Origin of the sequence: Vibrio frigidus (assembly GCF_042465995.1) — a bacterium.
Taxonomy (GTDB): Bacteria; Pseudomonadota; Gammaproteobacteria; order Enterobacterales; family Vibrionaceae; genus Vibrio.
In genome coordinates, this window is the sequence record NZ_JBCDMC010000003.1 from 1 (window position 1) to 57,671 (window position 57,671).

Genomic DNA, 57,671 nt, shown 5'->3' on the forward strand with positions numbered 1-57,671 from the left:
CGCCATCTTTAATACTGACAAGGCGAGATCCTGAATAACCCAAGGTGAGCGTGCGACCCAATTCCGTGGTCATGGTGACGGGTTTATAGTGTGCGTTATAGTGAAGTGAAATGAATTGACCTAGATTATTGGTCGATTGTGTCAACAACCCTTTCGTGTTGTAACGATGCTTTTCGCCATTTGGCGTTCTAATTTCTACCTCACCCGACGGCAACAAGTTAAACTGATTGTTGTGCCCCGCGACGGCTGTGATAATGCCTTTAACATCTTGAGTAAAGAGATAACGCCCGCCGTTAGGGGCAATCCATTTCACTACATTGGCGCCTATTTCATATTCTTTGGTGAAATTTTTGTCGATGGTGTAGCGGTTTAACGCACGACGTGCATCGGAGTCTTGTTTTGCGCTCGCTAACGTCGCCAACGCGATCTGCGCCTTGTTAACCTTAGGAAGAAGCTGTGTTTTATAAGCGGTTAGCTGGGTAATACCCTCTTTTAGCGCCGCTTGTGCATTCGATTCGTTGTAGCCAATCCGTTCACTAAAGCCATTTTCAAGATGGTCAATCGCGATATCGAGCTGTTCAACAATGGCATGATAGTCGGCAACCACGTTTTGGTGCTGGGCGATCTGCTTGCCAATATCGATATCAGCTCCCCAAATAATGCGGCTATCAATAGAGGCATGCCACCCTGCGCCTAGTGACCAAGCAGAGCCTTGGCTGATACGGTGAACCCGTTTGATGGGCAGTACGGGGTTTGTCCAATCGGTGGCTTTGGTGACCTTACAGCCAGAATAGAGTTCGACAGGTTTGCACGTTTCATCACCGGGCTTCGCATTGAGCGCATCCGCTTCTTGGATTTTAGCATTATTGGCAAGGGCTTCTTTGGTGGCTTTTTCGGTGGCCGTTTCTTTGCCAAATGCGCGGTTTACCGCATTTTTTATGCTCTCGTAGGCTCTTTCAAAAAAGCTTTTCGCTTCGACGGTTATTTTCTCGCCATCTAACTCGGCAGGGGACGGCTCCGGCTCCGGATCACCACCACCGCCATCTGGATCAGGATCTGGGTCGGGGTTACCACCTCCTCCTCCGCACCGTGTTGTTCGGCAAGGGGTATAGCGCGATTCTCCAGAGACTAATACCTCACTTTCTGGTGAATTAAGTGCGACTTCTTTCGCAACAACGGTCGTTGAAAAACTCAACGCTACCGCCAATGCATACAAAACACACAACCATGCTCGATAAGACATAATGACACCTAATTCGAAACGAATAGAGTGCCAACATATCAGTGACAAAAATGGTTAAGTATCATTCAATAGAAACACCGAGATTTGTGCTAAGTTATTAATAACGTACGATATTCTGTTTACATAAATTTTTGGAGCAATGATCTTACAATTGGTTTTATAAGAAGAGTTTCGACGCTCTAGACATAAAAAATCCGTTATTCCTGTTTTCACGAGAATAACGGATAAATATCGAGGATAAGCGAAAGTGACTAAGGTCTATTGATCTTTCGTGGTTAAGTTATAAAACTACAAACTTTTCAGTCCCCACTTTTTTGCTGTCTCATCGAAGAAGCCTTGGGTTTTCTTAAGCTCTACCCAGTGATTAATATAGTTAATCCATACTTGGTCATCTTGAGGTAAAAGCATCGAAATGGGGGTCGGTTTTCGCGCTTCTTTAACAGGAACAATAGCCAATTGCTTAAAGCGTTTTACCAATGTTGCCGCTTCGACGTTTGACGTTACTGATACGTCCGCACGGCGAGCAAGTAATTCTTGAAAATCCCGAGCCGGCGCTTCAATGACAATATGTTCTGCATTCGGGAAAAAATCTTTAACCATTTTTTCCTGAACAGTACCTAAGGTCGCCGCCACTTTAACACCCGATTTATCTATGTCACTCCAATCATTAAATTTGTCTAACGACTTCTTCTGAACAACAGGAACAAAAGCCAAATAAAAATAAGGTTGGCTATAACCCGCGACTTTAGCCCGTGACATGTTTAGCGATGCACTGCCCGTAATATCATATTTGTTTGCGGTGATACCATTAACCAATGTTTTCCAATCTGTCGCGATATATTCAACCTTTACGCCCAGGTCCTTTGCCAGTTCTGTCGTGATATCGATATCAAACCCTTTGTAGCTATTCGTTGCTGGATCTTTCACTGTCATAGGATTCCAGTCACCTGTCGTTCCAACTTTAAGCACGCCAGAATTCAAAATCTCTTTCAGTCGGCTTGTCTCTGCCGATGCGTTGCCAATACTTAACATTGTGGTGAGAATTAGTAAGATCCATTTATTCATTGTTATTCCTATTTAATTTATCCATAACGGAGCAGTACTTGTTAACATAGCACCTACGCGAAGAATTTCTAGAAAAGTGACCATGCCGTTTTTTCATAAGCCATATCTAATTCTTATTTTGCCCCTATTTTTACTCACTGGATGCAGTGACTATGAATGGGGTTGGTATGTACTAAACCCAAATACAGAACAAGGGGCAGCTAACCTTGGATTTTTGGTGTCAGGATTTTACGAAACAATTAATATATCCCTGATTAGCATGGGCTTAGCAATGATTATAGGCCTATTCATCGCTTTTCTTTCTCTATCTGATTCTCGTTTACTCCGTATTATTAACAGAGTCTACGTCGAGGTTATTCGTTCCATACCCGTATTAGTGCTACTGCTTTGGGTCTATTACGGAATGCCGACACTGTTAGATGTTAGCCTCAATCACTTCTGGGCCGGAGTTATCGCACTCTCTATCGCAGAAAGTGCATTCCTTGCAGAGGTATTTCGCGGTGGCATTCAATCCGTATCGTTAGGTCAGCATGAATCCGCTGAATCTTTAGGGCTTACTTATTGGCAAAAAATGCGATTAGTTATCCTTCCTCAAGCCATCCGACAAATGCTGCCGCCATTGGGTAATCAGTTTGTGTATATTTTGAAGATGTCATCATTAGTGAGCGTCATCGGTTTAAATGACCTGACAAGAAAAGCGAACGAACTTGTTGTCAACGAATATTTACCCCTAGAAATATACAGCGTATTGGTTATCGAATATCTTGTCTTAATATTAATTGTCTCTCAAGGCGTTAGAATGCTTGAGAAAAAACTCGAAATCCCACATCATTAGGTTTAGTGTCATCCAGTTATTTTGTTATTTTCACTTCTCATAAACAGAGATCACAGTGGACTTACCTAACAATAAACTGTATAAACACACAGTAGATATTTTAACGATGTTTGAGGAATAACCATGGCTGTAATCGTCAAGTACGTGGTGGAGCGCAACGGAGAAGAAAAGATGACTTTTACCTCTAAGGCTGAAGCTGACGCTTACGACAAAATGTTAGATACGGCTGATGAGCTCTTTGAGCTCATTGGTAAGAGTAAGCTTCTTGAAGATGAATCGAAGCAAGAAGAGCTGTCACTATTTTTGGCTCAAAACAAAGAAGAACTGCTTTATGCTTTAGGGGCAAAACGCAAACCCGTCCCTAAAAAGCCAAAAAAAGTAGAAGCAGTTGAAGACCCGCAAGAAGACGCGGCGTAAAAATATCTAAGCGTAGTAATAAACTGCGCTTTTTTTTGCTTTCTATTTTTCTTTTTAAAGAAATATATCGCCAAAAAGACAAGACGTATCAGTTTACAGACTTTCTCTTATTTTCCCCTTTCATCTATTGTTCGCTCTCATTATGATAACCCTATAGTGAACGATAATTCTATTCTGCTTAACGCATCACGAGAAAAATTGATTTCTATTTAAGTGAACTCTTTCTCATTCAATACAATCAGACAATACATTTTGGAGATACGCACAAATGGCTAACTTTTCTCTCGCATTTGGTACCGCGACAAAAAACCGTGACGGTAAAATAATTGAAGCATTTTTCCCTAGCCCTATCTTAAATCCAAGCGACGCTCTGGTTTCTGCTTTGGGTCAAGTGAGTGGTTATCAAGGTGGCAACCAATCCATCGAGATTTCTAATCAACTAAGCGGCGAGATTGCAACAGCATTTGCAGCAAATGCTGACGTCGAAAACGCCTCATTTGCAGAGAAAGCCGTGGACTCAGAACAGCCACTTGTTCTCGTTATCCTTGCGTCAGATGAAAAACCGCAATCGGTCGCGGAAGGTTTCTTAAAGCTTCAGCTTATCTCTAACCGTCTTGTAAAACCTCATGGCACTGTATTGGACGGTATCTTTGGTCTTCTGCATAACATCGCGTGGACGAACAAGGGCCCTATCGATCTTCCTGAGTTAACTGAACGTCAAATAGATGCTCGACTAGCAGGTGAGGTTATCAGTGTCGATTGCGTAGACAAATTCCCTAAAATGGTGGATTACGTTGTTCCGGCAGGCATCCGAATAGCGGATACTTCACGCGTACGCCTTGGTGCTCACGTTGGCGAAGGTACAACAGTTATGCATGAAGGTTTTATTAATTTTAATGCCGGTACCAGTGGCGTAAGCATGGTTGAGGGTCGTATCTCGGCAGGTGTTTTGGTCGGTAATGGTTCTGACATCGGTGGTGGTGCATCTATTATGGGGACACTTTCTGGCGGCGGCTCGGTGGTGGTTTCTATTGGCGAAAGTAGCTTACTAGGTGCAAACTCTGGTCTTGGCTTCCCTCTAGGCGACCGTTGCACTGTTGAATCAGGCCTTTACGTTACGGCTGGTTCTAAGGTTCGTATGCTTGACTCCCAAGGTCAAGAAGTGGAAGTAGTGAAAGCCAGAGAACTAGCAGGTAAATCTGACCTATTGTTCCGCCGCAACTCTGTAACTGGCCAGATTGAGTGCCTCACAAACAAATCAGCCGTTGAACTAAACAGCGAGCTACATAGCAATAACTAATCATCCATGATTATTTGAAATACTAAATGACTTTAAGGGCTGGACTACCAGCCCTTTTTCTTTTCTGTTTTACGCGCTACTATCATTGCCATCATTATTACATTTTTAAGTGTCTCATTGTCATGTTTCTCGATCACCAGCTAGCACAACAGATTGTAAATCGAACCATGGAAATTATTGGTAATAATATCAACGTGATGAACCATGCAGGGACGATTATCGCAAGCGGTGATACAAAACGTTTAGGCAAACTGCATGATGGCGCGTTGCTCGCAATTAAACATGGCGATACCGTTGAAGTTAGTCTCTCAGATGCCTCCCGTTTAAAAGGTGTGAAACCCGGTATTAACCTACTGCTGAAAGCAGAAGGAGAAGTCATCGGCGTGGTTGGCATAACAGGTGATCCTGACACCATTCGTAACTACGCTGCATTGGTAAAAATGACGGCAGAAATGATTGTCGAGCAAGCAAGGTTAATTGAACAACTGCAATGGGACAGAAGACATAAAGAAGAGTTTATAACCGCGTGGATAAACAATAAACTGTCGGTCGTTGAACTTCAAAACTGGGCATCGCGGCTTGATATTGATTTATCTAAACCTAGAGTCGCTGCTGTCATTCGCTTTAATCGATCTAACACCTCCGTCAGTCAAAGCACTATTCGCCAAGTTGTTGAATTACTTGAATACCCAGAGCGAGACAACCTCGTCGCGGTATTATCACTCAATGAAGTTGTGGTTCTTAAACCTTATGTTGATGGTAGTGGGCAGGTATTCAGTAAAAAGGAAAGCCAAAGAATTGATCAACTTATTGAACGATTAGAACAAAACGGTATCTTCAACATAAATATCGCCTTAGGCAAATATTTTCCTGGCCCTGAAAACTTGTTCACTTCATTCAAAAGCGCCTTACAAGTAATGGCGTATGGACAATTGCACCTACCTAACAATAATAAATATCTATTTGAAGATGTACGGTTGCCCGTACTGCTCTCGCCATTAAGTGATTCATGGCAAGGTAAGCAATTATGTGAACCCTATTACCGATTACTAAAAGAAGACAAGTCTGGTCAATTGACCAAAACGTTACATTCTCTCTTTGAACACCAAGGCAACCTGAAAGAGTGCGCTGAGTCTCTGTTCATCCATAGAAATACTCTGCGCTACCGCCTAGACAAAATAGAAAAAATCACAAATATTTCCCCGCATCAATTTTCTGGCCTCGTCGAGTTATACATTGCGAACCAGATCTCTAAAAATCAGACATAATTGTTCGGATGCACAATAAACTACCTAGAACTCTCTCTTATTTTGGTTTATTGCCTAAAGTATTTCCTACCCTAACTGTTGATAATACTCCCTGACCAGAAATCATTTCTGACGTCAGTAAATAATAATTACTAAATAAACGGAGTTAAACATGGGTCTAATTCTTATCCTACTCGGTGTCATCACATTTATTGTTTTAGCCACCACCAAATTTAAACTACACCCTTTTTTGGCCTTAATCGTCGCCGCTTTCCTTGCTGCATTTGCTTATGGCCTTCCCGCTAATAGCATTGCTAAAACGATCGCAGGTGGTTTTGGAGGAATACTGGGATATATCGGTTTAGTCATCGTATTAGGTACTATCATCGGTATTATTTTAGAAAAAAGTGGCGCTGCGATTACCATGGCAGACTCAGTAATAAAAGTACTTGGCGAACGTTATCCAACGCTTACGATGAGCATCATCGGGTACATTGTCTCCGTACCTGTTTTTTGTGATTCAGGTTTTGTTATATTGAACTCACTAAAAGAATCGTTATCAAAACGCCTTAAAACCTCAAGCGTAGCGATGAGTGTTGCTCTTGCCACTGGTTTATATGCTACGCATACTTTCGTCCCGCCAACGCCCGGACCTATCGCAGCAGCAGGTAATCTCGGCTTAGAATCGAACCTTGGCCTAGTCATCGGTATTGGTATTTTTGTCGCTGCTACAGCTGCAATTGCAGGAATGCTTTGGGCAAACCGTTTTAAGAATGTAGAACCAGATCTTATTGATGAACAGTATGAAGAACAGCAGGACTGGAAAGCACTAAAAGCTTCATATGGTGAACTACCAACCGCTAATCAAGCCTTCGCCCCAATTTTTGTTCCGATTTTACTTATCTGTTTTGGTTCAATTGCAAAATTTCCGAGCAGCCCTTTAGGCAACGGATTTGTATTTGAAACATTCGCATTTTTCGGGCAACCACTTACTGCATTAGTTATTGGTCTGTTCTTATCTGTACGCTTACTAAAAACGGAAAACAAAATTGCTGAATTTAGTGAACGTATTAGTCAAGGTATTACCGCAGCAGCACCGATACTATTAATTACAGGTGCCGGTGGCGCTTTTGGCGCAGTTCTTAAAGCAACGCCGTTAGGAGAGTACTTAGGTGCAACGCTTTCAGCATTAGGTGTCGGTATTTTCATGCCATTTATAGTCGCAGCAGCACTCAAATCGGCTCAAGGTTCCTCTACCGTAGCGCTTGTAACAACTTCAGCACTAGTCGCACCAATGTTGTCTCAACTTGGCTTAGACTCTGAAATGGGACGAGTATTGACGGTAATGGCAATTGGCGCAGGAGCAATGACCGTTTCTCATGCTAATGATAGCTTCTTCTGGGTCGTATCTCAGTTTAGCCGCATGAGTGTCGGATTAGCTTATAGAGCACAAACAATGGCAACATTAGTACAAGGTATAACCGCTATGACGCTCGTTTATATCCTTAGCTTAGTGCTGCTCTAAACCATCATTTAGGAAATAAGATGAAAATCGTTATCGCACCAGATTCATTCAAAGAGAGTCTAACTGCCAAAGAAGTTTGTCAAGCTATTGAGAATGGACTACGTCGTGTCTGGAAGGAGGCTGAAATTGTACATGTGCCTGTTGCCGACGGTGGCGAAGGAACCGTTCAGTCTCTGGTTGATGCGACTCAAGGAAAAATAGTTGAGCTTACCGCTACGGGGCCACTAAAGAAAAAAGTCGGTGCTTTCTATGGCGTTTTGGGCGACGGTAAGACCGCGGCTATTGAAATGGCAGCCGCTAGCGGCCTACACCATGTCGAAAACGCCTTGCGTGATCCCAAGCTCACCTCTAGCTATGGTACAGGTGAGGTCATTCTTCACGCATTAGATAATGGTGCAACGAAACTTATTATTGGTTTAGGCGGTAGTGCAACGAATGACGGTGGTATCGGTATGTTGGATGCGCTGGGTGTTAAGTTTTTTGACAACAAAGGTCAGCGTATTGAGCCTAACGGTGCTGGGTTAGGTTCAATTGCCACTATCGATAACTCGAATATAGACCCTCGCTTTATACATTGCGAGGTGTTAGTTGCGTGTGATGTAGACAACCCTCTTTGTGGAGAACACGGTGCTACGGCAACATTTGGTCCACAAAAAGGGGCCACGGAACAAGATATGGCGCTTCTCGATGCGGGAATGCGCAACTTTGGTGAAAAAGTTCAGCAACAACTAGGCAAAAGCATCATTGATGTCGCTGGCGCAGGTGCTGCTGGTGGGATGGGGGGCGCCTTGCTAGGTTTTACCTCTGCAGAACTAAAGCCAGGGATTGATATTGTGATGGAAACCGTTGAACTAGGAAAGCAGGTACTGGGTGCAGATTTAGTCATTACTGGCGAAGGTCGCATTGACTGGCAAACCATACATGGAAAAACACCGATGGGTGTTGCACAAGAAGCGAAAAAAACCAATATTCCCGTGATCGCAATAGCGGGTTGTGTGGGCAAAAACTATCAAGCGGTGTACGACTACGGTATTGATGCCGTATTTGTTGCCATCCCAAGGCCTTTTGACTTAAACACCGCCTTCATAGAAGCAGAAGTCAACCTCGCAAATTTAGCCGAAAACGTGGCGAGAACATGGAATATAACAAAGTAATATCAAGCTAAGTAAGTTTGCGCTCAATTACTTTTTTACATCGATATAGTCAATGCTGAATGGATTCACTAAAAAATACCGCCTATTACGGCGGTATTTCACTATTTTATCTTCTATATCAAACATATAGAACTATCAGGGTTTAACGTTTACATAAAAATATTAATTTAAAAAACAACATCTTACCTACTACTTTTTGATTATGCGACACTCCGCATTGCGTTAGTTCCACTATCATTGTTTAATTATAAACGGATGTAATCGAGGTGACGTATGTCAACAATCAAAGATGTAGCAAGAGAATCAGGTGTTTCTGTTGCGACAGTATCAAGGGTCATAAACAAATCTCCTAAAGCGAGCGCAGCCTCTGTAGAGTGCGTAAAAGCAGCAATGAGCAAGTTAGGTTATCGACCAAATGCTAATGCAAGAGCGCTTGTCAATCAGACCACAAACACAGTTGGTGTACTGGTTTCTGACGTATCAGATCCATTCTTCGGCACAGCAGTAAAAGCCATTGATAACGTTGCTCAGGATCATGGCAAACATATCCTTATTTGTAACGGTTACCACGACCCAAAACTTGAAAGAGAATCCATTGAGCTTTTGATAAATAGTCGCTGCGAATCTTTAATCATCCATGCTAAAAGTTTAACCGATAAAGAACTGATCGACTTTGCCAATGAAGTTCCCGGCATGGTCATTATCAATCGACATATTCCCGAATTAGCCGATAGATGTATCTCTTTAGATAACCGTAAAGGGTCTTACTTAGCGACTGAGTTTTTGATTCGTCATGGTCATACTAAAATTGCTTGTATCGCATCCTCGCATGCTATCGAAGATGTCGAAGAACGAATCGAAGGCTATCTAGCAGCGATGAAGGATAATGATTTAGTGGCAACCAAAGGCCACATTGAATATGGTGAGCCAAATAGTGAAGGTGGCGAGTATGCAGCAACAAACTTGTTGACTAAATCCGTCCCTTTTACGGCCGTAGTCGCTTACAACGACTACATGGCAGCAGGTGCTATCTCAATATTTGAAGAAAACGGGATGAAAGTGCCGCAAGAGATGTCTATTGTAGGCTTCGATGATGGATTAATCGCTCGCTATATTCACCCAAAACTTACAACGATACGCTATCCTATTAAATTAATGGCGGAAAAAGCGGCTCGACTCTCTCTCTCTCTTGCGAAAAAAGAAAGTATCGAACCGGAAGCGAATCGTTTTTCCCCTACGATAGTCCGCAGAGAATCAGTAGTAAAAATTTAGTTTCGGTTATTTGGCCTAGCGGAGGGATAACGATGAAAAGCAAACGGGCATCAGATTATTTTCACGGAGAAGAAGGTTACAATTGCGCACAGGCCGTCTTAAAAGCCTTTCAACTAGAATCAGGCATGTCTGAACAGGTTATTCGTTCAGCTGTCGTGGCTGGCGGTGGGCGAGCTAAAGAAGGGACATGTGGTGCACTTTACTCCGCCACAATTTTACTTGGCGAAGGTGAACATTCTAACCAGCTATCACAAGAATTCTTAAGTGCTGTTGGTTCTACACTATGTAGCGACATTAAGAAATCCGAATGTGGTTGTCGTGGTTTTGTGAGTAAAGCCGCTGAGTTAACCGAAAAACACATAAACAAAATAGACAAACAGAATTCAGAATATGTCACAGCAAGAGAATTTCGCGAAATAGAAATGCTCCCTCAACCAAAAGCGTAATATCGAATTACACTGTCGAAATCGTAAACACTTAATCGCACAAAACCAGATTTACGACTAATGACAAAAAAGAATCCCACTTTCGTGGGATTCTAAATTATTTACTGCGTTTTAATTGTGTCCCAAACTCAAATCCATATCGAGTTTGGTAACTGTATTCATCGCCGGGACGTAAAATCGAACTCTCTTGTTCCCACTCAGGGTGATTTGGAGAGTCAGGTAAAAACTGAGTTTCTAATGCGACACCAGCGTAGGCAGTATACGCTTTACCTGTACGCCCTTTCTCTCCAGCAAGCCAGTTCCCTGTGTATAGCTGAATAGCGGGTTTATTCGTATATACACTCATCTTTACTTTCTTATCGACTGTAGCGACCGTTGCTGCACACGCACCAGTACGACACTCAGGATTTAAAAAGAATGAGTGATCATATCCGTTAGCAGATTGTTGTTGCTCGTCTACTAACAAATCTTGCTCTATCGTTTTCGCGGCTCTGAAATCAAACCCCGTACCGATGACTGGTGCTAATGCACCAAGCGGAATACCAACATCATTGGTTGGCAAATAGCGATCTGCGTTTATTTGCAAAACGTATGGCTTACAATCTTTACCTGAAGACTCACCTTGCAGATTAAAATAAGCATGGTTAGTGAGATTGACAGGTGTCGCTTTGTCTGTTGACGCTTTAAAGCTGATAACAACCTGATTATCATCGGTCAACTGATAGGTAACAAAGACATCCAAATTACCGGGAAAACCTTGGTCCCCGTCCGGTGATACTAGGTTAAACTGAACATAATTGGATCCCTGAGACGCCACGTTCCAACGCCTTGCATTAAACCCATTTGGACCACCATGAAGGGCATTTCCAGCCTGATTAGTCAGAACTTGATATTTTTTATTATCGATCTCAAACTGACCTAGCGCGATACGATTAGCGAATCGGCCCGCGGTAACGCCCATGTAAGAAGACATATTTTTAAAGTCTTCCATATTTGAGGTGCCTAAAAGCACCTCTCTACCTTTATTGCCAATAGGCAAAACGCAACTAAGCCATGTTGCGCCGATGTCCATCAAGGTAATGGTCATTCCAGATTTGTTTTCAAGTTTGATTAACGAAGCTGGCAGCCCATCAAAGGCTGCCTCTTTCGTCATCGTTTCAATTAGTGTGTCAGCCATGACAATTGGTTACCTATATTTATAGTATTACTGCTAAGCTAGCCCTGCACCGTCTTTTGCTTGGCACACATAGATAGATGCTTTGAGACCCGTTGCTGATTCATATTTTTCTTGTATTGTTTCTTTTACGCTATCAACAAGTGCCGGTGGTACAAGCGCGACGATACATCCACCGAAACCTCCGCCAGTCATACGAACACCACCTTTATCGCCGATAACCTCTTTAACCATATCTACCAGAGTATCAATCTCTTTAACAGTAATTTCGAAATCATCTCGCATAGAAGCGTGAGATTGGGCCATTAGTTCACCCATGCGCTTCATATCGCCCGATTTAAGAGCCTTAGCGGCTTCTACAGTGCGATCGTTTTCAGTGATTACATGTCTAGCACGATCAGCCACTATTGGGTCTAACTCTGTCTCACGAGCTCTAAACTGATCGATAGTGACATCTCGCAATGCTTTCACATTGAATACGCGGGCCGCCTCTTCACACTGTTCACGACGAGTATTATATTCACTATCGACTAAACCACGTTTCTTATTTGAGTTAATAATAACCACAGACATGTCCGTTGGCATTGAAACGGCTTGCGTTTCAAGTGAACGACAATCGATGAGCAGTGCATGGTGCTCTTTACCTTCTGCTGAAATAAGCTGGTCCATAATGCCGCAATTACAGCCTACAAACTCATTCTCTGCTTGCTGGCCGTTTAGTGCGACCTCAGCTTGGCTAATATCTAATTTGTATAACTCTTTAAATGTTTGACCAATAACGACTTCTAGTGCAGCAGAAGAACTCAATCCAGCGCCTTGAGGGACATTACCGCTTACCGAAATATCGGCACCTTTAAACTCATATCCACGCCCTATCAAACACTTTACTACACCACGTATGTAGTTTGCCCACATACGGTTTTCTTGAAATAGGATCTCTTCAGTGAGGTCAAACTCATCGATTTCATTATCATAATCAACAGAAACGACACGAACAATGTTGTCATCTCGCGTTGCTGCGGCGACAACCGTTTGATAGTTAATTGCGCAAGGAAGCACAAAACCATCATTGTAATCCGTGTGCTCACCAATAAGGTTTACGCGACCTGGTGCCTGAATGAGGTGTGTGGCTTCATAACCTAGCACACGGCTAAAGGAAGCTTTCACGCTGTTAGATAATGTCGTCATAGTATTTTCTCTTTTCATTTTAGGTTGATTCTCATTGCACCAACTTTCGAAGAAAGTTGAGAACCATAATTCTTTACCGTTCGTTGCCGATGTTTTTTTTTAAATCAGCAGGTCGATTATTCTTGATCTTTAAAATGAACGTCACTTAGATCCCGAAGCCTTTGAGCTGCTTGCTCTGCGGTTAGATCTCGTTGAGATTCAGCTAGCATTTCGTAGCCGACCATAAACTTACGCACCGATGCACTGCGCAGTAGAGGAGGATAGAACAGGGCATGGAGTTGCCAATGTTCTATATCCGTTCCTTCTTCAAAGAAAGGGGCATAATGCCACCCCATTGAGTAGGGGAATGAACACTCAAATAGGTTGTCATATCGGCTAGTGAGTTTTTTAATCGCCAATGCTAAGTCATCACGTAGTTCGTCATTCAATTCACTCATACGACGAATGTGAGTTTTGGGAAGCAGCATTGTCTCAAATGGCCATGCTGCCCAATAGGGAACAATGGCAATCCAATGCTCTGTTTCAACAACGGTTCGTTCACCATCTTTCATTTCAGCTTGAACATAATCAACGAGAAGATTTGTTCCGTGCTTCTCGTAATACTCTCTAAGGTTTTTTTCTTTGCGTTCAATTTCATTAGGTAAAAAGCTATTTGCCCATATTTGGCCATGCGGGTGTGGTTGAGAACAGCCCATTGCCTCACCTTTGTTTTCAAAAGCTTGAACCCAAAGGTATTTTTTACCTAATTCTTCAATTTGTTCATTCCACGTATCAATCACACCACGAATTTTATTCACGGGAAGTTCTGGTAGTGTTTTGCTGTGATCAGGTGAAAAGCAGATCACCCGGCTAAGGCCACGCACGCCTTGCGTTTTAAACAACGGGCTCTCAGATTCAGGAGCATCCGGTGAATCGGTCATTAATGCGGCAAAATCATTACCGAATACATACGTGCCAGTATAATTTGGATTCTTATCGCCAGAGATACGTGTATTGCCTGCACAAAGGAAACAACTCTCATCGTATTGAGCTAATTCCGCCGTGTCGGGTTTTTCATCTTGACCGCTCCAAGGGCGTTTTGCACGATGTGGTGAAACCAAAATCCACTGACCAGTGAGTGGATTATAACGGCGATGAGGGTGATCAATTGGATTGAATTTTATTTCAGACATACTAGTTCTCGACAATATTATGACAACTAGGTACCCATTTGAGCACCTAATTATGGGCTTATTTAGTAACCTTGTGGGTTCTTTGACTGCCAATTCCAAGTATCAGTAGTCATCTCCATTACGGTACGAGTTGCCTTCCAACCAAGATCTTTCTCTGCCTTGGCAGTACTCGCCCAACACTCAGCAATATCACCAGGACGGCGGGGACACAGTTCGTAAGGTACTGGTTTTTCACTCGCTTGAGCGAACGCCGCTACCATTTCCAGCACACTAGAGCCTTTGCCTGTACCTAGGTTGTATACGTGCAAGCCTGATTTTTTACCCACGGTATTAAGAGCGGCAATGTGACCATCGGCTAAATCCATCACATGGATATAATCACGTACTCCTGTACCATCCGGTGTTGCATAGTCGGCACCAAATACGGATAATTTTTCACGACGGCCAACAGCAACTTGAGCGATGAATGGCATCAAATTGTTAGGAATGCCTTGAGGATCTTCCCCCATGGTTCCAGACGGATGGGCACCGACTGGATTAAAATAGCGAAGTAAAGTGATGCTCCAGTCCGGTTGAGAATTGAAGAAATCAGTGAGCACTCCCTCTACCATATACTTACTACTGCCATATGGATTTGTTGTTGCCCCAACAGGAGAGTCCTCTGTAATTGGCACCACTTCAGGGTCGCCATATACAGTTGCAGAAGAGCTGAATACAATGCTTTTCACCCCGGCAGTTCGCATGGCTCTAGCCAATACAAGTGAACCATTCACATTGTTGTCATAGTATTCAAGTGGTTTTGCTACCGACTCGCCAACCGCTTTCAATCCTGCAAAATGGATAACAGAATCGATCTTGTTTTCAGAAAACACTTTATCTAAAAATGCTTCGTCGCGAATGTCACCTTCATAAAATGTGGGGCGCACATTGGTAAGAGTTTCAATTCGGTCAAGAACCGCTGTTTTGCTGTTGCAAAGATTATCTAGAATAATTGGTTCAATACCTGCTTCCAACATTTGAACACAGGTATGACTTCCTATGTAACCCATGCCACCAGTAACTAAAACTTTCACATTAGCCTCTCTATCTTCACTATTTCGCGTATAAAATTGAACTCTAATAATGCTCTTTTTAAGAATGAGCCTATATATAGAATATGTATGCAGTGTAGAGGCAATCTGCCTCTTTTGCTGTGATCAAAATCAAAGTGTGTAAACGTTTCCACAAAAAGTGTAAAAGTCCAAGTAATATACTTAGACTTAAAATAATCTCGTTACAAACCTGATTTTCAAGCTATTGGTCAAATAGCATAGGTAGATAGTGCACTTAATAACGCAACACAAATCACATAGCGGCTTTCACTGCTCGTGCTAATCTTTCTGGTGCCTTTTTCGGGTCGGCTGATTCATCGTTAAAAAACTCACTGATCACATCTATCATCGCATCTCGAATGTAGCTGGTTGTGGACATATCTGCTGAAAGGCTTGGCAATAAGTTTTTGCTTCCTTCAGCCATAGTAAAGGCCGTCTTAGATTTAAATGAGCAATCATCAAATCTTTGCATAGAAACATCCGTTCTTGCCGGTAATGACCCCTTACTGAAGTTAAACGCTTCTTGAAAGGATTTGGACATAATCGTTTTTGCTAGCTCTTTTTGCCCTTGTCCTCGAGACGGATCATGCGATTTAAAGAACACAAAGCTATCTATATTGTAGCTGAAAATCCCTTCGGTTCCCGGCGCAGGAATGCAAAGGTAATCTTTACCTGGAACCTTTCCTGCTACCGTCAACTCTCCTTTTACCCAATCCCCCATAAGTTGCATTGCGGCTTCACCATTCATCAACATTTGTGTGGCGGCATTCCAATCTCTACCTAACGCTTTATCATCGATATAGGTGCGCATCTTCTTAAATGCCGTAAACACTTGCTCCATTTTTTTACTCGATAATACATCTAAGTCCAACTCTACAAAGGCCTTGTAGTAATCGTCAGGTCCTAAGATAGCAATAGCAATTGACTCGAATACTGTTGCATCCTGCCAAGGCTGTCGACCGTGAGCTAAAGGAATATATCCTGCGGCTTTTATAGCATCAGCCACAACAAAAAACTCATCAAGAGTACGGGGGATAGGAACGCCGACGTTTTCCATCACTTTTGGATTTATCCATAGCCAGTTTACTCTATGAATATTCACCGGCGCGGCCACATACCGCCCTTTGTATTTCATGGTGTCAGAAACCAATTTAGGTAATAGAGAGTCCCAATGATCTTCTTTAGCCACTTCATCTAAACTGGTAAGAAAGCCTAATTTTGTCCACTCTTGAATATCAAATCCCTTTATCTGCGCCGATGTAGGTGGGTTTCCGGATACCGCGCGTGCTTTTAATACCATCATCGCACTCTGCCCACCACCTCCAGCAACGGAGAAATCTTTCCAATTATGACCTCTCTCTTCAACACCCTTTTTTAGCAGTTCAGCCGAGCGTGCTTCACCCCCTGATGTCCACCAATGCAAAACCTCAATCTCGCTCGCATTGGTTAATGAGGCGGATAACACCGAGAAAATAAGCGACAAAAATGAAAACACCATTTTTTTGACGATCTGTCGTACGTTGAATAAATCTAGAATTTTTGTCATCTTAATGTTGCTCTTTGTAAGTCTACCTGTACTTGTAAACCGCCTTCCTCTCGGTTACACATGACCAACTGGCCACCAAGTGAATTAATAATACTTCTGGATATACCAAGGCCTAATCCATGTCCTTCACTATCTTTTGCTAAACGAAAGTAGGGTTTAAATACATCTTCCATTCTTGATTCAGGAATCCCCGGACCTTCATCAATAATAATGATTCGTAGTAAGTTCGTTTCATCGCTCACGGAAACAGTCACCTTATCTCCGTACTTCACACCATTACCAATAAGGTTAGAAAGACATCTTTTTAAAGCTAGTGGTTTGCATACTAATGGTTCTATCTTTAGTGAGGTAAAGACAACACGCTGTTCGTGAGTATTATACTGCTCAGCAATACTTTCTAACATGTCGACGACGTCAACTTGCACTAAGTTCTCATGTATATCCGTATCTTTTACCGTTTGCAGGGCCCCTTTCACCATGAGTTCTAATTCATCCAAGTCTCTGTTAAATTTTAATCCTCTTTGATCGTCTTCAATAAGTTCGGAACGAATTCTCAGTCGAGTAATCGGTGTCTTTAGATCGTGTGAAATAGCGGTAAATAATCGCTCTCTGTCATCAATGTGCTTTTTAAGACTTTCCTGCATACGGTTAAATGCACGTGTCGCCGTCACTAACTCACTTGCCCCTTCTTCAATTAAAGGGGGTTGATTTATATCGGTACTCAAAGCGTTCGCCGCTTTGGCGAGGTTCTTCAAAGGTTTAACCTGCCTACGAACCATAGTGTAGGTAAACGTCATCAGCAACGCGGTAATAAAGAAGATAAAAAACATCTGTTGATTGGAGATGACCTCGTCTTCAAGCAAAGCATATGGCGCAGGAAGCAAGGCAGCGATATAAAGCCATTCATTTTCAGCCAATCTTATCTGTACCACTAATATAGGTGGGTTAAGCGGTTCCAATATGAGTGTGTAATGAGCCCAAGATTTGGGCAGATCACCAAGTAGCGTATCATTAGTTAATACATGCAGATTCTCTGGTCTAGAGAACTCCACTTTCACATCATTAACATCGCTGAGTTTTTCTAGCTTCTTTGCCAGTACGTCTTTGACAACGTTAACGGTGACGTTTTTCATTTCACCCCGACGTGCAGGATCAATGATTATTTCTTCTTCATTGAACGAAACGAAAAATCGAGTCCCACCTATATTTCTTAGCTGGTTCAATACCATATGTCGGTATTCTAAAGGCAACGACTGGAAAAAGTTTGCGGTTGAAGCAAAATTATTTGCCATACTTGTCGCGGTCGATGTTAACCCTTCTATTTCTCTGTCTTTTGATTGGGTATACCAGATAGTCGTTGCAATAAGCTGGGCAAGTATTACCGACAATAAGGTTAACCATAAGGTTCGAGAAACCAGTGAACGAGGCACAATGGGGGCACACCTTTCGAGTATACTTTCGTATACACCAACGAGTTTATTTATATTCCAACTACGCTTAGACAGGTCAATCTTCATATATCACATCGGCAGAAAGTATATACCCGTCGCCACGCATCGTTTTAATTAACTTTGGTTTTTTGCCACTATCCCCAAGTTGTTGGCGCAAACGAGATAATTGAACATCAAGTCCTCTCTCCGTTGGTAAGGCGTTTCGGCCTTTAATGACTTGAGAGATACTATCTCTATCTAATATCTGATTGGGATTCTCCAGAAATAACATCAACAGAGTAAAATCCTTACCTGATAATTCAAACTCATCATTAGTTTCAAGGTTTGTTAGCGTGTGAGACTGAACATGGAGTTTCCAACGAGCGAATTGGATAGATTTTGGTTTATGCTTTTCTGTTGCCACTTCCATCGTTTGAGTTCGACGTAACATCGCCTTGATTCTCGCCGTAAGTTGGCGTGGGCTGAACGGTTTTGCGACGTAATCATCGGCACCAATTTCTAACCCAACGATTTGATCCGTTTCATCAGAGACCGCTGTCAGCATAATAATAGGGACATTAGAAGATTTACGAACGTATTGACACAATGTGAAGCCATCGTCACCTGGCATCATCACATCTAACAAGATTAGGTCCGGCTCAATTTCAAGCAATCGGCGCTTCATCTCTTCCCCTTCGGATGCCAAAATAACGCTGTATCCAGCTCTTGTTAAATATTCTTCAAGAAGGTCGCGAATTTCCTCATCATCATCAACAACAAGTATTCGTTTGTTTGCATACATAAATTTCATCCTTCTAATATTGTGTGCTGTAGGGTTTTCACAACGTATCTCTATTTAATCGTAATAAATTTTTAAAGCAATAACTAAACACTACCTATAGGAAAGTGCCAATTTCATGTTTGTAACTTGAATTTAGCACATTTTTACCTCGGCATTACCAACCCTTGCACTCTGTTACGTTTTGTTACGTTGAGCGTGACAGTAACCTCTTTAATAATAGTCGCGACCAATTAATATACTCCCTGTAAACAGAAAACATATTTCTTATTCAAATGTAGTTAATTAATTTAAACTTATGCGATGTATATTCGCTCCCTTTCATTAATACATTTGAATAAATAACTATATTAATTTTACTCATATCTAGTCATGAAATTAATATTCTAATATAAAATTGAACGGGGGTTCTAATGGACTTTTTTAGTACAATGCAAAAGATGGGTCGCAGCCTAATGCTTCCTGTTGCCTGTATGCCAGCAGCTGGTATTTTACTCGGTATTGGTGGTAACTCAGAAGTAGCAAAATTTTTACCTGATATCGTAGCACAAGTCATGACCGAGGCTGGTCTGGGTGTGTTTGCAAACATGGCGCTTCTATTCGCTATTGGTGTTGCTTTAGGCTTTACAAAAAATGATGGTGTTGCAGCACTTGCAGCAACACTAGGTTACCTAACAATGACTCGCGTACTTGGCGTTGTTGCAGAGGGTACCGATACTGGTGTATTTGGTGGTGTTATTATGGGTCTGGTGGCAGCTGAGCTGTTTAACCGTTACCACACAATCAAACTCCCTACTTACCTTGGTTTCTTCGGTGGTAAGCGTTTTGTACCAATCGTAACCTCTCTAGCAGCTTGTATTGTAGCGGCAATCCTTGCGGTTGTTTGGCAACCAATCGGTGCTGGCATTGCGACATTCTCAGAGTGGGCTGCATACCAGTCTCCTGAAGTTGCATTCGGTATTTACGGCATCGTTGAGCGTTCTCTTATTCCTTTCGGTCTGCACCACATCTGGAATGCACCTTTCTTCTATGAAGTTGGTGAATTCACAACAGCTGCTGGCGAAGTCGTTCGTGGTGAGATTCCTCGCTACCTAGCCGGTGACCCAACAGCTGGTAACCTAGCTGGTGGCTACATGTTTAAAATGTTTGGTCTACCTGCAGCATGTTTAGCTATGTATGTAACGGCTAAAAGTGATAAGCAAAAGGTTGTTGCTTCAATCCTTGGCTCTGCTGCATTGACTTCATTCCTAACAGGTATTACCGAACCAATCGAATTCGCTTTCTTATTCGTAGCTCCATTATTGTATGTTGTTCACGCACTGCTAGCTGGTTCTGCATTTGTTGTGATGATTTTACTTGGCATCAAACACGGTACAACGTTTAGCCATGGCTTGTTTGACTTCACGTTATTGTTTGGTCACTCAACAAACGGTTGGATGCTACCACTTGTAGGGCTTGTATATGCGGTCATCTACTTTACGGTCTTCGTATTCCTAATCAAAGCGTTTAACCTGCAAACACCAGGTCGTGAAGATGAAAGTGAAGCGAAAGTTAAAGCGAATACAAGCAACGATGACTTAGCAAAAGACATCACAGTAGCATTCGGCGGAAAAGAAAATATTAAAGACTTAGAAGCTTGTATCACTCGTCTACGTGTTACTGTTAACAATGCTGAACTTGTTGATACTGATAAGCTGAAAGCACTAGGTGCTGCAGGTGTATTCACTCGAGGTGATAACTTCCAAGCGGTATTTGGTACGCACTCTGAAATCATTAAAGGTCAAATGGAAGCATTAATTTAATCCTTTCTCCTTTAAACTAGAATCCCGAGCAATTGCTCGGGATTTTTTTTGTTTTATAAAAGGTCCCATTCAACGACTAAGAGAAGATAACTTGATATCGAAAATGTTTCTTTCTAATCAAGAATTCCTTATGAACACTAGGGCTCCATGAATCATCACCGCCTACCCCCATATGCTTATGGTCGATACGAAGATATACCGCGTCTTCCTTTTCTAATTCATTCGGATGTTTTGCCGCGGCGATTTTAAACTGGTCATACTGATTCACAGTGAAATCAAACTTGCCTACTACGGTAAGTTCACCCAATTCAATATAGCTTGTATTGCATCTTAATCCACTTTCAGAAGGGAAAATATACGGAGTGAACATCTTCTCAATTGGCGCTTTAAAGTAACCTACACGCGCGGCAGAAAGGCGATCTGGGTAGTTCTCAAACGGACCATAACCATACCAAGTCACATCAGGGTCAACAATCGCTGGATTCAAGGCGATTTCAATACCAATTCGTGGTAAAGGTGGTAAATGTTCGCTAACATCAACTTCAATGTCTAGCGTCAACTCATCCGATGGGCTTAGCGTGAATATCCACTTCGTTATCGCCATTAACTGGTCTTGGAATCGATAAGCATATCGACTCGTCACCTGAACGGTAGAACCTATTTGTTCTAGATGAGCAGATAAGCAGGTTTTCTCCCAACATCCTACGCCCACTTCTCCCCAACGCGTAACGGGTGCATTAGGGTCGACAAAATCAGCTTCACTTGTGCCAATATCATTGTCTAACGGCGCACGGTAGAAGTTGTCTCTAACCGCACCAGCTAAAAATGAAATGCCACCTTTTGACCAGCCATCAAGTTCGCCTGTTTGCTTGTTCCAAACGTACTCACTTGTTGCCACTTGAACTTTCCAAGAGGTAGGTTCATCAGTTAACAATAATTCAGTTGTACAATTAGGTGCTTCAGCAATAGTTAAACTATTCTTGTTAGCAACTTTAAACTGCTCTGTTGCAATAACATGACCCGAGTCGGCCCAAGGTTTATCAGAGCTTAGTTTTACATCGATATTAAGGTAGTAATCGCACCCTGATTTTAATGTGTAGTCGCACTTAATTTGCCACTCTTGGCTTGAATCTGCTGGGATATCTAACGTAGACGCATCTAACGAAACGGGCATTCCGTCTTCTAAAAGCGTCCACATAAAGGCATCATCCCCACTTGACTGAAAAAGCTGCTCATTGGTCACGTTAAGTTTCCATATAATAGACAGCCCCTTCTCTTCACTCGTTAGCCATTCTATTTGATAAGGTTGCTGGCAGTACTTCACTTCAAAAAGTGTCGGGTGTGGTGTCCTATCTGGGAAAATTAACCCATTGATACAGAATTGGCGATCATTGCTTTTATCTTCAAAATCCCCACCATAGCCCCAATATTCGCTACCATTCTCATCTATTTTCGTGATCCCTTGATCAACCCAATCCCAAATAAAACCGCCTTGAAGGCGCGGGTATTGACGGAATGCTTCCCAATATTTATTGAAGCTACCAATACTATTGCCCATTGCGTGTGCATACTCGCACAGAATCAAAGGCCTATCCTCACCAGGTAATCCAATCCATTTCTTGATAGCCCATTTTGGTACTACGGGGAATGGCTGATCTTGATCAACGCGTGCATACATTGGACAGATAATATCGGTCGCAGTAGTATCGGCACCACCACCTTCATATTGTACTGGACGAGATGGATCTCTATCTTTGGCCCAAGCATACATAGCATTATGACTGCCACCATGGCCAGACTCGTTCCCTAATGACCAAATAATAATGCTCGGATGGTTTTTGTCACGCTCAATAAGCTTAGTAAAGCGCATCATATAGGCTGCGTTCCAAAGTGGATTGGCCGACAAGCGCTCCATCGGAAACATACCATGGGTTTCAATGTTGGCTTCGTCCACTAAATACAACCCGTACTCATCACACAGTTCATACCACCGAGGGTGATTTGGGTAGTGCGCGGTACGAACGGCATTAAAATTAGATTGCTTGAGCAGTTTGATATCAGCAATCATACTTTCTTCGCCGATAGCATGACCGTTGTCTTGTTCGTGCTCGTGTCGATTCACTCCTTTAATAAGCAGTGCTTTACCATTAACCAACAACTGGCCATCTTTAATTTCGATATTTCTAAAACCAATGTCATAGGCTTCTACATCAATAATATTGCCGCTTGCGTCTAGTAATGTGACCACAAATCGATACAGGTTTGGTGTCTCTGCAGTCCAATGTTTTGGTTCTTTTACATCAACAGATAAGAATACTTTGTCATCCCATCCACCTTTTTCGTCGACGATACGGTTTTGTATCGTACCCACGACTTGTTCTGATACCGCTTTCGATCCATCAAACAGTTGTATTCGTACCTGATTTTTACTTGGATTTGCTAAGCTAATCTCTGTCTCTATCAAACCATCTCTAAAACAAGCATCAAGTTTCGGTGTGACAAATACATCGGCTATATGGGTTTTAGGTTTAGACAAGAGCGTCACATCACGGAAAATACCGCTTAACCACCACATGTCCTGATCTTCCAAATAACTACCATCACTCCATCGAATGACCATGACCGATAACGTATTCACACCGCCTTTAAGAAAGCCAGAAAGATCAAACTCTGCTGGCAAGCGACTGTCCTGAGAGTAACCAATCCAAACGCCGTTACACCACAAATGAAAGGCTGAGTTCACACCATCAAAGATGATTCTGGTTTGCATCTCTAGATCCGCCGTACTCACTTCGAACTGAGTACGATAACAACCTGTTGGATTCTCCTGAGGAACAAATGGCGGGTTTACTTCAAATGGATATTTAACATTTAAGTAGATGGGATTGTCTCGCCTCCCATCTTTTGAACCTTCCATTGTATTTAGCTCATCTCCTTGCAATTGCCAATTACTTGGTACTTTTATTCGATTCCACGACGCATCGTCATAATTCTCGTCAATAAAATTGCCAGGTACTAATTCTGGTTTGGCAAATAACTTGAACCTCCAATCACCATTCAAAGTCACTTTGGATTGGTTTTGTTTCATGAGTGCATCTTCCACACTAACAAAGTGGTTAAGTGGACTATGTGCCTCTATCTGATTAGCCTGAAAAGATTGGGGATTCTCCCAATCACGGCGAGCAATTAACGCTTCAAATGTAACCATAATTCTGCTCCTCTATACAGCCTTGATACTAATAAGCATTGCTGTTTCTGGATCTTGAATTGGCATCGTTAAACCAATCTTATTGAGTAATTCACCGCTCAACACTAAAGGTTTATCCATCCATGATGGCATTACCTTATTAAGCTTTTTACTCGCTTGTGGAAAATCAACTACCTCGACTAAATACTGTTTTTCTGTCTCTAGATAAGCAAAGCGAATTGGTTCTGCGTTCGCGTAATCTGGCATAGTAAGCTGACAAACCGTTAGCAACATTTCATCGGTATTTTTCACACCATATACATTGCGAGTCGTATCAACTGAATCTAGATAGAAGACTTCGCCTGAGTGCAACAATGAGCGAAAACGTTTATGCAACTCAATATAATGCGCAAAGAGAGACTTCTCTTCTTCGCTTTCTTTAACAGGGTCTAATTCAACACCCATATGGCCGCCGAGTGCTGTTATGCCACGCAGATTAATATCATGTCGACGTCGTGTAGTATGGCTTTCATAAGGACCAATATGTGCACCCATCACTTCTGGTGGGAAAAAGTAACTCATCCCTTTTTGAATGGTTTGTCTTTCCAGCGCATCATTACAGTCCGAGGTCCAGAATCGATGCGTTCTTTTCAATACCTCAAAATCAATTCGACCACCTCCAGATGAACAAGATTCAATCTCAACTGCCGGGTGCCTTTTACTTAGTTCATCGATTAGACGATAAAAAGCTTTCGTTTGTCCGCTGGCCGCGGGAACACCTTCATGCGCAGGCTGGACCAATTCGCGATTCATATCCCACTTGAAGTAACCAATGTTATAGTCCGTCAATAGTGCGTCTAAACAGTTAAATAGATAGGTAAAACAGTCGTTATTTTGCAGGTCTAACAGATATTGATATCGACCACTTGGTTGATCGTACCCTTCAATACCTAACATCCATTCAGGGTGTTTACGAAATAAATTAGAATCTGGGTTTACCATTTCAGGTTCAACCCAAAGGCCAAATTCCATACCAAGTTGATTCACATGCTCGATTACGGGTTCCAATCCATTTGGGTATTTTTTCTTGTCTAAAAACCAGTCCCCAAGCGCGGCTCTCTCACCATCACGACCAATGAACCAACCATCATCAATAATAAAGCGTTCAACACCGATTTTTGCTGCTTCTGTTGCCATCTGCTTAATATAGTCAGGATCGTGATCGAAATAGATCCCTTCCCATGTATTAAGGTGAACAGGTCTTAGCGCCTTATTAGGGAACGTCAGTATTTTACTACGCACTACATCATGAAATTGACTGCGAATGCCATTTAACCCAATATCGCTATAGCAAGCGTACAATTCTGGAGTGCTATAGCTTTCATCTTTTCCAAGGGATACCTCACCAGCGATAAGCAATTCACCCATTTGCGCAAAACGCCGACCATCGCTCTTCGTCTCACATCGCAGGTGGTTATTACCACTCCAAGCCAAGTGAAAACCCCACACCTCTCCCGTTTGCTCTGAGAAACCTTTGCTTCCGACCATCATCCCTGGAAAGTATTCATGGGAAGTTCGACCACGCCGATTGTCTTGGCTGAAAGCACCATGATCTATTGATACTCGTTGCGTTTGAAATTCTCGACTCCATCGACCATGAAAACTCATGACTTCATTCGCTCTATGCGGTAGAGGCAAGGTATTGACCAAGCGGTTCAAGTGATAAGGATCTGAAGCTAGATTTTTAATTGATAAGGATTTACGTAACACACCGGATTTATCCAACTGTAAAGCAACGGACAGTTCTAGCTTAGCAATGTCATCAACACAAACAAAACGTGCGCTGCTATTGTTCGACTCAACCTCTGTTGTTTCGAATACGGGAGCCCAATCTAGGTTTCTACCATCCGCACCGGCTCTGAACCCTTCTAATCCTGCCGAACTGAACAATCCGCGACCGCTTTCTGGGCACAGTGTAATGGGAATATCGATATCAAGACGCGCCTGAGAGACGGCCCGCTCGGTTAACAGGGAAAGGGTTTCGTCAAGATGGTTGAGTTTCTGTCCCCAATATAGGATTTGAGGAGCCGGTGTCGAGAGGATAACAACGCTAGTGTTCGCGCTAAATAGATGAATAGTGTCCATATTCAATCGCCTAATAGTTATATCAATTGGAATAAGCAACTTAAGCTAGATACCCGCTTTAATTGATTAGTCCAATGAATATAGAGCGAAGAGAAAAACCGCAGCTATGCTAGCTGCGGCTTGTTCTTCATCTGCATTATTCTAGTAAGAGACTATTTAAATTCTCTTTGACGTACTTTTTCAAGACGCTTAAGAATTGCATCTAGACGCTCAGGTTTAACCATGAACTCTTGGAAGCCTTTCATGCCTTCTTTAGCCATCGCTGGGCTAGTATCGCGATCATAAAATTGTGCGGTACCTTCAGCTTCAGCAAGCATCTTCACACCAATATTCAAGAACTCATTATCAACCGTCGTTGCTTTGCTGTTGGTAGGGATCTGAAGCATGGTATCGTTAACAAGCTTTTGGATCTCAGGTTGAGAAACAAACTTAAGGAATTTACGTGCGTCTACTTTGTTCTTTGCTTTCGATGGAATATGGATAGTATCCATCGGTGCGTCTTCTGCCATTGGAACAGCAGGGTCGATTACTGGGAATTGGAAGAAGCCCATTTTGTCTTTCACGTCGGCTGGGAAGTTAGGAGCAATAAAGTTACCGATGAGGTACATTGCCGCTTGACCATTATAAAGGAATGGTTGTGCTTCCTGCCAAGAGTAAGATGCATGGTTTTTTAGATAATAACCCGGCTCTACAAGCTCTTTCCAATTTTCAAATGTCTTCTTAACTCGCTCATCGGTATAAGCTACTTTTCCGTCCATTAACTGAATGTGGAAATCTAGGCCATTAGTACGCAAGTTGAGATAATCAAACCAACCCGCTGCAGTCCATAGATACTTTGTACCGATAGCAAATGGGGCGATGTCGTTTTTCTTCAGTGTCGCCGCTGCTGCTTTTAACTCGTCGTACGTTTTTGGCTCAGAGATACCGAACTTTTCAAAAAGGTCTTTACGGTAGTAAACACCCCATTGGTAGTATGTATAAGGTACACCGTATTGCTTGCCATTTACTGTCATTGCTGGTGCAGCCGATTTGAAATCCTGCATCATGCCTTGCTCTTGCCAGATATCACTGACATCTTCGATCAAGCCACGGTCAACAAAAGTTTTCATACGATTGCCGGCGTACCAATAAACAACATCTGGTGGTGACGTTACCAACCAGTTACGAATGGTCGTTTTATACGCTTCTTTATCGTAGAGATTGTATTTGACGGTGACATCAGGATTTTCAGCTTCAAAAAGCTTGATGATTTCTGCCCACGCCGCTTTAGGTGCAGGATCAGCTTGGTCAGAGTTAATGACGAGTTCGCCTGCAAAAGCTGTTGCTGATAATGAGGCCGTCAGCATTGCAGAGGTAGCAATATGTTTCACGTATTTCATTATTGAGGTCCTTTTTAATTAAGCCGTAGCTTAGGTTGGTCCGATGACTAATTATAGTTTTAGTTTATTTCTCAATTTTGTTAAGGGGTCAATGTCGATTATGTTTGTTAGAACAGCGGTTCATTAAACTCAATCTCTATCAAGTGCTTTAACCAAAACAGCGGCCTAGTCATTTTGCTTACTAAGTCGCTGTTATTCGTTACCCTTTAGTAGCACCTAAAGTTAATCCGGCGATAAAATGGCGTTGCATAGTAAAGAACAATATAACTGGCGGTACTGCCGCAACAACCGCTCCGGCAGACACAAATTGCCATGATGCTGTCCATTGTCCTTTCAGAGCACTAAGGCCCGCAGTTACAGGACGAACTTCATCACTTTGTACGAGTACCAATGCCCAGAAAAAGTCATTCCAAATAAAGGTAAATACAAGTACAGCAAGCGCAGCCAGAGCCGGTCGAACGAGTGGCAATACAATGTGCCAGAAGATCTTCCACTCACTAACACCTTCAACCCGCGCCGCTTCAATCAAGGCATCTGGGATACCAACGATGAAGTTACGCATGAATAGAGTACAAAAACCCGATTGGAAAGCGATATGGAAGAATATCAACGCCCAGTGGGTATCATAGATCCCGAATGCAATAGTGATATCACGCACAGGAATCATAAGGATCTGAAATGGTACAAAGTTACCCGCGATAAATAGAGCAAAAATCCAAATGCTCGCTTTAAACTTGTATTTGGCCAATGCGAATCCAGCAAGCGTCGATAACGCTACTGCCCCTGCAACGGCAGGCAATGTAATTAATAAGCTATTAATTAGATATTGTCCCATAGGGGTTTGAGTAAATACCTGAGAATAGTTTGCGATAAACTGGATATCTGTTGGCATTCCCCAATAGTTACCTGTGTTTATATCTTCAAGTGAACGAATCGATGTCATCATTACCGCTGCTAGCGGTAGAAGCCACAACATTAGAGAGATAGGCAGTGCTATTCGATAGCTTATATTGACAAAGCGTCCAGACTTTTCAATCGGTTTTGGAAACATTATTTTTCACTCCTCAACATACGCCACAAGAAGTAAGCGATATAAATATCCATGATCAAGAACAGCATTACAGCAACGGATGCACCGTAACCCATGCGATAGTTAAAGATAGATTCCTCATACATTAAGTAAGCCAGAACCGTAGAGCTGCCCCATGGACCACCCGTCGTCATTACTGCAACAAGGTCAAACGAGCGAAGCGCACCAATAACCGTTACAACAATAGCGATAAAGGTCGCTGGTCTCAGTTGTGGAATAACAACGTACCAAAGCATTTTAAATCTTTTCGCGCCATCAAGACGTGCAGCTTCTAATTGTTCTGGATCTAAATTATTTAAACCAGTGAGGTAAAGAATCATGCAATAAGATATTTGAGGCCATAACCCAGCAGCAATAATACCGTAGGTGACTAAGTCTTCATCCGCTAGAATGGAGATTGGCTCCATACCAAACCAACCAAAAGCAATATTCAACAAACCGAAGTTTGGATCATAGAACCAAGAGAAAACCAGACCTACAACAACCTGTGAGATGACAAATGGGAAGAAGAAAAGTGATTTAACAACACGGATACCTCTCACTTGCTGATTCAAAAACAGTGCTATAGCCATACCGATTGGTGGAGCCAACATAAAGAAGACTAACCACAATACGTTATTCTTTAGCGCGGTATAAAATGCTTCAGAATTAAAAAGCTCTTGGTAGTTAGCTAAACCAACCCAAACCTTTTCACCAAGTCCATCCCATTCGTAGAAACTTAACCAAATACTGCTAAGGATCGGGTAAACCACATATATCAAGAAAACTATCAAGCCTGGTGCGAGAAACAGCCATGGTGACAATTTTGAACTGATGCGCCTTTTCTTACTTACCGAAGGCATTCGGTTCTCTGGGTAGATCGTTTTCACTGAAGGCTCCATTTGTCCGACACTCCCACTAATTATGCCGCGTAATCACTATATTCGAAGACCTAATTAAAAACCTTCAAATGGCGTTAATAGCTATTATTCACGACCGCTTACCCGTTAATCATAGAACTTAGGCTAAAAATTTGCACAACCAAGATGTCTTTTTGTAAACGTTTCCACAAAATTAACTTAAATTCATGTAATAAATATGACTGAGATCAACAATTCAAATTTCATTACTAACAAATCCTGTCAGAACGGGTATGTTTTATACTAATTAAAGTACGAATTGCAGAATTCATGCAAATAGACACTCAGCCAGCAGTAACAAAGGAGTCAGTAATGGCAAACATTACGCTAAAAAAAGTCATTAAACGTTTTGGTGACGTACAAACTATCCACGGCATTGATTTAGAAATTGAAAGTGGCGAGTTTGTTGTATTTGTTGGGCCATCAGGTTGTGGCAAGTCAACACTACTGCGCCTTATCGCTGGTTTGGAAGAAATAACTGAGGGCGAAATTAGCATCGATAATGTTCTCGTTAACGATGTAGATCCTGCAGATCGTGGCGTAGCAATGGTGTTCCAATCATACGCTCTTTATCCTCATATGACCGTTGAAGATAATATGGGTTTCGGTTTGAAGATGAATGGTGTACCGAAGGAACAGATCGAGAAGCAAGTTAATATTGCAGCGAAAACGCTTCAACTCGATCACCTACGTAAACGTAAACCTAAAGAACTGTCTGGAGGCCAACGTCAACGTGTTGCGATTGGTCGAGCAATAGTACGAGATCCAAAAGTCTTCCTATTCGATGAGCCCTTGTCTAACCTTGATGCTGAGTTGCGTGTAGAGATGCGTCTACAGATAGCAAAACTCCACCAAGAACTTGAAAATACCATGGTCTATGTGACACATGACCAAATAGAAGCAATGACGCTAGCAGACAAAATCGTTGTGTTAAGGGATGGCCGTATCGAGCAAGTAGGCTCACCGCTAGACCTATATCACCGCCCTGGTAACCTCTTTGTTGCGGGTTTCATCGGCTCTCCTAGGATGAACTTCGTTCCAACAACAGTGACAGAAGTAACAGCGGAGAATATAACGTTAAAAGCGAATGATGATACTGAATTTGTTGTACCTTTCACCAAGAAGCAGCTTACCGTAGGTGATGCCATCATCTTTGGTATCCGCCCAGAGCACCTACTCATTAACGAAGAAGCCGATATTAAACTGACCTTCCAGAGTGAAGTGGTAGAGCGTTTAGGCAACAGTACTTATATGTTTGGTCAATCTTCTGGTATGGACGGATTCAAGGTTCATCTGCCTGGCGACCAAGAAGTGAAGAGTTTCCAGCAGATTGCATTAAGCTGTGCAGCATCTGATGTGCATTTATTTGACGCTGACGAAATTTGTATCACGAGTAACTAAGAAGCTACTCTGTGGTATTTTCTTTATGCATTGATTAGGCGAACCTTTTGGTTCGTCTAATACATGATGCTATCAATAACTCTGTATCTACGTATAATATTTTAATGCATTACACTGTGGTCGATATTAGATATGCGCAAAGCTTTACGTGCTTACGTTTTAAGCCTTTATCAAGATAAAAGTTTCTACATACTGATTGCTTTTAACATCCTACTCACTAAATTAATATTTGGCATTTATGACATAAAGACCAAATTATCACTGTCACTTTACTCGGTGATATTTGGTGCTGCAGGTCAAATTATACTATTCTCCCTGATAATTTATTATATTTTCTACCTCGTAGTAAAAAGACCAGTATCACCATTAACTGTATTATTTAATTGTGTGATGAAGCCATTAAGAACACCAAACATCTTAGCTACATTTCTTACTCAGCTATTTTTCATTAACATAATGTTGTCTTGTTACACTTCTATCAAATCAACAATCGGCACTGTTTTTCCATTCAGATTCGATGAATATTTTCTGATGCTCGACAATTATATACATTTAGGCTTCCAACCTTGGCAGTATACTCACTTTATTTTTTCATCAAGTTACGCAACCGCCATAATAAATATAATCTATAATTCATGGTTTTTTGTTGTTTGGATAACGCTCTTTTATTTTATGTGTCAAACTACATTAATCAGAAAAAAATTCCTTATCGGCTTCAGCCTCTGTTGGATTATCATTGGTGGATTTTTTGCCATTTTAATGTCATCTGCTGGTCCATGTTTTTTAGAAAACATAAATATAAACCATGATCTTACACTGAACTTATTTCAGCGCTTAGAAATGCAAAATAAAATGCTTATTGATAATGATTGGCCACCACTTTGGTCTATTGCAACACAAGAACACTTGTGGCAAGAGCACGTGACTAGTGTTACTAGCTTAGGTAGCGGGATATCAGCGATGCCTAGCATGCATGTATCAATATCTGTTTTTATGACTCTGAGCGTATACATCATACATAAAATAGTTGGTATACTATTCGGTTTATTTACTATCGCTATTTTTATTGGGTCAATTCATTTAGGGTGGCACTATGCTGTTGATGGATACGTCAGTTTTATATTAACTTTTCTTATTTGGTTTGGTATTAACCACAAATACAAATAGTCACAAGCTGCTCTACACTCGTTGCATTTTATCATTGATACGTAGGATTAATTAACTGGTGATTCATCAACAATATCTACTCGTCGATTTTTTTCTCGTCCAATCGACGTTTTATTGTCAGCGATAGGTTGACCTTCTCCCTTTGAAACCATAAGTAAATTGTTACTATCAACTTCGTGGCTAAGTAGGTAAATTTGCGTCGCTTCTGAACGTTTCAAACCTAAAGCAAAATTGTAATCTTTCGAGCCCGTATTATCGGTATGTCCTTCTAAAATAAGTTTCGATGGATTTTGCTTTACCACATTCGCAACAGCACCAAGTATGTACTTCGACTCATCAGTAAGATTAAATTTATCAAAGTCAAAATAGACACGCGCCATCACGTTACCTTGTTCATAGCCTTGCAAGCGGCTGTGTGTCATCAAGTATTCAGCGCATTCAGGATCGACCCCCATTTCCATCAATTCATTGGTAATCATTGTTAAAGTAGCTTGAAAACTACTTTCTGTTTCTATTTGATAGAATGCACCGTTTAGAAGATTGACTTGTGTACTTTTTCCAATCGAAATACTCTGCTCTGTGTTAACGTCATTTTTAGAACAAAAGTAAGTAATGGATTGATTAACAAGAGTATTGTTACTATCGGTATTTGCACTTAATACTGTTATCGGAGCAAGCATCAACGTGCTCAATAATATTATTCTATTTGTTTTCATTACTTTTTATTCCTTTAACTAGTATTAATCTCAAAAACGTTATTTTAAGTGACCTATTTCTTCACTAATTAACTCTAATATTTTGTTTAAGATATCATTCGTATTTTCCGCTTCAAATACATTTTCAGCCCCAGCACACGTCTGAAGCGCGGTATTAGCATTTACATTGTAATCAAACCCGATTATTGCAATTTTAGATGTTACATCATCTCCGCTGGACGTTACTTTTGCATCAAGAGTGTTCCGGATAGTGCTGCACATACCAGCGTTAACTAAGCTTGAAGTCGTCGATGAACTATTATCATCACCATCTGATAATACTATTATTAGTCTACGAGGATTATCACCCTTTTCTGCAATCTGAGCTCCTCGTATCAACCCCTGATAAGACGACGTGCCAGAATCTGGATAAAATGAAGAGATTGTATTATTAAAGGCCGTAAAATTAGAGGTTAAATCAACATCATAAAAATAGGCGTCGTCACCATCACTGTTATAATCTTTACCTAAGACTAAACGTTTCTTTGTAGAATTACATGACTTTTCAACAAATATGTTATTAACAGCTTTACTCCAGTTACTACCATAAAGTTGGTTAAATACACACAGTTCAATAACGGTTGTTCCACGTGTTATCCAGCGTTCTCTGTTACCGAACCATATATATTGACTTTTTGAAAGCTTTGTAGAAGAAGAAAATTTTCGTGTATATCGGTTAAAACCAACATAACCGACTGTATTATCGTCCATATTGATCAAACCGTTGAACTTTGCAAGTTCAACGGTTACTTTATCGATAACATCTACAAGGTCCAAATATTTCGTCTTTGCGCCACCATCCCAAGAATCACCCATAGAACCTGAAAAATCAGATACAAACACAATATCAACAGCATGATTTTGATATTTCCTTGTTTTACCTTTAGAAGAAACTTCATAATCGTTATTACTTAACGCATCCGTATCAAATATCGTTTTATGTTTAGTAGTTGCAGTAACTTCGAATTCAAAAAATCGTGGCTCTCCATTTTCTAATCCTGAAACACAATCAGGAATACTTTCACACTCACGTTTTGCTACGCGAACCTCTGAGATACTTTCCATACTATGCATATATTCAGTAACGTAAGCACTGGCCAAATTTTGATTAAACTGACTACCTAAGCCAATTTCTCCATCATCTATCCCATCACCATTCTCGTCATTGTCGTCATTTGCAGCTGCGACGGCTAAACTAGCGGCTTCCAGAGCATCATTTAATCGAGCATCATTCTGCATCATCATCGCTCCATCAGTCCCGAGCGAAAACATTCCAAATAATGGAGGGATAATTAAAACAAATAATAGAGCGGCATGCCCTCGTTGTCTTCTATACACTTTCATCATTATCTCCCCAAAATAACAGAACTAGACGTAACCGTCGTAAATCCATTACTCAGCATTCCTGCAACACCATTATCCGTTTCATAACAAAGCGTCACTCGATATAGAGTGCTCTTTCTTCCCCATGTTGTTGTAACCGCTAAATTTTGTTCTAAACTAGATAAATTGTTTGAAATTTGACATCGATTTGTTCCTCGATTAAACGTCGCCAATGCATTTCTAGACCCATTCAAACCATACGTTTGCTCTTCTAACACCATTCCAAACTTGCTTGCCGAGAATGACGACGTTGTTCTCTTCATTGAACGCTTAAGAACCTTGTAAATATCAGCTACTTCAGAAGAAGACATAGTATAATCAACAACATTCGCTTTAGTATATAATTGAGTTCTCTCTTTAACGATACTCACTGCAGAAAAAGACAGCCTATCAAGCTTTCCCTTCATTGCTATTTTAGTTACCACATCGGAAGTAAAAGCCAAAAATACAGCGAAAATCACTCCTACTATCGCGAACTCGACAGCAAAAGTTCCTTTCTGTTTAGATCTTAAACAGAGTTCTTTCATATTCTTGCACCACTATGACTTCTCTAGAAAATACAGAGCTAGTATCAAAAAAATAAGTAAACACGCTAGTGAATTGATAAGTAATCTTATAGATTGCAATTGCGCTGTCTATTTCGTTTCCACATGTTGCAGTTTGTGCGCCGTCTGCTGGTGTACATATTTCAGAAGCAGGTATGTTGAACAATTCAGACAAATCTTTTACATAATAAACACTCGCTTGAAAATTGGATGGATTAACGAAATTACTCCAAACACTATCACTTTCAACTAATACATTTTTAAACGTACTGACATATGTCTCTGTATCTTTTTTCGCTTCACGAGAAGCAGTTGAGATAGCATAATCGCCAAGCGCAGAAACATATGACATATAACTCATCTCTACCCAAGCCGCGACCATCAGCCAAAAAGCAAAAAAACCAATGGCAAACTCAATCGCCACTACACCTTTCTGCCTTTTTTTAGTTATGAGCTTCATATTCAACACCTTGTATCACCTTAACTTTTTTTTTCACTACTTTATCAACCGGTATATCAAGCTGGGCTCCATTGGCATTCAGATTCTGTTGATTATTTGCCGTTGTCAAAATTACAAATATTTTTTGTATTTGTTCACTTTTGTAGCCTTGTTCTTTAAGTATAGATTCTACTTGCTGATAACGCCCTAGTTTTGCATTAGCTAAAACCAAATTAGCTTTGACCGTTCTATCTGCTTCACCATTAAAATAGAATGGTTGGAGCCTATCTATTACGCTTCCATAGTCCCCTACCAATAAATCTAGTACTGATAAATTATTCGCTATCGTAAGATCATCATAATAATGTTTCTTGGCCAGTAAAAAGAACTCTTTCGATTTTTGATAATCCCCTTTTTCAGCCAAGATTAAGCCCATCAAATTTTCGGCCTCAGGATAAATACTCTTGACCGCCAAAGCTGTTTGCGCACGAAGATATGCAGACTCTATATCTCCCATGGCAAGATAGACTTTCGCTTTCAGAAATGCCACTTTCGAAACATTCGCGTCATTAATTTCTATATCATCAAGATGAAAAAATGCCGATTCATAATCATTTATGTTGATATAAGCTTGAACGAGTCTTAACCTGATCTCTTCAGAATCTCTTTTCTGCAGTTCATCCTTATAAAAGTCGATAACCGCTTTGCCATTTCCTGAGCTAACAAGCATTTTTTCTCTTGAATCAAATGTCGCTTCATCAATTAACTCTTCTTTATTCGCGTCACTGGCACAGCCCAATAGAGACAATGCAATTAATACTGTTGCTTTCATTTTTTTCATTGCATCATTCTCATAATTCCAGGAGCAGTAATAAGAATGACTATTGGAAACATGATGAATAAAATCAAAGGTATGGACATTTTGGCTGCCAACTTACCTATTTTTTCTTCTAAGTTAAGCATTTGCACTTCTCTGATATCTACTGCAAGTGTTGTTAATACAGTATAAATAGAGGAACCATACTGCAGACTTTGATTTAATGTCATAATAAAACTACGAAACTCAGGAGTTGGAATTCTGACGTATAGTTCTTCTATAGCCTTTGCTAAACCTACAATATTGGACCTATCATTGGTGCGCTTTAGCATATATGCGACGTCTCGATCAAAACCAATCATTTCTTGTGCAAGATAAGCAAACGTCGACTCAATTGTCATACCTGTCTGTACACATACACCCATTAAATCAAGAAGGTAAGGCAAACGATCAGATAACTTTCTTTGGAGTGCTTTAGAGCGTGCGGCTAAAAAAACATCAGGCAAAATTATTGCAATCACTAGCCAAATGATCGCTGTAATCATATAGGTACTAGTAGGAATATTAAGATAGATACCAAATGCAATAATTATGATTAGACCAAGAAATAATAATGCATATTTAAGAGGTAAAAACAAATATGCAAATCTAAAATGATAAAAACCAGCGGCTATAAATTTCTCTGTGATTTCGTGTTTCGACGCGGCAAAAAGTTGAACTAAAGCTGTAACAGCACTTTTAACGATGCTTTGTTTAGAGATTTTCTCATCTATCTCTATTAACCCTAAAAGTCTTAACTTTCTATTTCTACGAAATTGTTCAAGTGACATATAAACAAAGCTACCAAGCCCCAACGCAACCAACCATAATGCGCCTATAATAAATAACTGTTCTTTACCAATCTCTTCTAGAAAATCAGTCATCATCGGACACCTCTCAATAGTCCCCAAACGATACCAATCCCTATTGTTTCACTAACGAGTACATAATATAGTACTGGTCGTCCATCAGGGTGAAACATAACAAAATCATAGTTGTCTGGACTTATATATTGGAGCATTATTATGAAAATAAATGGTATCGCGGCAACTATTTTAGCTGATACTCGTGCCTCTGCCGTAAGTGCAAATTTCTTTTTATCTATGGCTCTCGCATCAAACATAACTCGGTTTAATCTAGTTATAACGTCTTTAAGTTGCCCTCCTCGATGCATGTTTGCTCGAAGAGTAATCACGAAAAAATGAAACGAAGCATAGGGGAATCGCTTACAAGATTTACGAAACACATCATCTGGAGATTCTCCTAATTGAAGCCTGTCTCCCATAACTTTAAATTCTTTACCAACATCACCATCTAACACTTTTCCGACATATATAATGGCATGCATAATGCTTTCACCAGATGATACAGCACTAGCAAGAATATTTAGCGCATCAGGAAATGCCTCTTCAAATCTAGTTTCTTCCCGCTTTTGTAGCCACAGATACGCTGTTATATAACTAACTAGAAATAATGCTATTTCAACATAAATGAAATTCCCTCTGAAGAAACGTTGATTTATCTCTAGTCCGAGGAAAAATAGTAATATCGAAAATATCACGACTTTTATAAATGCATAACTACCGATTTGTTTCGCAACATTATCTTTCTTATCCAAAACAGTTTGCCAGAGAGACCTATCCGATAATGTGGCAAAATCTACAGCCTGATCATCCCCACTTAACGAATAAATACGCACTGTTTTGTTATATTCTTCTAGATAATCATGGGCTTTTTTTGGCGAAAATATAGACCATAATATTAGTGCTGCTCCCACTATTACGAGCACAATATAGATCATAATGACCCCTTAGACTTAAATAATGCATCTAGCTGTTCTCCCAGTCCAAAAAATCGAGCTTTTTCAACCAAAACTGATCGCTTCATCAATCCAGCGGTTACAAAATTCCCTTCGACCTTATCAGCACTGTGAGCGGAAGATTCTGGTCTAAATCTAAAAATTTCTTCCATGACAACACTCGTCCCTTCAAGTCCTACGACCTCAGTAATGCTCATCACTTTACGACTACCATCATGTAATCGGCTTATCTGGATAATAATATCAACCGCACTGACAATGGTTCTTCGAATCGCTTCCAATGGCAGATTACTAGTCGCCATCATTACCATAGATTCAACACGAGCAATCGCATCTCTAGGTGTATTAGCGTGCAAAGTTGACATGGATCCATCATGCCCTGTATTCATGGCCTGTAACATTTCAAAGGCCTCACTACCACGGCACTCACCAACAATAATCCTGTCGGGCCTCATACGAAGTGAGTTGATGACTAAATCTCGTTGATGAATTGCCCCAGTATTTTCAATACCTGCTGTTCTAGTTTCCAATCGAACTACGTGCGGTTGTTGAAGTTTTAGCTCTGCTGCATCTTCTATTGTAACTATTCTTTCTTTTTCAGAAATATATTGCGAAAGGGCGTTAAGCATTGTGGTTTTACCAGAACCAGTACCTCCTGATATAAGAATATTGAGCCTACATCTAGCTGCGATCATAAGTAACTGCGCCATTTCAGGACTCATTGCACTAAACCCAACTAAAGCTTGGAAATCAATTGCTTGTTTTTTGAACTTACGAATTGAAATTGAAGTGCCATCGAGAGCGACGGGCGGTATGACAATATTTACACGGCTTCCATCTGCTAAACGAGCATCACATAAAGGGGATGAATCATCCACTCTTCTCCCCACTCGTCCAGCAATTCGTTTGGCGATTTCTAATACTTGTGTTTCATCGACAAAATTTACAGATACTTTTTCAACTAACCCACCACGTTCAATAAATACGTTTTCGTGACCGTTGACCATTATGTCCGTGATACTTTCATCTTCCATAAGAGACTGCAATGGACCTAAGCCATGTAATTCATCTACAAGACTTTTTACAAATTCATTTCGAACCACTTGCGGAAGCGGAAGTGAATCCTTTTCAACCAACATGTCAATGGCTTTCGATAGTTGAAGCGATAGTTGATCGTCACTTAATCTATTGATAGCCTCTGGATCTAACGCATCATAAATTTGACGCCTTATTCCTATATAAATTTCTTTGGCTTCACTCATAAAAAATTACCGCCTTGAGAATGGTAGTTTGAAACCTTTTTTTTCATCTTCACCTACAATTAAGGAGGTCAATTTGGCTATAGATCTTCCTGCGCCTCCCCCCATCTCACTTATTCTCTTTCTTTCAAGAATTTTAGCATCCAACTTTTTGATATAGGGTATTACAACATCAACATTCTGATGCAAGTATTTTTCTGCTTCTGCCTGAGTAATAGTTGCGCAAGATTCTGGAATAGAATAATTCAAGACCATAAATATACGAAGATTTTTTTCATCACCTTCTTCATTAAATTTCTGTCTTATTCGTGCTGCATCTCGCAATGATGATACAGTAGGCGACAATATTAAAATCACGCAATCGGATATATCAACTAGTTCTTCCTTGTTAAAATTCTGCCTAGCTATAGAAGAGAGGTCATCAATAATAAAATTGGCGTCTACAGCAATTTGTTCCGTCACTGTTTTAGTATATTCTTTTATTTCACTGTTACTAAGGGTATTAGAAGTTAACGATAATACAGAGAGTAACCGAGTATGCTTTGTTAATAAACTTAGAGCTGAAGTATTATCTAACGTGGTAGCAAATGCCCCAGATCTTATTTGGCGTTTTTCAAATTTTTCCATGCCAAGCATAATATCCAAGTTCCCACCTTGATAGTCATTTTCAACCAAAACACAAGATGATTTTTTACTTTCAGACAATTGACATGCAATTTCGGTGCAAAGTAATGTCGTACCAACGCCCCCACTACAACCTATTACACTAATTTGTTTAGCTTTACGTTTTTTCCCTAATCCTCTATTTTTATTTCTATTCTCATGAACACTGACTACAAACTCTATCAACTCTACCTTAGTTATTGGCCAAAAAAGATAATAAAAACCCATTCTTTTTAAATTTCGAATAGTCGATATCGCATCTTCACTCCCAATAACAATAACGGAAGCATCATTGGGCAGTAAATGGCTAATATGCTCCGCGTCAGAGCTTACATCGTTACTCTCATTCAGCTCGATTATAACAATTTCGATGTTTTCATTACGTACGTGTTCTTTAATTTTTTCATCGCTATTTGATGATATCGCGGGAGTAACTAAACCTTCGAAACGATAGGCTTCTTTTACGAGTACCTGACATTTTTCTGTTTGGTAAAATAAAACTGACGTTATCTCTTTTTGATTCTCATCTGCATCTTGAGCATTATCCTTCTTGAGGATGTCAACTAAATCAAACATATCTATTCACCCTCAATTTTAGTTAGTAGAAAGCATTTTTTCTGGATTAACCATTGATTGCCATCTGGCCCCCTCCGAATAGCACCCTAACTCGCTGCTATCAATAGATCCTACTTTTTCATATCTACATGTTTCGACAACAACTTTGTGTACTATAGTTTGAAATTCCAAATCAAATTTTCCATCGTTAGATGCCGTACCATGTATCAATTGTAACTGGGTGCGATTTAATCCTTTTTTCAATAAGTAAGCATGGTAATCACTCGCTAAAGATTTGCCATTATCTGTATACCAAGTTAGCTTTACGGTTTGCCTAGATACCTTATCCCAATGTTGTTCTACGTACTCATTTAACTCATCCCACGCTAAATTTTGTTTACCTGATTTAATCGATAAGCTTAAAGCATAAGTTATTGGAACTATTTGAATTTCTGCTCCGTTTCTTTCTTCAATATGATCAACACAGGCGCTTAATATTAGAGTCAATATTGGCAACACCAATAATTTAAAATATTTATTAAGGATCATTGCTTAAATCCTCCCATAGCTAATACTTGTTCAGCCATTTCATCCTCAGCTTTAGAATAGCTACCTTCTAATGCGAAGAAACGTTGAAGGTTAGTCGTTTTTTCCATCGTAGGTAATTGAATTTGAGCAGGTTGGATAGGTTGAACTAAATTAACTGTCGCTACTATTATTAGTTCGGTTTTTGTTCTAGTCGTCTCGGTATGTCTAAACAGAGCTCCCAGAATAGGGATATCTCCAATATAAGGAATTCTACGCAACGATTCAGTATCTTCACTATTTAACAAGCCCGCTAGTACGAAACTCTGTCCATCACCCAATTCAACTGTCGTTCTAGCTCGTCTGGTTCTCAATGCAGGAATATCATAATCATCGTTACTATAATAAACATCATCCAACGCGCTCACTTCTGGCATTAACGAAAGCTTAATTTTGTCGTCTCTTAAGACTTTAGCCATTAGTTCTAATCTAACACCATATTCTTTATATTCTACGTTAGTACTACCATCAACCACAGTAATAACGGGTAATTCACCACCCGCCAAAAAACTGGCTGTTTCCCCCGAAATAACAGATAAATTCGGCTCTGCTAGTACTTGTCCAACTTTATCGTCACCAATAGCTGTGATAACAGATATAATATCATCTGCGCTAAAATCGGTGAGAAAATCAACGAATACACCTGCAGTCCTACCTGAACTACCTAACTGAATACCGAAATTTTCCATAAACGTATGAGATACTTCAGCAATAGACAGCTTTACATTCACCTGTTTGGTTGCATTGACTTCTATATTATTTAATATTCCTGGGTAACGATATTTACGCATAAAATCCATTTCATAATTGTTTTCACCTAAATCCCATTCAACTATGGTCATTTCCGCTTCTTTACCTAGCAGTTCTCCAGCCAGCCGATAAATATCTTCTTTTTCTTGGTCACTGGAAACTGTGCCACTCAATACAGCTTGTTCACCCAGATTAAATATATTGACATCAACATCAGGATAACGAAGTTGAATTTGTTGTTGTATATGAACCAAACTTTTATTAACTACAAGCTTACGATTAGCGAGAGTGTTGCCTTCTTCGTCAAATATAAATAATGAAGTATTGCCAATACTTTTACCAAAAAAAACAACTTTATTTTTATCTATCACCTGATAATCTGCTATTTCAGGATTAGAAATAAAAACCGAACCTATATCCGCTGACACTCGAATCGTCTCAGCATCTCCTTCGGATAGGTTAACAATTTTCGCGGCTGAAACAGAAGCACTTACTACGAAGAGAGCAATCGATATCCATTTTAAAAGAGTATCCATACCACAACCTTAATTATTTTATTATTGCTTCACCTGCACGAAACTCTTTAATTGCGCGATAAGTAGGAAGCACATCTCCTGAGTCTGCATGTAACTGCTCAGCTTGCTCTTTACCAATTGATTTATGAACTTCTAACTGGGCTATTTTTTTTGCAATGACCATTTTTGCAACTTCTTTTCTTGATAGTTCTAATACCAAACTGATTTCGGTCCTATCTCTGATTTCATTTTTCTCGACTTTAATCACTTTCACTGCCATCAATATGGGAGAGACCGTGAATGATTGATATTGTTGGACAGTTTCGTTGTTAGCCAAATTTTGATTTAAAGATGAGAGAGCGATAACATCAACCAAAGAGCCATAGGTAATGACTCCTCCAACTACCGTTTCATTACTTACGCTTAAAGCAAATGGAACTTTATTATCTGCAATCGTAAGCTCGATGTATCCGTCTTGCTCAGGAGTCAACAGATTTTCCATCGTGACCCATTGTCCTTTAACAACGTCTTGAGCTGAAACTAGCCCCTTCACAAACTCTATATCAACGGGTTCGTCTATACCGTGCTGATTAGCTTCAGTTTCTGGTACTTGTTCAATAAATAACTCAGATCTAGTTACAGTCTGTCCAGCACTAATACTATCTTTCGCCTTCCAAACACTAATCATAACGATATCTTCAGTGACTTCTTCTAACTTAGGCTTCTCACCTTTATCTAAGAGATTCCCTGACAATCCATATAATCCTGCACCCAAAAATATCAGAGCTGTAGGTACGAGTATTCTAAAATTCATTGAGCTCCCCTTACTGCAATGATGCAAACAAACCGATTACCCCACCGATCGCCATTGGAACACCAAAGGGGACGGTTTTACTCACATCATTAGTTCTAATTCGGTAATAAAGCATCACTAATACTGCAGTAGCACCCCACAAGAACATTGTGAGAACAAACAAATCCAAATATAGTGAACTGTTAATTGCAGGCAATAGCGCAGTGACTAGTTTCACGTCTCCTCCTGCAAATACATTGAGACGCCAAAAAATTAACCCCACCAATAAAAACAGCGGGGCATAGAACATTTGCTGTAAATTATTGGTATAGCAATTAAAGACTATCGTCGTCGCAGCTAGGACAACAATTAACTTGTTAGGAATCACTCTATGCACGAGATCCCAATAGAAAATAGTAGCCAACACAACAAAAAAAACCAAAAAAAACAACATTTTACCCATATATTAAATTAAGGTTATTGTTACATCTTAGTCGCAATCGTTGATAACGCATTTTTAAGTGCTAATCCAAGACCGGCACTTAAGTCGCTACCAAATGCTAGAGCAACAATAGTCGCTATGGCCACACCAACAATTGCATATTCAATCGCCGTTACACCGCGTTCATCATTTTTGAATTCTTCTAGAAAAAGTTTTGTTTTAACATAAGTTGAAAGAAACATAATAGACTCCACATTGTATCTAATTGATTATTACTCAGCTTTAATCACCAACAATCAAAGTAAGCATCTGTATTATTAATATTCATTGTTTATAAAGCACCTACCCAAACAAGGTAAAGAACACTTTAAGAACGAAATTTAGAATATCATACCGTTTAAAAATGACATCCTAAAAAATTCAAACATACTGCTCATCACCTTATTGGTTAATAAAGAATTTAGCCTATTTGCCATACTTAAGTTGAGCTAGCATAAAAACCACACCTCAACCGTAAAATGCTGCAAAGCTATTTCTAACTATAGTCCAAATGATGATGTTGTCATTTAAACCCTATGAAATTCTACAGTTTTTATTGAGTACAATAACTCATCGAACCTAAAAGAACCTTTACTCTAAAAAATAGAATACCAAACCAAAAAGGGTTTGCAGATATTTATAAAAATGTTAAATTACAATAGCTTACAATGACAAGTGTACTTATAATTAATTTTAACCAACAACCTTTTACTATATTTGTCCATCACGGCATTTATATTATGGCAGTCTCATATACGGGACGCCTAACCACACTATTTGAGAACTACATCACAATTAAAGAAAATGTTATATTTCTCAAAATCGAGACAATTTTTCCTCTGCGTTATTGAACTAAGATCACTAATAATTCCTTGTATTTAAAATGTAGCTCATAGAATTGGTCTGTCAATTTTCTACTTATAGAAAAAATCGGTTATTTTTTTTATTTGATATAATTATCAAAAATGGAATTAACCTCATAAAATTGGACATGGTCATTATTAACAAGAAGCATTCAAATAAGGCTTATATAATTCGTCTTCACTATGATTGTATATACGACCATAGTGGCATTCAAACGCTCGTTTAAAAACTACCAATATGTTGCCAGTATGTTACAATAAAGTAACGAAGTACTAACGATGGAACGGGTAATCATGAGTCGACCAATACATGCAGACATAGAACTTAACCAAGAAGTGGCCTCGCAATCTTGCTCATTGCCACCACCCAATGAGCTGCTGCTTAAATGGGCGGACTCTCGACCCCAAGAGGTTTATCTTAAACAGATTATTGACCGTCAGTTCGTTACCTATACCTATTCTCAAGTTGCACAGATGGCCCTAAAGTTTGTTACCGCCCTGAGAGAAAAAGGATTACAACCTGGCGACAAGATAGCGTTGATATCTAAAAACTGCGCGGAATGGTTTATCACTGACCTCGCGTTAATGATGGGCGATTTTGTTAGTGTCCCTATTTTCCCTACCGCAGGTGCAGACACCATTGATTACTGTATTAATCACAGCGAAAGTAAAGCCGCTATCATTGGCAAACTAGATAACGCTGCTGCTGTCGAATCCGTAATAAATGTCCATCCTGAGCTTTTAACGATATCTTTACCTTATGACACAGCACCAAAATGTGACTTCGAATTTAATGCCATGATAGAAGCTTCACTGCCAACGGAAGAGCGCCCTCAGCACTTCGACGACAAACTAATGTCATTGGTTTATACCTCGGGGACATCTGGAACACCAAAAGGAGCAATGCTCACTTATGGCGCCTTTAGTTGGTCAGCCGAGCGCTTAGTTGAGATCCTTGGTGTTCAAAAAGAAGATCGCGCATTCTCTTATTTGCCATTGGCACATATTACAGAACGTGTATATATCTTTGGTTCGTCTATCGTTGGCGGTGTTCAGGTTGCCTTTCCTGAATCGTTGGACACATTTATTGACGATGTCAAAATGCAGAGGCCGACACTGTTTATATCTGTACCTCGTCTATGGGCTCTCTTTCAACAACGTATCCAAGACAAAATGCCTCAAAAGAAACTCAACTTTCTTCTGAAAATGCCATTTGTGAATTCAATCGTTAAAAAGAAAATCATAGAAGGGTTAGGACTTGATCAAAGCCGGGTCTTAGGTTGTGGTTCTGCACCCGTATCACCGGCACTTCTCAATTGGTATCACAGTGTAGGTATAAATATAACCGAAGCTTGGGGGATGACAGAGTCGTTTGCTTACAGCACACTCAACTATCCTTTCAGAGCTGAAAAAATAGGTACAGTTGGTAATGGCGGTCCCGGTATAGAACTTAAGATAGCAGCCGACGAAGAGATCATGGTGCGTAGTAAAGGTATGTTCGCTGGATATTACAAGAATGAACAAGCAACCAAAGCTTCTTTTGATGATGATGGTTGGCTGCATACTGGTGATATTGGGTCGTTAGATGGCGAAGGATATCTCTCCATACAAGGGCGTAAAAAAGATACATTTAAAACGGCAAAAGGCAAATTTGTCGCGCCTGTACCTATTGAGAAAAAACTCTATGAATACAGCCGAGTGGAAATGATGTGCTTAATAGGTCTAGGTATGCCTGCACCTATTCTTTTAGCTGTCCCTCATCAGTTCCCTAACTTTGACAAAGAGCGCTATCAGAGGCGAGCAGAACGCGTTATTAAACGCATGAACCAGGATTTAGAATCTCATGAAAAAATTAAGGGTGTTTTGATGGTCAAAGAACCGTGGAGTATCGAAAATGATATTTTGACTCCAACCTTAAAGATTAAGCGCCATATTCTAGAGAAAAAATATCACGACGTTGGTGCTAACTGGCCAAAAGATAAAGTGGTTATTTGGGAAGAGTAATCCTCGTTTTTTAACTTTATATCATATATAGAAAACCAACGTTTTCAACCTAAGTCCAAAATTCTGAAGACCAATTACCTTTCGGTGTAGGTCTTCAGAAGCTTAATTTCGCTTACTTATCGCTGCGATAGACCACTTTAAACCTCTCGCAAACAAGCTCCATATCTTCTGACCATTTAATGCCTAACTCATCACACACCGACTTAAAGAAATTGGTATGAGCGAAATGCCATCCCTGATAGCTTCTATCCCCTTCACCTTCGGCGAATGCAAAGTTTTCTGAAACTTGATTGAATGGTATTTGCTTTATAGACGTTGTTTCTATGATACAGACAGGCACTTCATCCCAGTTCAGCACGATCATCAACTGACCAACTTGAGCAAGCGCTTCACCTTCGAGCTTGTAAGCCGCCTTCAAGCTACAGGTTGCTGTTTTAACACCTTTCAATACAAGACGAGCGCACTCATTTGCATTCCATTCATCACCACAAAAATACTCAGCAATGACTGGGATACTGCCTGTACATTGATCCTGTGGCAGTGTCTGAAAATATTGTTCTAAGTAAGATTGATGTTCTGCTTTCATATTGGCTAACCTTATTTTTTTACAGATTATCTATCATCAGTAGATATAACGTATAATAACGGCAAAACTATCTGTAGGCACATTATGACTCAACTCAATAATCCACTTCATGGGGTTAAACTTGAAAAACTACTCACGGATCTCGTCGAACATTATGGCTGGGAGGAATTAAGCAATATGGTCAACATCAATTGCTTTAAGAAAGATCCAAGCATCAAATCTAGCTTAAAATTTTTGCGTAAAACGGAATGGGCGAGAACGAAAGTTGAAAGCCTATGGCTTAATATGCAATAGAATGACCCACCACTAATTGTGGTATTAGCAAATTTCATCCAATAAAAAACCCGAAAGCATACACTTTCGGGTTTTTTTAACTCAGAATAAAGAAGTTATTTCTTCTCTTTTCTTTCTCTTTCTTTGTCTTCTTTAACTTTAGCAATAACTGCTTCAGCAACGCTGTTCGGACACGGAGAGTAGTTAGCAAATTCCATTGAGAACTGACCACGACCAGAAGTCATTGTACGCAGGTGACCGATATAGCCAAACATTTCTGAAAGAGGAACGTCTGCTTTAATACGAGCACCAGTAACGCCAGCTTGTTGATCTTTGATCATGCCGCGGCGACGGTTAAGGTCACCGATAACATCACCAACGTGATCGTCTGGTGTAAATACGTCAACGTTCATGATTGGTTCAAGAAGTTGCGCACCAGCTTTAGGCATAGACTGACGGAATGCACCTTTCGCTGCGATTTCAAATGCAATTGCAGATGAATCCACTGCGTGGAAACCACCATCGAATAGCTCAACTTCAACATCTAGCGTTGGGAAACCAGCAAGAACACCGTTTTCCATCATGCCGCCAAAGCCTTTCTCGATTGCAGGCCAGAATTCTTTAGGTACGTTACCACCAACAACAACTGATTTGAACGAGAAACCAGAACCAGGTTCACCTGGTTTGATACGGTAGTCGATTTTACCAAACTGACCAGAACCGCCAGATTGCTTCTTATGCGTGTAGCTATCTTCAATTGCTTGAGTAATAGTTTCACGGTAAGCAACTTGAGGAGCACCCACTGTTAGGTCAACACCGTAAGTACGCTTAAGAATGTCTACCTTAATGTCTAGGTGAAGTTCACCCATACCTTTAAGGATAGTTTCGCCAGTCTCTTCGTCTGTTTCAACTTGGAATGAAGGATCTTCAGCAACCATTTTACCAATTGCGATACCCATCTTCTCAGAACCACCTTTATCTTTCGGTGATACAGCAATTGAGATTACTGGCGTTGGGAAAACCATTGGTTCAAGCGTTACTGGGTGCTTAGGATCACATAAAGTATGACCAGTTTTCACGTTCTTCATACCTACAATCGCAATGATATCACCAGCTTGAGCGCTAGTAAGTTCGTTACGGTCATCGGCTTGCATCTCAACCATACGGCCAACACGCTCAGTTTTACCAGTAAATGAGTTAAGGATGGTGTCACCCTTATTCAATGTACCTGAGTAAATACGAACGAAAGTTAACGCACCGAAGCGATCATCCATTATTTTAAATGCAAGTGCTTTAAATGTTTCGTTTGGAGAAACAATCGCGTGCTCGCCATTTTCTTCACCTTCGTCGTCCATTAGAGGTTGAGGATCAACTTCTGTTGGAGAAGGTAGGTAGTCAACAACAGCGTCAAGAACAATTTGAACGCCCTTGTTTTTAAATGCAGAACCACAGTATGTTGGGAAGAACGCTAGGTCACGAGTACCTTTACGAATACAACGTTTAAGGTCTTCAATAGAAGGTTCTTCACCTTCCATGTACGCTTCCATTATATCGTCGTCTTGCTCAACCGCTGTTTCGATTAGCTCTTCACGGTACGTTTCAACATCATCAACCATATCTGCTGGGATGTCTTGAATCGCATAGTTTTCAGGAAGACCAGTGTCATCCCAAACGTAGGCTTTACGAGTGATTAGGTCTACAACACCAACGAAGTCGTCTTCGCGGCCGATAGGTAGAACCATAACAAGTGGCGTCGCGCCTAAAACTTTCTTAACTTGATCAACAACATTAAAGAAATCTGCACCTATACGGTCCAGTTTGTTCACGAAGATCAAACGCGATACTTCTGAATCGTTAGCATAACGCCAGTTAGTTTCTGATTGTGGTTCAACACCACCAGAACCACAGAATACACCAACACCGCCGTCGAGTACTTTAAGTGAACGGTAAACTTCTACTGTAAAGTCAACGTGTCCAGGAGTATCGATAACGTTCAGACGGTGGTCTTTCCAGAAACAGCTTACTGCCGCTGACTGGATGGTAATACCGCGCTCAGCTTCCTGATCCATGAAATCAGTTGTAGATTCGCCATCATGAACTTCACCAGTCTTATGAATTTGACCAGTCAGTTTAAGGATACGTTCAGTTGTAGTAGTTTTACCCGCATCAACGTGCGCGAAAATACCAATATTTCTGTATTTTGATAAATCAGTCATTGTCTTACTCTGTTAATAAGGTATAAAAATGCGCGCAGAGTATACCACAATCTCTCGAGACTGATACCCTAACGTGCGTTGATTCTATAAAAAAGTGGCTTATCTTACCACGTAGATTTAATTGTAGTTAGACATTATTTGTCATCGAGTAGAGAATTTATTATTAAGACATTTATAGACTACTTTAAAAGAGATCTCATTTATCAATTAGACCTCGTCAAAAGCATCAATTGCCTCCGATAACTTTCTAACGCCATGTATTTCCATCCCAGCTATTCCGCCTTTAGGCATATTTGCCGATGGAATAATGGCCTTTTTAAACCCGTGCTTAAAAGCTTCCATCAACCTCTCTTGCCCACTAGGTACTGGGCGTATCTCACCGGCAAGACCCACTTCACCAAAGACGACAACATCCTTAGGTAACGGCCTGTCTCGAAAACTGGATAGTAGTGACATTATTAGCGCTAGATCTGCACCAGTTTCTGTCACCTTTACGCCACCGACAACATTAACAAACACATCTTGATCTGCCATTTGCAAGCCACCATGTTTATGGAGGACCGCAAGCAATAACGACAGACGATTTTGGTCTAAACCAACGGCCACCCTGCGTGGATTGGCTTGTTGTGAATAGTCAACTAGCGCTTGTATCTCAACGAGAAGCGGACGCGTCCCCTCCCAGACCACCATAACAGAACTACCAGATGTCTCTTCTTCTCCACGAGAGAGAAAAATAGCCGAAGGATTGCTGACTTCTCTGAGTCCCTGTTCGGTCATTGCGAAGACGCCGAGTTCATTGATAGCCCCGAATCGGTTTTTGTTGCTCCTCAGTGTTCGGAAGCGGCTATCTGAACCACCATCAAATAGTACTGAGCAATCTATTATGTGCTCTAGCACTTTCGGCCCAGCAAGAGTCCCATCTTTGGTAACATGACCAACCATAAATACGGCCACATTATTTTGTTTTGCATATCGAGTAAGTGTCGTTGCGGACTCTCGTACTTGAGCGACACTGCCGGGTGAAGATTGGACATCTGAAACATGCATAACTTGAATCGAGTCTATCACCATAATGCGAGGCTGCTCTTTCTCCGCAATCTGGACAATTTTATCTACATTCGTCTCTGAGAGCATTTTTAGATGCTCTTTCGGTAACCCTAGCCTAGACGCTCGCATGGCAACTTGTTGAAGAGATTCTTCTCCTGTCACATAAAGCGCTGGCATCTGAGAGGAAAGCATACACATAGTTTGCAAAAGCAAAGTAGATTTACCAGCACCCGGATTACCTCCGATTAAAATAGCCGCTCCAGGCACTACTCCACCGCCTAAAACCCGATCTAATTCTTTGAATCCACTAGTAAAACGAGGCACTTCTTGTAGGTCAATCTCGGACAACACTTGAACGGTAGACTCTACAGCGCCAGCATAGCCCACCAACCTTTCATTTCTTGCCACTTGGGGAGACGCCGCGAGGCGTATCTCAGTAATAGTGTTCCAAGCCCCACATGCATTACATTGCCCTTGCCATCTAGGATAATCAGCCCCACAATCGTTACAAACGTAAGCTCGTTTAACTTTTGCCATGGATCCTCAATAAATGTTATCTAAATCAATTAATCGAAATATTACGCACATTTGAATCGAAACGAAATATTAAAGTAAATCGTTAGTAAGCCGATATATACTCAATAAACCTAACTGAGCTCACTCTACCAGAAAAAATGCAACAATCTGAAATACTCTCTTTAGTAGAAAGATTAATTCCTGTTTATGGCTCTCCTGACTTCAATATAGTGTTAGAGCAGCTAACGTATGGTGAACCTGCGTCAGCAAAAGTGATTGCAAAAATGGAATTAAATCGACTGATGAACCCATGCACTAGGTCTATAGACTTGAGAGGGAGGGTTCAGGGTGAGTGTAGAGAATACAAATTAGATGGCCGAACACATTGGTTAGATGACGTTGCGATCAACTCATATCATAAAAAAATAAAACGATTTGGTAGCTATACCGAAGGGGTATACGAAGCAATGGTCAACACGAGAAATAATTTTCGTGTTATGCACCAGAATACAAAATCTAATTCTAGTTCGGGTTTAACCAACCCAGAAAGTCCGTTTGAAGTCGAACCTATCACACTAGGGTTGGTTCTGAACAGGCAAGAAAAACGGCTAAAAATGTCTACACAAGTAGATATTACATTGAAAAATGGCCAAAAAATTCATGCCTCTAGCGTTGATTTATCCAATTCAGGTGTAAAACTAAAAGTGCCAAGTGCATTCGATTATAACCTTGGCGAAATGGTTGAAATGCATTTTTTTCAGCTAGAGAAACAGAGCAAACTTAATGAATTGGGCGCATCGCTTGATTATCGCATCATCGGTATAGAAGAGTGCTATGAAAACGATAGTATCCGATGGTTACGTGCCATCAGACTAACCGACACCCATATCATTGGTCGAGCCATCGACGTCATGTTGAATAACAACATAAAAAAAGCCAATCATGATAATCAAGATAAAATATTACAGTCAAGAGCCCATGGTTATGAACACGCCTACATCAAATACACCCGAAACCTACCTCTCTTTTTCTCAGGCACAGAGTTAAAATACGCTCTTCTTAATGATTTCAATAAAGAGGTCTGGGATTACTGGCATGACGAACGGTATCAACAAACACTAGGTTCTCTATTTGATGCTTCACGAATGAATGAACTAACTAAATTCGGTGCTAAACATTCAAGTAATGTTATCTATACGTTTATCCATGAACACCAAGATAAAGAGTTGCACTATTCACTGATGCTTCCAGAAGCCACCAGAGCCGAGCGGCAGCTTTTTTGGCATACAGGCGCACGTAGAAATAGCTGGAAAGTTTATCGCATTCATATGCACGAACTTAGCCCTGAAGAGAAAAGTAGCATCGCTGGTGTATATGCTAAGGCAGAAGAAGACAACATAACCCATTTTGGCCTATTACAAGAGATATCTAACGTCGAATCAGTACGGGATTATCAATTAACTGAAAAGCCGACTTTAAACTCAAGCATATTAAATAAATTTAGACACTCTCGTAAAATCGTCGGTAGCCCTAAAGGTATCTATTACGACGATGTATCACGTCGAAAAGAGCAACGTTATAAATTTCGATCGCCTATTGAAATTATCAATGATGGATCTGCACCGATTGTGGGTGAAACGATTAACTTTTCATCTCGCGGACTGCTTGTTTCTTTATATCAACCTTTACAGTGTCGAATTGGAAACACGATAAAGGTTAGTCTGAATGAACTGCAGCAGTATGATCAATCAGCACCATTAACGCACATACCTTATACTGTTGTGCGTATTAGCCCAAATGGGTTGAATATTCATTTATCTTTAGAGGAGAACAGCCTCACAAACCGAGCGGTGAATTTCCTAAGAAAACTCATTGCTCACAACAAGAACAAGCTACCACTCACTGACGAAGAACTGCCTGAAATCGATCTGCTGCATACTATGTATGACATAGTACTACCCAGATTAGCCAGTACACCATTTTATATATCGAAAAAAGAGAGTGTGTTGCAACCCATCGCGATTGGCGTTAATTACCCGCTAGAACCACACTTAAAAGTATTGAAAAAACTAGGGCATCAAAAAGATTTCTCTTTAGAGCCCATATTTAAGAACAGAAGTGCAAGACTATTAAAAGACCCTATTCGTCCAGTTCCCGGAGCAAAACCGGTATACCATGACGTTTATATTGCCGTAATCAAGAATGACGACGAGATAGAAGCTATCTACACCAAGCTTTATGATGAGTTTCCGACACTTCAAGAAAGGTTGCGATTTATCAAGAAATCAAAACAACTGGGTGAGTTCTACGTATTGCGGATTAATGGTGTACCCGTCGCAAATACATCAACTAAAATGTTAATAAAAAAATTAAATGAACTTGCTTCTTCAAGCATGCATCATGCAAGAACGCTCGACAAAGAATTCAGCTCAATAGTTGGCTTTGGTGAAATCATAGACATAACGGAAGAAATATTAATTCGACTAGAACTCACTTAAGCGTCACTAAATTACCCCACATATGACATTCTAGGGTAATTTAGTTAATGCGCTAGCACATCAAAAACTGATCTTCCGATGTTTAGCTAACAGACCCGATAGTATACACATTACCCCACCGAGCCCCGCGAATCTTACCGACGTTTGAGCTTGTTGCTCAACTTTGGGTTTCGCATGGTAGGCAATACCTAAACCGGCTACTTCCATCATTACTAAATCATTCGCACCATCACCTACCGCAACAGTATTTTGTTGAGTAACGCCATATTTCTCGGCAAGCTGTTGAAGAATGTCAGCCTTCGTCTGCGCGGATACCACCTCTCCAATAACGGCACCGGTGAGCTTCCCATCAATAATTTCAAGCGTATTCGACTGTGCATGATCAAGCTTTAACTCTTGCTTCAAGTAATCAGAAAAGTAAGTAAAACCACCAGAAGCAATGGCCGTCTTCCATCCAAACCCTTGTAGACTGCTTATGAGTTCCCTCAAATCTGGCATAAATGGCAGCGTCGCTCTCACTTGCTCTAAGATATCTTCGTCAGCGCCTTTTAAGGCCAATACTCGCTGCCTCAGGCTTTGCTCAAAATCTAACTCACCTTGCATGGCTCTTTCTGTTACTTCTGATACCTGTTCACCAACACCAGCCAATTTTGCGATCTCGTCGATACACTCTATTTGTATCGCGGTAGAATCCATATCAAAAACAATAAGTCCTGGTTGAGTTAGATCTGGCACATCAGAGAGAGAGGCGTAGTCAATCTTCGAGGCTTTAAGTACTTTCTCATGTTCATTTGTTAGTTCACCAGACATCAACGCCACTTCGTAGTGTCCAACGCTCCACACATCCAACACAGAATTATAGGTCTGCGTATGAAAATCTATATCCTCAAAGAGTTGAGGTGAAAGATAAGTCGAAAATACTATCCAACCTGCATTTTTTCTATCCAATTGGTTTGAAAGTCGGGTTTCAGGTAACCGTTGAATAAGTTTTGTTTGTTTTTTTATCGGTAAAGTCTTCACTGCGTCCATGCCCACTAAATTCACTTAAGCTAAACGTTAACCTATTGCAATTTCAAAAGGCAAGCGCCAATATGTGATTACATTGAAAAACAAAGAATAATGGTCAAAAATGAAACGTTCACTTTTCTCAATAGGTTTATTTTTAAAAAGTATCGCCATTATTTTTCTACTTTTAATATTTGGCTACATCGCACAAAACAGTGTTGTGATAAGTAAAGGCAACGAACAGATTCAGTCTCGCCAATTAGAAACGCTAACGAAGGTACTCGTATCCCAAGCTTCTCTTTCTGCCAGTGATATGATCACAAACAGTGACCAAGAACGGCTTCTAAAACTAACCAATCAATTAGCCAGAGAACGACTCGTTTTTGATGCCACTATCTACGATTCAGAGGGTATAAAACTTGCCGCAAGTGAAGATGCAAAATCAACCAGAGAGATATTAGGGTTAGATACGCCTTTAGAGACGGCAAGCATCGGTCGTCTACAACTTGTAGAACCTATTTTTCACGATAAAAATCTGATTGGATACGTTCGTATAACGTTCGAGAAAGGGATGGTCACGGCTATTTCAGACCATCATTATCGTAATAGTGATCGCTATATGTATGTCATGATAATAATTAGTTTTTTAAGTGGAATGTTAATTACATTAATCTTGACTAGAAAACCGAAAAATAAGCAGGAAAATCTATTAGTAAAAGAACGAGACTAATCGGTTGGGGAGACGCCAGTTCTTACATGTAACGGACTCTCTACTCCAAACCCGTTAAGCCATTTTTGTTACTACGATTGCATAAAAAAAGCTCTGACTTAACATCAGAGCTTTCTAATTTAAACCTATCGATACTTTAGTCTTTATCACCCAGCAAAACTGAATCTAGTGCTATTAGCATCATCTCATTAAACGTGGTAGCACGCTCTTCAGACGTGGTTTGCTCACCAGTCTTAATATGATCCGATACGGTACAAATTGCTAATGCTTTGGCACCATACTCCGCCGCAACGCCATAGATACCGGCTGCTTCCATTTCAACGCCAACGATGCCGTACTTGTCCATTACGTCGAACATGCTCGGATCCGGTGTATAGAAAAGTTCAGCTGAGAATAAGTTACCCACTTTCACGTCGATACCGCGAGCTTTTGCCGCTTCTTCTGCTGCCTTAACCATTTTATAGTCTGCAATAGCAGCAAAATCATGGCCTTTGAAACGAATACGGTTAACTTTAGAGTCCGTACTTGCCCCCATACCAATAACAACATCGCGAACCTTGATGTCTTCGCTTACCGCGCCACAACTACCTACACGAATAATTTTCTTAACACCAAAATCTTTGATTAGCTCAGTAACATAGATAGAACATGATGGGATCCCCATTCCATGACCCATAACTGAGATCTTACGTCCTTTATATGTACCAGTGTAACCAAACATATTACGAACATCGCACACTTGGACAACGTCTTCCAAGAATGTTTCCGCAATGTATTTGGCACGCAGTGGATCACCTGGCATTAAAACGACATCAGCAAAAGCGCCCATTTCAGCGTTAATATGTGGAGTTGCCATTAATTTATTCCTTTGTAGGTTTTAAATAGCTCCTATCTCTAAGGTTCTTTGCCCTAAGAGAAGCACACATTGTGCAGGAGCTAACAATCATAAACTGCTGTTGAGTGCCCAGAGGCAACCCAACAACGCTCTATCACAAAAAGCTTTTTCCGTAATCCATATCAGAGGTACCGAAGTACTCTGCTAGGCTCTGGCCAATGTCCGCAAACGTCTCACGGCGACCTAAAGAACCTGCTGGAATTTTTTTGCCATAGACTAGAACAGGGATGTGTTCACGAGTATGGTCACTTCCCGGCCATGTTGGATCACAACCATGGTCAGCAGTAAGAATCAAGACGTCATCTTCTTCAAGAATCTCAATCATCTCTGGCAGTCTTTTATCAAAATATTCTAACGCTGCAGCATAACCTGCTACATCACGACGATGGCCGTAAGACGAGTCGAAATCAACAAAGTTAGTGAATACAATAGTATTATCACCGGCTTCTTTAACTTGTTCTAGAGAGGCATCAAATAACTCTTCTAGACCCGTTTTTTTTACTTTCTTCGTGATTCCGCATCCCGCATAGATATCGGCTATCTTACCTATTGATACCACTTCTCCACCTTTCTCTTCTACAAGCTTTTGCAGAACAGTCGTGGCTGGTGGCTCTAAAGATAAATCACGGCGGTTTCCCGTACGTGCAAATTCGCCCGCTTTCGCACCGATAAATGGACGAGCAATTACGCGGCCAATATTGTAATCTTCAAGCTCTTCACGAACAATGTGGCAAAGATCTAACAAGTTCTCTAGACCATATGTTTCTTCATGACACGCGATCTGGAATACTGAATCTGCAGAGGTATAAAAAATCGGCTTACCTGAAGCCATATGTTCTTCACCCAGTTCATCAAGAACAACCGTACCAGATGAATGGCAGTTACCAAGGTAACCCGGTAAATTCGCACGTTTTACAATTTTATCTAAAAGCACATCTGGAAAGCTGTTGGTTTTATCAGAGAAATACCCCCAATCAAATAACACCGGAACACCAGCGATTTCCCAGTGACCAGATGGCGTATCTTTACCTGAAGACATCTCAGCTGCATGACCATATGCGCCGATAATCTCAGCATTTTCATCTAAACCCTCAGGAAAACGTCCTGTTGACTCTTGAGATGCTAGGCCAAGCCCCATCTTCGAAAGATTAGGTAACGTAAGTGGCCCTTTACGATTTTCGTTATCGGCTAATCCTTTTGCACAATGCTCTGCAATGTGTCCAAGAGTATCTGAACCAACATCACCAAATTTGTCCGCATCGGCTGTCGCGCCGACACCAAAGGAATCTAAAACTAAAATAATCGATCTTTTCATTTTTGCTCTCCGTCAGAAGAAATAGTCAATGTGGTTACCTGATTAGCGGGTAAATTCACACATCTTCCGCGCGTATTTGGCGGTACACATTTGGGGTTGAAATATATGGGGCGCTACCGACTACAATCGCTTTCTTTAACGCCATTGCTGCTTCTTGCCACTGATCTTCGTTTCGCGCGTGTATGATGGCTAAAGGTTTATCCTCATTGGCCGTATCACCTAAACGAATAAAGCTATCAAAACCTACAGCATAGTCGATAGTGTCGGTTGCAACACGGCGACCTCCACCCATACCAACGACTGCCATACCGATTGCACGGGTATCCATAGCGGATACAATACCACTCTCAT

General features: G+C 40.7%; 49 protein-coding genes and 1 pseudogene (1 of these 50 running past the window's edge). 15 read left to right on the forward strand and 35 right to left on the reverse strand.

What is annotated here, in order from left to right:
- Together AACW90_RS05700 and AACW90_RS05705 are read right to left on the reverse strand one after the other, a co-directional pair.
- Positions 1-1,243, reverse strand: a pseudogene (locus AACW90_RS05700) (hypothetical protein); the annotation flags it as partial.
- Between the two features lie 288 nt (positions 1,244-1,531).
- Positions 1,532-2,275: a transporter substrate-binding domain-containing protein gene (locus AACW90_RS05705; protein WP_390232864.1), complete on the reverse strand. Its 744-nt coding sequence runs from the start codon at positions 2,273-2,275 to the stop codon at positions 1,532-1,534.
- A gap of 115 nt (positions 2,276-2,390) precedes the next feature.
- Between AACW90_RS05705 and AACW90_RS05710 the strand changes: the two genes are divergently transcribed.
- The 8 genes from AACW90_RS05710 (at position 2,391) to AACW90_RS05745 (ending at position 10,504) form a co-directional block, all read left to right on the forward strand.
- Positions 2,391-3,143 (forward strand): amino acid ABC transporter permease, encoded by a 753-nt coding sequence (locus AACW90_RS05710; protein WP_390232093.1) that lies wholly within the window; start codon positions 2,391-2,393, stop codon positions 3,141-3,143.
- A 123-nt stretch (positions 3,144-3,266) separates the two neighbouring features.
- On the forward strand, positions 3,267-3,560 hold the full coding sequence (locus AACW90_RS05715) for a YebG family protein (protein ID WP_195704138.1): 294 nt from the start codon (positions 3,267-3,269) through the stop codon (positions 3,558-3,560).
- Positions 3,561-3,828: 268 nt separating this feature from the next.
- Positions 3,829-4,860 carry a 2,3,4,5-tetrahydropyridine-2,6-dicarboxylate N-succinyltransferase gene (gene dapD / locus AACW90_RS05720; protein ID WP_390232097.1) on the forward strand — a complete coding sequence of 344 codons (1,032 nt, stop codon included), beginning with the start codon at positions 3,829-3,831 and terminating at the stop codon, positions 4,858-4,860.
- Between the two features lie 122 nt (positions 4,861-4,982).
- A complete protein-coding gene (locus tag AACW90_RS05725) occupies positions 4,983-6,128 on the forward strand; it encodes a sugar diacid recognition domain-containing protein (protein ID WP_390232100.1) in 1,146 nt (381 codons plus the stop codon).
- A gap of 151 nt (positions 6,129-6,279) precedes the next feature.
- The gene (locus AACW90_RS05730; protein ID WP_390232103.1) at positions 6,280-7,632 is read left to right on the forward strand and encodes a GntP family permease; all 1,353 of its coding nucleotides are present in this window, start codon (positions 6,280-6,282) and stop codon (positions 7,630-7,632) included.
- Positions 7,633-7,652: 20 nt separating this feature from the next.
- A complete protein-coding gene (locus AACW90_RS05735; RefSeq protein ID WP_390232106.1) occupies positions 7,653-8,786 on the forward strand; it encodes a glycerate kinase in 1,134 nt (377 codons plus the stop codon).
- Positions 8,787-9,059: 273 nt separating this feature from the next.
- Positions 9,060-10,058, forward strand: coding sequence for a substrate-binding domain-containing protein (locus AACW90_RS05740; protein WP_390232108.1), 999 nt, complete (start codon positions 9,060-9,062; stop codon positions 10,056-10,058).
- Between the two features lie 32 nt (positions 10,059-10,090).
- Positions 10,091-10,504, forward strand: a complete 414-nt coding sequence (locus AACW90_RS05745; protein WP_390232111.1) for a C-GCAxxG-C-C family (seleno)protein — start codon at positions 10,091-10,093, stop codon at positions 10,502-10,504.
- Between the two features lie 97 nt (positions 10,505-10,601).
- Here the strand turns inward: AACW90_RS05745 and galM are convergent, their stop codons facing one another.
- The 7 genes from galM to AACW90_RS05780 form a co-directional block, all read right to left on the reverse strand.
- The gene (gene galM / locus AACW90_RS05750) at positions 10,602-11,687 is read right to left on the reverse strand and encodes a galactose-1-epimerase (RefSeq protein ID WP_390232866.1); all 1,086 of its coding nucleotides are present in this window, start codon (positions 11,685-11,687) and stop codon (positions 10,602-10,604) included.
- A 27-nt stretch (positions 11,688-11,714) separates the two neighbouring features.
- The gene (gene galK / locus AACW90_RS05755; RefSeq protein WP_390232114.1) at positions 11,715-12,866 is read right to left on the reverse strand and encodes a galactokinase; all 1,152 of its coding nucleotides are present in this window, start codon (positions 12,864-12,866) and stop codon (positions 11,715-11,717) included.
- Positions 12,867-12,982: 116 nt separating this feature from the next.
- A complete protein-coding gene (locus AACW90_RS05760) occupies positions 12,983-14,038 on the reverse strand; it encodes a UDP-glucose--hexose-1-phosphate uridylyltransferase (protein ID WP_390232116.1) in 1,056 nt (351 codons plus the stop codon).
- Between the two features lie 62 nt (positions 14,039-14,100).
- Positions 14,101-15,111, reverse strand: coding sequence for a UDP-glucose 4-epimerase GalE (gene galE, locus AACW90_RS05765; RefSeq protein WP_390232119.1), 1,011 nt, complete (start codon positions 15,109-15,111; stop codon positions 14,101-14,103).
- Positions 15,112-15,382: 271 nt separating this feature from the next.
- A complete protein-coding gene (locus tag AACW90_RS05770) occupies positions 15,383-16,627 on the reverse strand; it encodes an ABC transporter substrate-binding protein (RefSeq protein WP_390232868.1) in 1,245 nt (414 codons plus the stop codon).
- A 44-nt stretch (positions 16,628-16,671) separates the two neighbouring features.
- Positions 16,672-18,108 (reverse strand): ATP-binding protein, encoded by a 1,437-nt coding sequence (locus AACW90_RS05775; protein WP_390232870.1) that lies wholly within the window; start codon positions 18,106-18,108, stop codon positions 16,672-16,674.
- A gap of 73 nt (positions 18,109-18,181) precedes the next feature.
- Positions 18,182-18,907 carry a response regulator gene (locus tag AACW90_RS05780; RefSeq protein WP_390232122.1) on the reverse strand — a complete coding sequence of 242 codons (726 nt, stop codon included), beginning with the start codon at positions 18,905-18,907 and terminating at the stop codon, positions 18,182-18,184.
- 410 nt (positions 18,908-19,317) lie between these two features.
- On the opposite strand from AACW90_RS05780, the gene ptsG reads away from it, so the two are divergent.
- Positions 19,318-20,706 carry a PTS glucose transporter subunit IIBC gene (gene ptsG / locus AACW90_RS05785; protein ID WP_275134648.1) on the forward strand — a complete coding sequence of 463 codons (1,389 nt, stop codon included), beginning with the start codon at positions 19,318-19,320 and terminating at the stop codon, positions 20,704-20,706.
- A gap of 76 nt (positions 20,707-20,782) precedes the next feature.
- On the opposite strand, the gene AACW90_RS05790 is transcribed toward ptsG, so the two are convergent.
- The 5 genes from AACW90_RS05790 to AACW90_RS05810 all read right to left on the reverse strand — a co-directional run bounded on the left by AACW90_RS05790 (position 20,783) and on the right by AACW90_RS05810 (position 29,388).
- Positions 20,783-23,914 carry a beta-galactosidase gene (locus AACW90_RS05790; protein WP_390232126.1) on the reverse strand — a complete coding sequence of 1,044 codons (3,132 nt, stop codon included), beginning with the start codon at positions 23,912-23,914 and terminating at the stop codon, positions 20,783-20,785.
- A gap of 12 nt (positions 23,915-23,926) precedes the next feature.
- A complete protein-coding gene (locus tag AACW90_RS05795; protein WP_390232129.1) occupies positions 23,927-26,038 on the reverse strand; it encodes an alpha-galactosidase in 2,112 nt (703 codons plus the stop codon).
- Between the two features lie 152 nt (positions 26,039-26,190).
- Positions 26,191-27,417, reverse strand: coding sequence for an ABC transporter substrate-binding protein (locus AACW90_RS05800; protein WP_275134650.1), 1,227 nt, complete (start codon positions 27,415-27,417; stop codon positions 26,191-26,193).
- A gap of 199 nt (positions 27,418-27,616) precedes the next feature.
- Entirely contained in the window at positions 27,617-28,468 is an 852-nt protein-coding gene (locus tag AACW90_RS05805) for a carbohydrate ABC transporter permease (protein WP_275134651.1), read from the reverse strand.
- The gene (locus AACW90_RS05810; protein ID WP_275134652.1) at positions 28,468-29,388 is read right to left on the reverse strand and encodes a carbohydrate ABC transporter permease; all 921 of its coding nucleotides are present in this window, start codon (positions 29,386-29,388) and stop codon (positions 28,468-28,470) included. The genes AACW90_RS05805 and AACW90_RS05810 overlap by 1 nt, the downstream gene beginning before the upstream one ends.
- A 330-nt stretch (positions 29,389-29,718) precedes the next feature.
- Between AACW90_RS05810 and AACW90_RS05815 the strand changes: the two genes are divergently transcribed.
- A complete protein-coding gene (locus AACW90_RS05815) occupies positions 29,719-30,807 on the forward strand; it encodes an ABC transporter ATP-binding protein (protein ID WP_390232134.1) in 1,089 nt (362 codons plus the stop codon).
- A gap of 132 nt (positions 30,808-30,939) precedes the next feature.
- A complete protein-coding gene (locus AACW90_RS05820; protein ID WP_390232137.1) occupies positions 30,940-31,974 on the forward strand; it encodes a phosphatase PAP2 family protein in 1,035 nt (344 codons plus the stop codon).
- Positions 31,975-32,021: 47 nt separating this feature from the next.
- On the opposite strand, the gene AACW90_RS05825 is transcribed toward AACW90_RS05820, so the two are convergent.
- From AACW90_RS05825 to AACW90_RS05890, 14 genes are read right to left on the reverse strand one after another with little or no spacing between them, the layout of a single operon-like run.
- On the reverse strand, positions 32,022-32,690 hold the full coding sequence (locus tag AACW90_RS05825) for an OmpA family protein (protein WP_390232140.1): 669 nt from the start codon (positions 32,688-32,690) through the stop codon (positions 32,022-32,024).
- Positions 32,691-32,729: 39 nt separating this feature from the next.
- On the reverse strand, positions 32,730-34,076 hold the full coding sequence (locus tag AACW90_RS05830) for a pilus assembly protein TadG-related protein (RefSeq protein ID WP_390232143.1): 1,347 nt from the start codon (positions 34,074-34,076) through the stop codon (positions 32,730-32,732).
- Entirely contained in the window at positions 34,076-34,639 is a 564-nt protein-coding gene (tadF, locus tag AACW90_RS05835) for a tight adherence pilus pseudopilin TadF (RefSeq protein WP_390232146.1), read from the reverse strand. The genes AACW90_RS05830 and tadF overlap by 1 nt, the downstream gene beginning before the upstream one ends.
- Positions 34,614-35,117, reverse strand: a complete 504-nt coding sequence (locus AACW90_RS05840) for a TadE/TadG family type IV pilus assembly protein (RefSeq protein ID WP_390232149.1) — start codon at positions 35,115-35,117, stop codon at positions 34,614-34,616. Before AACW90_RS05840 ends, tadF begins: the two co-directional genes overlap by 26 nt.
- Positions 35,101-35,937: a tetratricopeptide repeat protein gene (locus AACW90_RS05845; RefSeq protein WP_390232152.1), complete on the reverse strand. Its 837-nt coding sequence runs from the start codon at positions 35,935-35,937 to the stop codon at positions 35,101-35,103. The genes AACW90_RS05840 and AACW90_RS05845 overlap by 17 nt, the downstream gene beginning before the upstream one ends.
- Complete coding sequence (locus tag AACW90_RS05850; protein WP_390232872.1) at positions 35,934-36,836, reverse strand: type II secretion system F family protein; 903 nt, start codon at positions 36,834-36,836, stop codon at positions 35,934-35,936. Before AACW90_RS05850 ends, AACW90_RS05845 begins: the two co-directional genes overlap by 4 nt.
- Entirely contained in the window at positions 36,836-37,753 is a 918-nt protein-coding gene (locus tag AACW90_RS05855) for a type II secretion system F family protein (protein WP_390232155.1), read from the reverse strand. The genes AACW90_RS05850 and AACW90_RS05855 overlap by 1 nt, the downstream gene beginning before the upstream one ends.
- Positions 37,750-39,033 (reverse strand): TadA family conjugal transfer-associated ATPase, encoded by a 1,284-nt coding sequence (locus AACW90_RS05860; RefSeq protein ID WP_390232159.1) that lies wholly within the window; start codon positions 39,031-39,033, stop codon positions 37,750-37,752. The genes AACW90_RS05855 and AACW90_RS05860 overlap by 4 nt, the downstream gene beginning before the upstream one ends.
- Before the next feature lie 6 nt (positions 39,034-39,039).
- Complete coding sequence (locus tag AACW90_RS05865; RefSeq protein ID WP_390232162.1) at positions 39,040-40,269, reverse strand: CpaE/TadZ family protein; 1,230 nt, start codon at positions 40,267-40,269, stop codon at positions 39,040-39,042.
- Positions 40,270-40,287: 18 nt separating this feature from the next.
- Positions 40,288-40,797, reverse strand: coding sequence for a hypothetical protein (locus AACW90_RS05870; protein ID WP_390232165.1), 510 nt, complete (start codon positions 40,795-40,797; stop codon positions 40,288-40,290).
- Positions 40,794-42,119: a type II and III secretion system protein family protein gene (locus AACW90_RS05875; protein WP_347997051.1), complete on the reverse strand. Its 1,326-nt coding sequence runs from the start codon at positions 42,117-42,119 to the stop codon at positions 40,794-40,796. Before AACW90_RS05875 ends, AACW90_RS05870 begins: the two co-directional genes overlap by 4 nt.
- A gap of 13 nt (positions 42,120-42,132) precedes the next feature.
- Positions 42,133-42,912, reverse strand: coding sequence for a Flp pilus assembly protein CpaB (gene cpaB / locus AACW90_RS05880; RefSeq protein WP_390232169.1), 780 nt, complete (start codon positions 42,910-42,912; stop codon positions 42,133-42,135).
- Positions 42,913-42,922: 10 nt separating this feature from the next.
- On the reverse strand, positions 42,923-43,354 hold the full coding sequence (locus tag AACW90_RS05885) for a prepilin peptidase (RefSeq protein ID WP_390232172.1): 432 nt from the start codon (positions 43,352-43,354) through the stop codon (positions 42,923-42,925).
- A gap of 20 nt (positions 43,355-43,374) precedes the next feature.
- Entirely contained in the window at positions 43,375-43,575 is a 201-nt protein-coding gene (locus AACW90_RS05890; RefSeq protein WP_347997049.1) for a Flp family type IVb pilin, read from the reverse strand.
- 954 nt (positions 43,576-44,529) lie between these two features.
- Between AACW90_RS05890 and AACW90_RS05895 the strand changes: the two genes are divergently transcribed.
- Positions 44,530-46,239 carry an AMP-binding protein gene (locus tag AACW90_RS05895; protein ID WP_390232175.1) on the forward strand — a complete coding sequence of 570 codons (1,710 nt, stop codon included), beginning with the start codon at positions 44,530-44,532 and terminating at the stop codon, positions 46,237-46,239.
- Positions 46,240-46,351: 112 nt separating this feature from the next.
- On the opposite strand, the gene AACW90_RS05900 is transcribed toward AACW90_RS05895, so the two are convergent.
- Positions 46,352-46,825 carry an ASCH domain-containing protein gene (locus tag AACW90_RS05900; RefSeq protein WP_390232178.1) on the reverse strand — a complete coding sequence of 158 codons (474 nt, stop codon included), beginning with the start codon at positions 46,823-46,825 and terminating at the stop codon, positions 46,352-46,354.
- A gap of 84 nt (positions 46,826-46,909) precedes the next feature.
- On the opposite strand from AACW90_RS05900, the gene AACW90_RS05905 reads away from it, so the two are divergent.
- The gene (locus tag AACW90_RS05905; RefSeq protein WP_195704173.1) at positions 46,910-47,119 is read left to right on the forward strand and encodes a VF530 family protein; all 210 of its coding nucleotides are present in this window, start codon (positions 46,910-46,912) and stop codon (positions 47,117-47,119) included.
- Between the two features lie 95 nt (positions 47,120-47,214).
- Here AACW90_RS05905 and fusA read toward each other — a convergent pair whose 3' ends face one another.
- Both fusA and radA read right to left on the reverse strand, forming a co-directional pair.
- Complete coding sequence (gene fusA, locus AACW90_RS05910; protein ID WP_390232182.1) at positions 47,215-49,314, reverse strand: elongation factor G; 2,100 nt, start codon at positions 49,312-49,314, stop codon at positions 47,215-47,217.
- Between the two features lie 207 nt (positions 49,315-49,521).
- The gene (gene radA / locus AACW90_RS05915) at positions 49,522-50,898 is read right to left on the reverse strand and encodes a DNA repair protein RadA (RefSeq protein ID WP_390232185.1); all 1,377 of its coding nucleotides are present in this window, start codon (positions 50,896-50,898) and stop codon (positions 49,522-49,524) included.
- Positions 50,899-51,035: 137 nt separating this feature from the next.
- On the opposite strand from radA, the gene AACW90_RS05920 reads away from it, so the two are divergent.
- Positions 51,036-53,375 carry a PilZ domain-containing protein gene (locus AACW90_RS05920; protein ID WP_390232188.1) on the forward strand — a complete coding sequence of 780 codons (2,340 nt, stop codon included), beginning with the start codon at positions 51,036-51,038 and terminating at the stop codon, positions 53,373-53,375.
- 60 nt (positions 53,376-53,435) lie between these two features.
- On the opposite strand, the gene serB is transcribed toward AACW90_RS05920, so the two are convergent.
- Complete coding sequence (gene serB, locus AACW90_RS05925) at positions 53,436-54,404, reverse strand: phosphoserine phosphatase (RefSeq protein WP_390232191.1); 969 nt, start codon at positions 54,402-54,404, stop codon at positions 53,436-53,438.
- A 100-nt stretch (positions 54,405-54,504) separates the two neighbouring features.
- On the opposite strand from serB, the gene AACW90_RS05930 reads away from it, so the two are divergent.
- Positions 54,505-55,110 (forward strand): YtjB family periplasmic protein, encoded by a 606-nt coding sequence (locus AACW90_RS05930; protein ID WP_390232194.1) that lies wholly within the window; start codon positions 54,505-54,507, stop codon positions 55,108-55,110.
- Between the two features lie 136 nt (positions 55,111-55,246).
- Here AACW90_RS05930 and deoD read toward each other — a convergent pair whose 3' ends face one another.
- The 3 genes from deoD to deoA all read right to left on the reverse strand — a co-directional run.
- Positions 55,247-55,966, reverse strand: a complete 720-nt coding sequence (gene deoD / locus AACW90_RS05935) for a purine-nucleoside phosphorylase (RefSeq protein ID WP_390232197.1) — start codon at positions 55,964-55,966, stop codon at positions 55,247-55,249.
- Positions 55,967-56,099: 133 nt separating this feature from the next.
- The gene (gene deoB, locus AACW90_RS05940; RefSeq protein WP_390232200.1) at positions 56,100-57,320 is read right to left on the reverse strand and encodes a phosphopentomutase; all 1,221 of its coding nucleotides are present in this window, start codon (positions 57,318-57,320) and stop codon (positions 56,100-56,102) included.
- 55 nt (positions 57,321-57,375) lie between these two features.
- Positions 57,376-57,671 carry the final stretch of a thymidine phosphorylase gene (gene deoA / locus AACW90_RS05945; protein ID WP_390232203.1) on the reverse strand. 1,036 nt of this gene lie beyond the right edge of the window, so 296 of the gene's 1,332 nt are visible here — the last part of the coding sequence; its start codon lies beyond the right edge, outside the window; it ends in the stop codon at positions 57,376-57,378.

Coding starts and splice junctions, on each gene's coding strand:
- AACW90_RS05705 (WP_390232864.1), bottom strand. CDS start 2,275: ATGTTAAGTATTGGCAACGCATCGGCAGAGACAAGCCGACTGAAAGAG.
- AACW90_RS05710 (WP_390232093.1), top strand. CDS start 2,391: ATGCCGTTTTTTCATAAGCCATATCTAATTCTTATTTTGCCCCTATTT.
- AACW90_RS05715 (WP_195704138.1), top strand. CDS start 3,267: ATGGCTGTAATCGTCAAGTACGTGGTGGAGCGCAACGGAGAAGAAAAG.
- dapD (WP_390232097.1), top strand. CDS start 3,829: ATGGCTAACTTTTCTCTCGCATTTGGTACCGCGACAAAAAACCGTGAC.
- AACW90_RS05725 (WP_390232100.1), top strand. CDS start 4,983: ATGTTTCTCGATCACCAGCTAGCACAACAGATTGTAAATCGAACCATG.
- AACW90_RS05730 (WP_390232103.1), top strand. CDS start 6,280: ATGGGTCTAATTCTTATCCTACTCGGTGTCATCACATTTATTGTTTTA.
- AACW90_RS05735 (WP_390232106.1), top strand. CDS start 7,653: ATGAAAATCGTTATCGCACCAGATTCATTCAAAGAGAGTCTAACTGCC.
- AACW90_RS05740 (WP_390232108.1), top strand. CDS start 9,060: ATGTCAACAATCAAAGATGTAGCAAGAGAATCAGGTGTTTCTGTTGCG.
- AACW90_RS05745 (WP_390232111.1), top strand. CDS start 10,091: ATGAAAAGCAAACGGGCATCAGATTATTTTCACGGAGAAGAAGGTTAC.
- galK (WP_390232114.1), bottom strand. CDS start 12,866: ATGACGACATTATCTAACAGCGTGAAAGCTTCCTTTAGCCGTGTGCTA.
- AACW90_RS05760 (WP_390232116.1), bottom strand. CDS start 14,038: ATGTCTGAAATAAAATTCAATCCAATTGATCACCCTCATCGCCGTTAT.
- AACW90_RS05770 (WP_390232868.1), bottom strand. CDS start 16,627: ATGGTGTTTTCATTTTTGTCGCTTATTTTCTCGGTGTTATCCGCCTCA.
- AACW90_RS05780 (WP_390232122.1), bottom strand. CDS start 18,907: ATGTATGCAAACAAACGAATACTTGTTGTTGATGATGATGAGGAAATT.
- ptsG (WP_275134648.1), top strand. CDS start 19,318: ATGGACTTTTTTAGTACAATGCAAAAGATGGGTCGCAGCCTAATGCTT.
- AACW90_RS05790 (WP_390232126.1), bottom strand. CDS start 23,914: ATGGTTACATTTGAAGCGTTAATTGCTCGCCGTGATTGGGAGAATCCC.
- AACW90_RS05795 (WP_390232129.1), bottom strand. CDS start 26,038: ATGGACACTATTCATCTATTTAGCGCGAACACTAGCGTTGTTATCCTC.
- AACW90_RS05800 (WP_275134650.1), bottom strand. CDS start 27,417: ATGAAATACGTGAAACATATTGCTACCTCTGCAATGCTGACGGCCTCA.
- AACW90_RS05805 (WP_275134651.1), bottom strand. CDS start 28,468: ATGTTTCCAAAACCGATTGAAAAGTCTGGACGCTTTGTCAATATAAGC.
- AACW90_RS05810 (WP_275134652.1), bottom strand. CDS start 29,388: ATGGAGCCTTCAGTGAAAACGATCTACCCAGAGAACCGAATGCCTTCG.
- AACW90_RS05815 (WP_390232134.1), top strand. CDS start 29,719: ATGGCAAACATTACGCTAAAAAAAGTCATTAAACGTTTTGGTGACGTA.
- AACW90_RS05820 (WP_390232137.1), top strand. CDS start 30,940: ATGCGCAAAGCTTTACGTGCTTACGTTTTAAGCCTTTATCAAGATAAA.
- AACW90_RS05825 (WP_390232140.1), bottom strand. CDS start 32,690: ATGAAAACAAATAGAATAATATTATTGAGCACGTTGATGCTTGCTCCG.
- AACW90_RS05830 (WP_390232143.1), bottom strand. CDS start 34,076: ATGATGAAAGTGTATAGAAGACAACGAGGGCATGCCGCTCTATTATTT.
- tadF (WP_390232146.1), bottom strand. CDS start 34,639: ATGAAAGAACTCTGTTTAAGATCTAAACAGAAAGGAACTTTTGCTGTC.
- AACW90_RS05840 (WP_390232149.1), bottom strand. CDS start 35,117: ATGAAGCTCATAACTAAAAAAAGGCAGAAAGGTGTAGTGGCGATTGAG.
- AACW90_RS05845 (WP_390232152.1), bottom strand. CDS start 35,937: ATGAAAAAAATGAAAGCAACAGTATTAATTGCATTGTCTCTATTGGGC.
- AACW90_RS05850 (WP_390232872.1), bottom strand. CDS start 36,836: ATGACTGATTTTCTAGAAGAGATTGGTAAAGAACAGTTATTTATTATA.
- AACW90_RS05855 (WP_390232155.1), bottom strand. CDS start 37,753: ATGATCTATATTGTGCTCGTAATAGTGGGAGCAGCACTAATATTATGG.
- AACW90_RS05860 (WP_390232159.1), bottom strand. CDS start 39,033: ATGAGTGAAGCCAAAGAAATTTATATAGGAATAAGGCGTCAAATTTAT.
- AACW90_RS05865 (WP_390232162.1), bottom strand. CDS start 40,269: ATGTTTGATTTAGTTGACATCCTCAAGAAGGATAATGCTCAAGATGCA.
- AACW90_RS05870 (WP_390232165.1), bottom strand. CDS start 40,797: ATGATCCTTAATAAATATTTTAAATTATTGGTGTTGCCAATATTGACT.
- AACW90_RS05875 (WP_347997051.1), bottom strand. CDS start 42,119: ATGGATACTCTTTTAAAATGGATATCGATTGCTCTCTTCGTAGTAAGT.
- cpaB (WP_390232169.1), bottom strand. CDS start 42,912: ATGAATTTTAGAATACTCGTACCTACAGCTCTGATATTTTTGGGTGCA.
- AACW90_RS05885 (WP_390232172.1), bottom strand. CDS start 43,354: ATGGGTAAAATGTTGTTTTTTTTGGTTTTTTTTGTTGTGTTGGCTACT.
- AACW90_RS05890 (WP_347997049.1), bottom strand. CDS start 43,575: ATGTTTCTTTCAACTTATGTTAAAACAAAACTTTTTCTAGAAGAATTC.
- AACW90_RS05895 (WP_390232175.1), top strand. CDS start 44,530: ATGAGTCGACCAATACATGCAGACATAGAACTTAACCAAGAAGTGGCC.
- AACW90_RS05900 (WP_390232178.1), bottom strand. CDS start 46,825: ATGAAAGCAGAACATCAATCTTACTTAGAACAATATTTTCAGACACTG.
- AACW90_RS05905 (WP_195704173.1), top strand. CDS start 46,910: ATGACTCAACTCAATAATCCACTTCATGGGGTTAAACTTGAAAAACTA.
- fusA (WP_390232182.1), bottom strand. CDS start 49,314: ATGACTGATTTATCAAAATACAGAAATATTGGTATTTTCGCGCACGTT.
- radA (WP_390232185.1), bottom strand. CDS start 50,898: ATGGCAAAAGTTAAACGAGCTTACGTTTGTAACGATTGTGGGGCTGAT.
- AACW90_RS05920 (WP_390232188.1), top strand. CDS start 51,036: ATGCAACAATCTGAAATACTCTCTTTAGTAGAAAGATTAATTCCTGTT.
- serB (WP_390232191.1), bottom strand. CDS start 54,404: ATGGACGCAGTGAAGACTTTACCGATAAAAAAACAAACAAAACTTATT.
- AACW90_RS05930 (WP_390232194.1), top strand. CDS start 54,505: ATGAAACGTTCACTTTTCTCAATAGGTTTATTTTTAAAAAGTATCGCC.
- deoD (WP_390232197.1), bottom strand. CDS start 55,966: ATGGCAACTCCACATATTAACGCTGAAATGGGCGCTTTTGCTGATGTC.
- deoB (WP_390232200.1), bottom strand. CDS start 57,320: ATGAAAAGATCGATTATTTTAGTTTTAGATTCCTTTGGTGTCGGCGCG.